The organism is Thiohalocapsa halophila (assembly GCF_016583825.1).
Lineage (GTDB): Bacteria > Pseudomonadota > Gammaproteobacteria > Chromatiales > Chromatiaceae > Thiohalocapsa > Thiohalocapsa halophila.
Window position 1 is genome coordinate 1 of the sequence record NZ_NRRV01000004.1, and the last position, 57,671, is coordinate 57,671.

47 protein-coding genes and 1 riboswitch are annotated in these 57,671 nt (G+C 68.2%); of the genes, 33 read left to right on the forward strand and 14 right to left on the reverse strand.

The window, feature by feature from the left end:
- The first annotated feature begins 122 nt into the window (after positions 1 to 122).
- The 5 genes from malQ (at position 123) to egtD (ending at position 6,317) form a co-directional block, all read left to right on the forward strand.
- Positions 123 to 1,319, forward strand: a complete 1,197-nt coding sequence (gene malQ / locus CKO31_RS02535) for a 4-alpha-glucanotransferase (protein ID WP_242475099.1) — start codon at positions 123 to 125, stop codon at positions 1,317 to 1,319.
- 119 nt (positions 1,320 to 1,438) lie between these two features.
- The gene (locus tag CKO31_RS02540) at positions 1,439 to 2,641 is read left to right on the forward strand and encodes a BtaA family protein (RefSeq protein ID WP_200233779.1); all 1,203 of its coding nucleotides are present in this window, start codon (positions 1,439 to 1,441) and stop codon (positions 2,639 to 2,641) included.
- 191 nt (positions 2,642 to 2,832) lie between these two features.
- Complete coding sequence (locus tag CKO31_RS02545) at positions 2,833 to 3,579, forward strand: class I SAM-dependent methyltransferase (protein ID WP_200233781.1); 747 nt, start codon at positions 2,833 to 2,835, stop codon at positions 3,577 to 3,579.
- Between the two features lie 402 nt (positions 3,580 to 3,981).
- The gene (egtB, locus tag CKO31_RS02550) at positions 3,982 to 5,334 is read left to right on the forward strand and encodes an ergothioneine biosynthesis protein EgtB (RefSeq protein WP_200233783.1); all 1,353 of its coding nucleotides are present in this window, start codon (positions 3,982 to 3,984) and stop codon (positions 5,332 to 5,334) included.
- A complete protein-coding gene (gene egtD / locus CKO31_RS02555) occupies positions 5,331 to 6,317 on the forward strand; it encodes an L-histidine N(alpha)-methyltransferase (protein ID WP_200233785.1) in 987 nt (328 codons plus the stop codon). The genes egtB and egtD overlap by 4 nt, the downstream gene beginning before the upstream one ends.
- Positions 6,318 to 6,435: 118 nt before the next feature.
- On the opposite strand, the gene CKO31_RS02560 is transcribed toward egtD, so the two are convergent.
- The 3 genes from CKO31_RS02560 to CKO31_RS02570 all read right to left on the reverse strand — a co-directional run bounded on the left by CKO31_RS02560 (position 6,436) and on the right by CKO31_RS02570 (position 13,487).
- A complete protein-coding gene (locus CKO31_RS02560; protein ID WP_200233787.1) occupies positions 6,436 to 6,984 on the reverse strand; it encodes a WbuC family cupin fold metalloprotein in 549 nt (182 codons plus the stop codon).
- Positions 6,984 to 10,460 (reverse strand): PAS domain S-box protein, encoded by a 3,477-nt coding sequence (locus CKO31_RS02565; protein ID WP_200233788.1) that lies wholly within the window; start codon positions 10,458 to 10,460, stop codon positions 6,984 to 6,986. Before CKO31_RS02565 ends, CKO31_RS02560 begins: the two co-directional genes overlap by 1 nt.
- An 87-nt stretch (positions 10,461 to 10,547) precedes the next feature.
- Positions 10,548 to 13,487 (reverse strand): chemotaxis protein CheB, encoded by a 2,940-nt coding sequence (locus CKO31_RS02570; protein ID WP_200233789.1) that lies wholly within the window; start codon positions 13,485 to 13,487, stop codon positions 10,548 to 10,550.
- Between the two features lie 225 nt (positions 13,488 to 13,712).
- Positions 13,713 to 14,022, forward strand: a riboswitch (cobalamin riboswitch).
- A 261-nt stretch (positions 14,023 to 14,283) separates the two neighbouring features.
- On the opposite strand from CKO31_RS02570, the gene btuB reads away from it, so the two are divergent.
- From btuB to CKO31_RS02590, 4 genes are all read left to right on the forward strand, one after another.
- Positions 14,284 to 16,125 (forward strand): TonB-dependent vitamin B12 receptor, encoded by a 1,842-nt coding sequence (gene btuB, locus CKO31_RS02575; protein ID WP_242475100.1) that lies wholly within the window; start codon positions 14,284 to 14,286, stop codon positions 16,123 to 16,125.
- A 111-nt stretch (positions 16,126 to 16,236) separates the two neighbouring features.
- Positions 16,237 to 16,773 (forward strand): bifunctional adenosylcobinamide kinase/adenosylcobinamide-phosphate guanylyltransferase, encoded by a 537-nt coding sequence (cobU, locus tag CKO31_RS02580; protein ID WP_200233793.1) that lies wholly within the window; start codon positions 16,237 to 16,239, stop codon positions 16,771 to 16,773.
- Complete coding sequence (cobT, locus tag CKO31_RS02585; protein WP_200233795.1) at positions 16,770 to 17,822, forward strand: nicotinate-nucleotide--dimethylbenzimidazole phosphoribosyltransferase; 1,053 nt, start codon at positions 16,770 to 16,772, stop codon at positions 17,820 to 17,822. The genes cobU and cobT overlap by 4 nt, the downstream gene beginning before the upstream one ends.
- Positions 17,823 to 17,855: 33 nt before the next feature.
- A complete protein-coding gene (locus CKO31_RS02590) occupies positions 17,856 to 18,470 on the forward strand; it encodes a histidine phosphatase family protein (RefSeq protein WP_200233796.1) in 615 nt (204 codons plus the stop codon).
- On the opposite strand, the gene CKO31_RS02595 is transcribed toward CKO31_RS02590, so the two are convergent.
- Positions 18,458 to 19,051 carry a PAS domain-containing protein gene (locus CKO31_RS02595; RefSeq protein WP_200233797.1) on the reverse strand — a complete coding sequence of 198 codons (594 nt, stop codon included), beginning with the start codon at positions 19,049 to 19,051 and terminating at the stop codon, positions 18,458 to 18,460. The two genes, CKO31_RS02590 and CKO31_RS02595, sit on opposite strands and share 13 nt — an antisense overlap.
- A gap of 242 nt (positions 19,052 to 19,293) precedes the next feature.
- Here CKO31_RS02595 and CKO31_RS02600 point away from each other — a divergent pair, with 242 nt between their 5' ends.
- The 4 genes from CKO31_RS02600 (at position 19,294) to CKO31_RS02615 (ending at position 23,805) form a co-directional block, all read left to right on the forward strand.
- Positions 19,294 to 20,334 (forward strand): metallophosphoesterase, encoded by a 1,041-nt coding sequence (locus CKO31_RS02600; RefSeq protein WP_200233799.1) that lies wholly within the window; start codon positions 19,294 to 19,296, stop codon positions 20,332 to 20,334.
- A gap of 257 nt (positions 20,335 to 20,591) precedes the next feature.
- A complete protein-coding gene (locus tag CKO31_RS02605; RefSeq protein WP_200233800.1) occupies positions 20,592 to 21,521 on the forward strand; it encodes a DUF808 domain-containing protein in 930 nt (309 codons plus the stop codon).
- 40 nt (positions 21,522 to 21,561) lie between these two features.
- Entirely contained in the window at positions 21,562 to 22,407 is an 846-nt protein-coding gene (locus CKO31_RS02610) for an adenosylcobinamide-GDP ribazoletransferase (protein ID WP_322789080.1), read from the forward strand.
- Positions 22,408 to 22,521: 114 nt separating this feature from the next.
- Complete coding sequence (locus CKO31_RS02615; RefSeq protein ID WP_200233804.1) at positions 22,522 to 23,805, forward strand: SPOR domain-containing protein; 1,284 nt, start codon at positions 22,522 to 22,524, stop codon at positions 23,803 to 23,805.
- Between the two features lie 37 nt (positions 23,806 to 23,842).
- Here CKO31_RS02615 and CKO31_RS02620 read toward each other — a convergent pair whose 3' ends face one another.
- Positions 23,843 to 24,325, reverse strand: a complete 483-nt coding sequence (locus CKO31_RS02620) for a hypothetical protein (protein WP_242475101.1) — start codon at positions 24,323 to 24,325, stop codon at positions 23,843 to 23,845.
- 11 nt (positions 24,326 to 24,336) lie between these two features.
- Positions 24,337 to 25,050 carry an SDR family oxidoreductase gene (locus CKO31_RS02625; protein WP_200233808.1) on the reverse strand — a complete coding sequence of 238 codons (714 nt, stop codon included), beginning with the start codon at positions 25,048 to 25,050 and terminating at the stop codon, positions 24,337 to 24,339.
- Positions 25,051 to 25,337: 287 nt separating this feature from the next.
- On the opposite strand from CKO31_RS02625, the gene lapB reads away from it, so the two are divergent.
- From lapB to galU, 3 genes are all read left to right on the forward strand, one after another.
- Positions 25,338 to 26,522 (forward strand): lipopolysaccharide assembly protein LapB, encoded by a 1,185-nt coding sequence (lapB, locus tag CKO31_RS02630; RefSeq protein ID WP_306341699.1) that lies wholly within the window; start codon positions 25,338 to 25,340, stop codon positions 26,520 to 26,522.
- A gap of 87 nt (positions 26,523 to 26,609) precedes the next feature.
- Positions 26,610 to 27,317 (forward strand): orotidine-5'-phosphate decarboxylase, encoded by a 708-nt coding sequence (gene pyrF / locus CKO31_RS02635; RefSeq protein ID WP_200233809.1) that lies wholly within the window; start codon positions 26,610 to 26,612, stop codon positions 27,315 to 27,317.
- A gap of 79 nt (positions 27,318 to 27,396) precedes the next feature.
- Entirely contained in the window at positions 27,397 to 28,269 is an 873-nt protein-coding gene (gene galU, locus CKO31_RS02640) for a UTP--glucose-1-phosphate uridylyltransferase GalU (RefSeq protein ID WP_200233810.1), read from the forward strand.
- A gap of 64 nt (positions 28,270 to 28,333) precedes the next feature.
- On the opposite strand, the gene CKO31_RS02645 is transcribed toward galU, so the two are convergent.
- The 3 genes from CKO31_RS02645 to trxA form a co-directional block, all read right to left on the reverse strand.
- A complete protein-coding gene (locus tag CKO31_RS02645; protein WP_200233811.1) occupies positions 28,334 to 29,404 on the reverse strand; it encodes a GGDEF domain-containing protein in 1,071 nt (356 codons plus the stop codon).
- Between the two features lie 78 nt (positions 29,405 to 29,482).
- Positions 29,483 to 30,058, reverse strand: a complete 576-nt coding sequence (locus tag CKO31_RS02650; protein ID WP_200233812.1) for a hypothetical protein — start codon at positions 30,056 to 30,058, stop codon at positions 29,483 to 29,485.
- Positions 30,059 to 30,220: 162 nt separating this feature from the next.
- The gene (gene trxA, locus CKO31_RS02655; RefSeq protein ID WP_200233814.1) at positions 30,221 to 31,081 is read right to left on the reverse strand and encodes a thioredoxin; all 861 of its coding nucleotides are present in this window, start codon (positions 31,079 to 31,081) and stop codon (positions 30,221 to 30,223) included.
- 123 nt (positions 31,082 to 31,204) lie between these two features.
- Here trxA and trxC point away from each other — a divergent pair, with 123 nt between their 5' ends.
- From trxC to urtE, 17 genes are all read left to right on the forward strand, one after another.
- A complete protein-coding gene (trxC, locus tag CKO31_RS02660; protein ID WP_200233816.1) occupies positions 31,205 to 31,639 on the forward strand; it encodes a thioredoxin TrxC in 435 nt (144 codons plus the stop codon).
- A 390-nt stretch (positions 31,640 to 32,029) separates the two neighbouring features.
- A complete protein-coding gene (gene carA / locus CKO31_RS02665) occupies positions 32,030 to 33,172 on the forward strand; it encodes a glutamine-hydrolyzing carbamoyl-phosphate synthase small subunit (protein ID WP_200233819.1) in 1,143 nt (380 codons plus the stop codon).
- A gap of 120 nt (positions 33,173 to 33,292) precedes the next feature.
- Positions 33,293 to 36,499, forward strand: a complete 3,207-nt coding sequence (gene carB / locus CKO31_RS02670) for a carbamoyl-phosphate synthase large subunit (RefSeq protein ID WP_200233824.1) — start codon at positions 33,293 to 33,295, stop codon at positions 36,497 to 36,499.
- Between the two features lie 191 nt (positions 36,500 to 36,690).
- Positions 36,691 to 37,167: a transcription elongation factor GreA gene (greA, locus tag CKO31_RS02675; protein WP_200233825.1), complete on the forward strand. Its 477-nt coding sequence runs from the start codon at positions 36,691 to 36,693 to the stop codon at positions 37,165 to 37,167.
- A gap of 34 nt (positions 37,168 to 37,201) precedes the next feature.
- Positions 37,202 to 37,525: a DUF2845 domain-containing protein gene (locus tag CKO31_RS02680; protein ID WP_200233826.1), complete on the forward strand. Its 324-nt coding sequence runs from the start codon at positions 37,202 to 37,204 to the stop codon at positions 37,523 to 37,525.
- 193 nt (positions 37,526 to 37,718) lie between these two features.
- Positions 37,719 to 38,837 (forward strand): alpha/beta hydrolase, encoded by a 1,119-nt coding sequence (locus CKO31_RS02685; protein WP_200233827.1) that lies wholly within the window; start codon positions 37,719 to 37,721, stop codon positions 38,835 to 38,837.
- A gap of 60 nt (positions 38,838 to 38,897) precedes the next feature.
- A complete protein-coding gene (locus tag CKO31_RS02690; RefSeq protein ID WP_200233829.1) occupies positions 38,898 to 39,818 on the forward strand; it encodes a hypothetical protein in 921 nt (306 codons plus the stop codon).
- 173 nt (positions 39,819 to 39,991) lie between these two features.
- Positions 39,992 to 40,564 (forward strand): elongation factor P, encoded by a 573-nt coding sequence (gene efp, locus CKO31_RS02695; protein WP_200233831.1) that lies wholly within the window; start codon positions 39,992 to 39,994, stop codon positions 40,562 to 40,564.
- Positions 40,565 to 40,679: 115 nt separating this feature from the next.
- Positions 40,680 to 41,657: an EF-P lysine aminoacylase EpmA gene (gene epmA, locus CKO31_RS02700; RefSeq protein ID WP_200233832.1), complete on the forward strand. Its 978-nt coding sequence runs from the start codon at positions 40,680 to 40,682 to the stop codon at positions 41,655 to 41,657.
- A gap of 265 nt (positions 41,658 to 41,922) precedes the next feature.
- Complete coding sequence (locus CKO31_RS02705; protein WP_200233833.1) at positions 41,923 to 42,843, forward strand: Uma2 family endonuclease; 921 nt, start codon at positions 41,923 to 41,925, stop codon at positions 42,841 to 42,843.
- A gap of 635 nt (positions 42,844 to 43,478) precedes the next feature.
- Positions 43,479 to 44,837: an urea ABC transporter substrate-binding protein gene (gene urtA / locus CKO31_RS02710; RefSeq protein WP_200233834.1), complete on the forward strand. Its 1,359-nt coding sequence runs from the start codon at positions 43,479 to 43,481 to the stop codon at positions 44,835 to 44,837.
- Positions 44,838 to 44,998: 161 nt separating this feature from the next.
- Positions 44,999 to 46,726, forward strand: coding sequence for an urea ABC transporter permease subunit UrtB (gene urtB / locus CKO31_RS02715; RefSeq protein WP_306341700.1), 1,728 nt, complete (start codon positions 44,999 to 45,001; stop codon positions 46,724 to 46,726).
- A gap of 249 nt (positions 46,727 to 46,975) precedes the next feature.
- Positions 46,976 to 48,049: an urea ABC transporter permease subunit UrtC gene (gene urtC, locus CKO31_RS02720; protein ID WP_200234005.1), complete on the forward strand. Its 1,074-nt coding sequence runs from the start codon at positions 46,976 to 46,978 to the stop codon at positions 48,047 to 48,049.
- A gap of 160 nt (positions 48,050 to 48,209) precedes the next feature.
- Positions 48,210 to 48,371, forward strand: coding sequence for a hypothetical protein (locus tag CKO31_RS02725; protein ID WP_200233837.1), 162 nt, complete (start codon positions 48,210 to 48,212; stop codon positions 48,369 to 48,371).
- A gap of 101 nt (positions 48,372 to 48,472) precedes the next feature.
- Positions 48,473 to 49,273, forward strand: coding sequence for an urea ABC transporter ATP-binding protein UrtD (urtD, locus tag CKO31_RS02730; protein WP_200234007.1), 801 nt, complete (start codon positions 48,473 to 48,475; stop codon positions 49,271 to 49,273).
- A gap of 46 nt (positions 49,274 to 49,319) precedes the next feature.
- A complete protein-coding gene (locus CKO31_RS02735) occupies positions 49,320 to 49,763 on the forward strand; it encodes a DUF29 domain-containing protein (RefSeq protein WP_200233839.1) in 444 nt (147 codons plus the stop codon).
- Between the two features lie 236 nt (positions 49,764 to 49,999).
- Positions 50,000 to 50,695, forward strand: a complete 696-nt coding sequence (urtE, locus tag CKO31_RS02740) for an urea ABC transporter ATP-binding subunit UrtE (RefSeq protein WP_200233840.1) — start codon at positions 50,000 to 50,002, stop codon at positions 50,693 to 50,695.
- 15 nt (positions 50,696 to 50,710) lie between these two features.
- Here the strand turns inward: urtE and nifS are convergent, their stop codons facing one another.
- From nifS to CKO31_RS02765, 5 genes are all read right to left on the reverse strand, one after another.
- Positions 50,711 to 51,949 (reverse strand): cysteine desulfurase NifS, encoded by a 1,239-nt coding sequence (nifS, locus tag CKO31_RS02745; RefSeq protein ID WP_200233843.1) that lies wholly within the window; start codon positions 51,947 to 51,949, stop codon positions 50,711 to 50,713.
- Positions 51,950 to 52,068: 119 nt separating this feature from the next.
- Complete coding sequence (nifU, locus tag CKO31_RS02750) at positions 52,069 to 52,968, reverse strand: Fe-S cluster assembly protein NifU (protein WP_200233845.1); 900 nt, start codon at positions 52,966 to 52,968, stop codon at positions 52,069 to 52,071.
- A gap of 501 nt (positions 52,969 to 53,469) precedes the next feature.
- A complete protein-coding gene (locus CKO31_RS02755; protein WP_200233847.1) occupies positions 53,470 to 54,543 on the reverse strand; it encodes a cytochrome-c peroxidase in 1,074 nt (357 codons plus the stop codon).
- Positions 54,544 to 54,695: 152 nt separating this feature from the next.
- Complete coding sequence (locus CKO31_RS02760) at positions 54,696 to 56,231, reverse strand: hypothetical protein (protein ID WP_200233849.1); 1,536 nt, start codon at positions 56,229 to 56,231, stop codon at positions 54,696 to 54,698.
- 49 nt (positions 56,232 to 56,280) lie between these two features.
- Complete coding sequence (locus tag CKO31_RS02765) at positions 56,281 to 57,642, reverse strand: efflux RND transporter periplasmic adaptor subunit (protein WP_200233851.1); 1,362 nt, start codon at positions 57,640 to 57,642, stop codon at positions 56,281 to 56,283.
- Positions 57,643 to 57,671: the final 29 nt, after the last annotated feature.

Sequence of the window (57,671 nt, forward strand, 5' to 3'; positions counted from 1 at the left end):
AATCACTGTGGTTTGAATGCGAGCCCCTTCACTGCCAAAACCAACCCTGTAGTGCCATAACCGCCATCTGTGTACCACTAAGATACTGTTTATAGGGCCCATTTTTCCGCAGCATGTCAAACATGGGCTATGACGCCCCGGCGAAGTCGCGGGCCCTGCGCCGGGCGCACGCCGGCTTCAAGCAGCGCGCCGACGACGCAGCGCGGCGTGAGCTGGAGACCTTCTGCGCCGAGCAGGCCTATTGGCTCGATGACTATGTGCTCTACCAGGCCATCCACGACGAGCGCAAGCTGCCCTGGTGGCAATGGCCCAAGGGGCTGCGCGGGCGCGAGTCACGCGCCCTTGGGCAGGCGCGCAAGCGCCTCGCCGACGAGCTGGACTACCTGATCTGGGAGCAGTTCGTCTTCTTTCGCCAGTGGCGGGCGCTGCACGAGCATGCCCGTGAGCGCGGCGTGCTGCTGTTCGGCGATATGCCCATCTTCGTCGCCCACGACAGCGCGGAAGTCTGGGCCCGCCCTGGCGACTTCGATCTCACCGACACCGGCGAGACGCGCAACGTCGCCGGCGTGCCGCCCGATTACTTTTCCGCCACCGGCCAGCGCTGGGGCAATCCGCTGTATCGCTGGGACCGGCTCGCGGCCAGCGACTACAAGTTCTGGATCGACCGTATGCACACCCAGCTGCGGTTGTTCGATGTGGTGCGCATCGACCATTTCCGCGGCTTCGAGTCCTTTTGGGAGGTGCCCGGCGATGCCGAGACCGCCATCGAGGGGCGCTGGGTGCCGGCCGGGGGCGATGCACTGTTTGCGCGCCTTGAGCAGGAATTCGGCCGCCTGCCGCTGGTGGCGGAGGATCTCGGGGTCATCACCGATGCCGTGACGGCGCTGCGCAAGAAGTACCGCATGCCGGGCATGAAGATCCTGCAGTTCGCCTTCGACAGCGGGCCGGAGAATCCCTACCTGCCGTTCCGGCATAGCCGCGATGCCGTGGTCTACACGGGCACCCATGACAACGACACGACGCGCGGCTGGTACGAGTCGCTGCCCGAGGAGGCACGCCGCTCGGTGGCCGAATACCTGGGGCTACCCGGGGAGGATATGCCCTGGCCGCTGGTGCGCACCGCACTGGGCTCGCGCGCCAATCTGGCCATATTGCCCATGCAAGACGTGCTGGGCTTGGGTGGCGATCACCGCATGAATACCCCTGGCACGGCGCAGGGCAACTGGGTCTGGCGCTTCACCTGGGAGCAGGTGACGCCGGAGCTGCCAGCCCGCCTGACACGCTTGGTCCAGCTCTACGGCCGGGCGCCGGCGCGCTGATCGCCATCGCTTGCGGCGGCCAACTGTGACAGAATTGCCACAGTAGGGCGCCATCAGACTGTCATCTTCATACTGTAGTCTGACGCGATTTCATTCTGAAGCTAAGAGACGTAGAGGGCATGGCAGCGAAGACCAAGGCCACGTTGGCGGACAAATTCGACCAAAAGGTCTTCGACGCCATCTACTCCCGGGCACTCGTTTACAACACCTGTTGGGAAGACCCGGCGGTGGACCGCCAGGTGCTGAACATCGGCGCCGGCGACCGCATGCTGGTCATCACCAGCGCCGGCTGCAACGTGCTCGACTATGTGCTGCTGGGCCCGGAGCAGGTCCACGCCGTGGATGCCAATCCCCGGCAGAACGCGCTGCTGGAGCTGAAGCTGGCCGCCATCCGACGGCTGGAGTTCGAGGACTTCTTTGCCGCTTTCGGCCGCGGCTACCATCCACGCTTTGAGCAGCTCTATCGCTGGCAGCTGCGCCCGCACCTCTCGCCCTTTGCGCAAGCGTTCTGGGACAAGCGGGTGCGCTGGTTCGGCAACCCCAGGGGCAGCTTCTACTTCCACGGCCTCTCCGGCATCGTCGCCAAGTCCTTCCACGCCTATTTGCGCTTTCGCCCGCGTCTGGCCAGCAGCATCCGCGACCTGTTCGAGACCCGCTCGCTGGATGATCAGCGCCGCATCTACGACGACCAGGTCCGCCCGCTGTTCTGGACACCAGGCGTCAACTGGACCCTGTCGCGGCAGCTCACCATGAGCATGCTCGGCGTACCTTATCCACAGCGCAAAGAGGTTCAGCAACAGCATGAGCGCGGCGTGGCCGGCTTCGTGCGCGAGTCCATCGAGTATGTCTTCCGCCAGCTGCCGGTGTGGACCAACTATTTCTGGATGGTCTATCTGCGCGGCAGCTACAGCGAGCATTGCTGTCCGGAGTACCTGAAGCCCGACAACTTCACGGCGCTCAAGGACGGGCTGGTGGATCGCATCTCACTGCACACCGCCACGGTGGCGGAGCTGCTCACCGAGAGCGACCGGCGCTACTCCAAGTACGTGCTGCTGGATCACATGGACTGGATGAGCTCTTACCACCCCGATGCCCTGGCCGAGGAGTGGTCGCTGATCCTGAAGCGCGCGCGCGACGATGCGCGCATCATTTTCCGCAGTGCCCATGCCGCGCCGCAGTATCTGGAGCGCTTGGAGGTCGGCCCGGAGCAGACACCGTTGCAGGCGCGCCTGCGCTTCCACCCCGAGCTTGCGGCCTCGTTGCAGCCCCTGGACCGCGTGCACACCTACGCCGGCTTCCATGTCGCGGACGTGCTCGCCTGAGGCGACGGGCGGTGGCGATGAGCACGCCCCACAGGGGTGCGGGCTGGGGCTCGCGTTTGCTGGCGTGAGTCGATGACGACTGCGACGGCCGTTACGCCAACCCCCGTGGGCGCGACAGCGCAGCTGCCGCAGCGGCTCTTGCGAGATTCTTGGTCTATGAGACGCAATACACTGCACCGTCCGCTGTGGTCATGTCCCTAGCCGGCGATGCCCGGGTGCTCTGGTCCATGCTGCGCGGGCAGCCCGGGCACGGAGACCATGCCGAGCGCCTGGCCGCCTTCTACGGGCCCCAGGCGAGCCAGTACGACGCCTTCCGGGAGCGCTTGCTGCACGGTCGCGCCGAAATGCTGGATGATCTGCTCCGCGCCGTCGCCGAGCAGCGCGGCACGCTGGACGGTGCGCAGGTCGCGGAGCTCGGCGGCGGCACCGGTCGCAACCTGTTGTTCCTCGGCGAGCGGCTTCAGCGCCTGGGGCGCATGCAGGTGGTGGACCTCTGCGCGCCTTTACTGGCGGAGGCGCGCCGGCGCTTCGCGGACCGCAGCAATGTGCAGATCATCGAGGCGGACGCCTGTGCTTGGCAGCCGGCGGCCCCGGTGGACGCCGTCTATTTCTCCTATGCCCTGACCATGATCCCGGACTGGCGGGCGGCGCTCGACAATGCCCTGGCCATGCTGAAGCCGGGCGGCGTGCTCGGCGTGGTGGACTTCTACGTCTCCGAGCCCGAGCCTGTCGCCGGACTCGCCCGCCACGGCTGGATCAGCCGCAACTTCTGGCCGCGATGGTTCGCGCACGACGGCGTGCGGCCCGATCCGGCACACCTGCGGGCCCTGCGCGAGCGCCTGCCCGAGCATAGGCTCACTGAGACCCTGGCCCCGGTCCCCTATCTGCCTCTGGCGCGGGTGCCCTATTATCGCTTCGTCGGCAGCAACAGCGGGTAAGCGCCCGGCCGTGCCCAGGCGTCGCCAGCACGGTTGAATTCTCGGTTTCTTCCGCCATCCTCGGACGGCAAATCCGAGCCTGCACCCCGGTGACCATGCGCCACCCGTCCGTCATTCAGCCAGTTGCGGCACCCAGCGAACGTCTCGTTCCACTCGCCCTTGGTGCCCGCATCCCGCTGCCGGCACCCATAACGCCAACAAGCTCAGTCCCCGCAGCCTCAGCGCAAGCACGGTAGCCCCGCTGCCCTTTATCCGGATCGCCGCATCGCCGCGAGACGGGCAGCAGATCAATACAGCAGCGAAACAGCAACCGCCGATACCGCCCGGCACGCGCCGCGCACCCGCACGAGCCCCGGGTGACAGGCGCTGGCAGCCGCGCACCCGACACAAAGGGAGGTTCTCATGCAGCAAGACTCGTCATCCCTCCAGCAATCTGCGGGCGGAGCATCTGCCGCCGACGCGCGATCCCGCCTCGCCGCCGACTATGGCCGCGTACGCGCCCTGAGCGAGCAGCTCTGCGAGCCCCTGGCCGTCGAGGACTATGTGCTCCAGACCGCCGTGGAGACCAGCCCCCCGCGCTGGCATATCGCCCACGTGTCTTGGTTCTTCGAGACCTTCCTGCTGCGGCCCTTCCTGCCCGGCTATCGAGTCTTCCACCCGCGCTTCGAGTATCTGTTCAATTCCTACTACGAGCAGACCGAGACCGGCTTCTGGCCGCGTCCCGAGCGCGGGCTCCTGTCCCGGCCCACGGTTGCCGAGGTCTATGACTACCGCCGTCACGTGGACGCCGGCATGGCCCGGCTGCTGGCGGACTGCGCCGACGAGCACTGGCCCATGGTGGCCGAGCGCCTCGCCATCGGCATCAACCACGAGCAGCAGCACCAGGAGCTGCTGGTGACGGACATCAAGCACAACCTGGCCTACAACCCGCTCAAGCCGGCCTATCGCGAGGACTTACCGCAGGCACCGGCTGGCGACCCGGATGCCGCGGCCTACCTCCACTTCGACGGCGGCCGCGATGAGATCGGTGCCGATCTTGCCGCTGGCTTCGCCTACGACAACGAGACACCGCGTCACCCAGTGCTGCTCCGGCCCTACCGGCTCGCGGATCGGCTGGTAACCAATGCCGAGTATCTGGAGTTCATCAACGACGGCGGCTACCGTAACCCCGCGCTCTGGCTCGCCGACGGCTGGGCGGCGGTGCAGGCCAACGGCTGGCGCGCACCGCTATACTGGGAGCCGGCGGATCGTGCCCGCGAGGGCGATCTCGGCAGCGCCGACGCCTGGCGGCAGATGACCCTGGGCGGGCTGCGCGCATTGAGCCCGGCAGAGCCCGTCTGCCATGTCAGCTACTTCGAGGCGGAGGCCTTCGCCCGCTGGGCGGGCAAGCGGCTGCCGACGGAGGCCGAATGGGAGGCCGCGGCGGCCGGCGCGCCGGTCACCGGCAACTGCGTCGACCAGGGCCGGCTGCACCCGATGCCGGCGCCGGCGCGCACCGCCGGCGGCGGCCTGCGCCAGCTCTTTGGTGACTGTTGGGAGTGGACCTCCAGCGCTTACCTCGCTTATCCGGGCTACCGGCCGCCGGCGGGCGCGCTCGGCGAGTACAACGGTAAATTCATGTGCGGGCAGATGGTCATGCGCGGCGGCTCCTGCGCCACCTCGCAAGACCACACCCGCGCCAGCTATCGCAATTTCTTCTACCCCCACGAGCGCTGGCAGTTCAAGGGCATACGATTGGCGGAGGACCAACAATGAAGCCGGAAACCACCACTGCAACGGCGGCCGCGGGCCGCGTACACTTCCACGACCTGCACCCGACGCCCGCGGACATGCGCGCCGAGGTGCTGGCGGGGCTGGCCCTGGCGCAGAAGCGCCTCTCGCCCAAGCTCTTCTACGACGCCGAGGGCTCGCGGCTGTTCGACGCCATTTGCGAGCTGTCGGAGTACTATCCCACGCGCACCGAGATCGGCATTCTGCGACGACACGGCGCCGAGATGGCCGAGCGGCTCGGCCGCGAGGCCCTGCTCATCGAGCTCGGCAGCGGCTCCAGTCTCAAGATCCGCACGCTGTTGGAGGCGCTGCGGCCCGCCGTCTACATGCCCGTGGACATCTCCAAGGAGCATCTGCTGCAGTCCGCCGAGGACTTGGCGGCGGCCTTCCCGGGGCTCGACGTGCATGCGGTCTGCGCCGACTATTCCAGCGCCTTCGTGCTGCCGGTGGACCACCACGACCACCCGCGGGCGGCCTTCTTCCCGGGCTCGTCGGTGGGCAACTTCGAGCCGGACGCGGCGGCGCGCTTCATGGCGCGGGTGGGGCAAATTCTCGGCCCCGGTGGGCGGCTCCTGATCGGCGTGGACCTGATCAAGGACAAGCACCGCCTGGAGGCCGCCTACAACGACGCCGACGGCGTTACCGCCGCCTTCAACCTGAACCTGCTCACGCGCATCAACCGCGAGCTGGGCGCCGACTTCGACCTCGACGCCTTCCGCCACGAGGCCGTTTTCAACGCCGAGCTGAGTCGCGTGGAGATGCACCTGATCAGCACCAAGTCGCAGCAGGTCCAGGTGGCCGGCGAGACCTTCGCTTTCACGGAAGGCGAGAGCATCCACACCGAGTGCTCCTACAAGTATCGCATCGACGGCTTCCATGCCCTAGCCGCCGAGGCCGGCTTCACCGCCGAGCAGGTTTGGACCGACCCGGACGAGCTATTCAGCGTGCACTGTCTGGTGTGGGAGTGAGCGCCTGGCAGTGACGGGGCGCCTGCGATCCGCGCGGAGCATGATGTGTTGGCGGGGGCGGGCGCGGTATGGGAAAAGGTCCAGCGCAAACAGGCCAAGATGCACCGGGTGTCGCACTTCAAACTTCAAACTTCTCCCCCGGCTGCGCCCGCAGCATCCAGCGCACGGCGTCGCCCGCCCGCGGGTCGTCCTCGGCCGGTGACCAGGGCGCAAAGTCCTGTGGCTGGGTCGGGGCAAAGGGGCCTTGCTTGCACTCGAACAGCACCGTGTCCGCTGCCAGGCACACCAGGGCGTGCCAGACGCCTTCGGGGTACTCCAGGCCCTTGGCGCCGCGGTGGGCGCCGGCCTCGTGCCGCGCCGTGAGCGTGCCGGAGTCGTCGAAGCCGAGCCAGGCGGCGGCACCCTTCAGCACCAGCATGAGCTCCCACTTGGGCGGGTCGCTGTGGCGGTGCGGGCGGAAGTAGGTGCCTGGCTGGATGGCGATCAGCATGCGCTGCACGGGCTCGTCGTGGCTTGCGTGCAGCAGGTGGTGGGCGCGTCGGCGGGAGTCCGCGTCGGCGCGCTCGCAGAGGGTGCGGAAGAGGTCGTTGTCGATGATCTTCATGGTGCCTGATCGATGGTCTCGGGCGCCGTCGGTGTCGATGCCAAGACAGGCCGCAGTCGACATTAAGCCTCGGGCTTTAGCTGCACTGCGCCGCCGTCGGCAATGAACGCCTCCAGCTCCGCGGCGGACATGGGGCGCCCGAACAGGAAGCCTTGGGCCTCGGCACAGCCCTCGCGGCGCAGAAAGTCGGCCTGGACTTCTGTCTCGACGCCTTCGGCGATGACCTCCAGTCCAAGGCCGCGGCCCAGCGCGATGACGGCCCGGGCGATGGCGTCGTCGTTGGCGTTCGCAGTGAGGTGATCGACGAAGACCTTGTCGATCTTGAGCCGATGGATGGGCAGGCGCTTGAGATAGGCCAGCGACGAGAAGCCGGAGCCGAAGTCGTCCACGGCGATGGTGATGCCCATGTCACGCAGGGCGGCCAGGTTGGCGATGACCTGCTCGGCGTGGCGCATGAGCATGGACTCGGTGACCTCGAGCTCCAGGCGGTCCGGCTCGATGCCGCTCTCTTGGACGGCTGCGTCGACTTCCTCCACCAGCGACGGGCGCTCCAGCTGGACTACAGAGAGGTTCACGGCCAGTCGCGGGACCAACAGGCCGCGGGCATCCCAGGCCGCCAATTGCCGGCAGGCGCGGGCCAGCACCCAGGCGCCGAGGTCCACGATGAGGCCCAGCTCTTCGGCAATGGGAATGAACCGCGCCGGCGGCACGATGCCGAGCTCTGGGTGGTGCCAGCGCATAAGCACCTCGGCGCCGTACATGCAGCTGTCATCGAGGCGCACCTGGGGCTGGTACTGGAGCTTGAGCTCGTCGCGGGCGAGCGCGCCGCGCAGGGCGTTTTCCAGGCGCAGGCGCTCGGCGGCGCCGGCGGTCATTTCCGGCTTGAAGAAGCGATAGGTGTTGCGGCCCTGCTCCTTGGCCCGGTACATGGCGACATCGGCGTTGGCGAGCAGGGCGTCCATGTCTTTGCCGTCCACGGGGAAGACGCTGATGCCGATGCTGGCGGTGATGTGCAGCTCCCGGTCTTGGGCCGGGAAGGGCTGGCTGAAGACCTCTAGCAGCGTCCGTGCCAGCTGGGCGGCGGTGTTCGGCTCGCCCATATCTTCGAGCAGGACGATGAACTCGTCTCCGCCCAGGCGGGCGATGCTGTCGGCGTCGGGCAAGGCGTCGGCCATGGCGTTGGCGACGCTTTGCAGCAGCGCATCCCCCACTGGATGGCCCAGGGTGTCGTTGACGTTTTTGAATAGGTCGAGGTCCAGGAACAGCAGTGCCAGCATGGTGCCGTCGCGGCCGGCGCGGTGCAGACATTGCTCCAGGCGGGCCCGCAGCAGGGTGCGGTTGGCCAGTCCGGTCAGGGGGTCTTTGTGGGCCAGCTCGTAGAGGGCCTCTTCGGAGCGCTTGAGCTGGGTGATATCGCCGAACACGGCGATGTAGTTGGTGAGTCGCCCGCCGGCGTCGTAAACGGCGCTGATGGTGCTGAGCTGCGGGTAGATCTCGCCGTTCTTGCGCCGGTTCCAGAACTGCCCGCGCCATTGCCCCGTGCGCGTCAGCGATGCCCACATGGCCTGGTAGAAGCTTTCGTCCTGGCGTCCGGACTGGAGGAGGCGGGGCGTGTGGCCCAGGACCTCGTCTTCGGTGTAGCCGGTGATCTCCGTGAAGGCGCGATTGACGGCGATGATGCGCTGCTCGGGGTCGGTGACGACGATACCCTCGGAGGTGTTCTCGAACACCGTGCGCGCGCGCTCTTCCCGCTCCTCGGCCACGCGGCGGTCGGTGAGGTCGTACCAGATGGCGTAGTGTGCCGGGCGGCCGTCGATATGCACTGGGATCAGCGTGACTTCCACCGGCAAGATCGAGCCGTCGCTGCGCTGGTGCTCCCACTCGAAGCGCGCCACGCGCTCGCCGTCGGCTTGGGCGAGCAGGCGCCGCTCCTTTTCCACGGAAGACTGGCCGTCCAGTTGGCTCGGCGGCGAGAGGTCTGCCGGGCGCTTGCCGAGGAGCCTCGTGCAATCGTCGTAGCCGAGCATCCGCAGGATGGCCCGGTTACAGGACTTGAACACGCCGTCCTGGATGACGGCCATGCCCTCGCCGGCGGATTCGAACAGGGCGCGGTAGCGGCGGTCGTTGTCGCGCAGTGCCCGCTCGGCGGCGCGCTGCTCGTCGATGTCCGCGATCATGCCGAGGGCATAGCGCTCGCCGTCGGCGCTGTCGATGAGCGCCACCGTCAGCCGGCCCCACACGATGCTCCCGTCCTTGCGCAGATAGCGCTTGTCGCGGGTGTAGCTGCGGCGCTGGCCGGCACGCAGCTCGGCGAAGAGCTGGGTGTCCTGGGCGATGTCGTCCGGATGGGTGTAGTCGTGGAAGCTGAGGCCTTGCAGCTCCGCGGCGCTGTAGCCGAGGAAGCTCTGCAGGGCAGGGTTGGTCATCACCGCCCGGCCGTCGCCGCCGACCATGGCTATGCCGATGGGGGCGGCGTCGAAGACGGAGCGAAAGCGCGCCTCGCTGGCGCGCAGGGCCTCGCGTGCTTCGTGGCGCTTGGTGATGTCGCGGTTGACGCCGCGGCGGCCGAGATAGCGCCCGTCGGGTGCCATGACCGGACGGCACACGTGCTCGATCCAGCGTGTCTCTCCGCTGCGGGTGATAATGCGGAGCTCCGGCCGACAGGTGTCCGTGTCGCCGCTCTCGTCCGCCCCCTGCAAATGCGGCCACCACTTGGGGCGGTCTTCCGGGTGGATGATCCGCTCGAACAGGTCCGCGTCATTGCGGAAGTCCTCCGCGCTGTAGCCGGTGATATCCAGGCAGGCCGGCGACACATAGCGAAATGCGCCGTCCGGGCCATACCAGTAATCCCAGTCGGGACTGAAGTCCGCGAGCACGCGATAGCGCTCTTCGCTTTGCTCCAGCGCGTCATAGGCGCGGGCCAGCGCATCGCGCTGGCGAATGACCTCGGTCTGATCCGCCAAGGCGCAAATATAGTGCTTCGGACCGTCGTCGCTGCCCGGCAGGCGAGCGATGTGCAGCTCCGCCTGAAAGCGCCCGCCGTCGGCGGCATCGAAGCGCAGCGCCGACAAGCCCTCGGCCCCGGATTGCTTGGCGCGCTGAAAGGCGCTGACCACGGCGCCGCGGTCATCCGGATGCACCAGGCGTACCAGAAAATATTGATGCGAGCGCACGTCGCGCAGTGCGAGCAGGCTGCGGGCCTGCGGGTTGGCCTCCAGCACCAGGCCGAAATCGTCCACCACCAGGCCGGCCATGGGGAGGCTGGTGAAGAGCGTGGTGTAGCGGGCCAGCGCCGTGCTCGCCTGTTGCTCGCTGGCGCGGAGCTCGTCGTTCTGGATCTCGAGCTCTGCCTGGTAGACGCGCAGATTCTCCAAGAGCTTGGAGATGTCCAAATTGCCGTCGGCGACGACCTGCTCCACCAAGTCGAAGCGCCCGGCGCGCAGGGCATCGAGGGCGTGGTGGCGCAGCCCGTCGGCGTCGGTCAGGGTGGTGCCGGGGTCTTGCTGCTCCGGCTCGCTGGGCGTCTTGGTTTTTGTCATCGATGCGGTGAGCGGCGCCCGCTGCGGTTCGCGTGGTCCTGTGTGGCCGCGACCTGACGCTCGGGGCGCACGCCGCAGGCTTGGCGGTCAGTCGGGCGGGATGCCGCGATACCAGGGGGTGATGTCCACATGACTGACGACGATGCCGCCGGTGCCATGCACGATGGGCGCGGCGTGCATGGCGAACCAGCGCTCGCCGTCGTCGCCGTGGTAGGGGTAGATCATGGAGAGCTTCTCGTTGGCGCCGCGGATGAGCTTGTCGAGGCCGTTTCGCAGCTCGCGCTCCAGGCTTGCGTCGAAACCGCTCTCGCCGGCCCAGGCGCCGGGGTAGCGTCCGCCGAGGCCGCCCTCGGCATGGTGGCTCAACGCGAACTCGCGCCAGGCACGGTTGATCATTTTCACCTCGCCGTCGTCGTCGAGCAGCGCCACATGCTCCGGCAGAGAGTCCAGCACCGCCTGCAAGCGCTCGGCATCGCGCAGCACGGTGACGTCGACAAAGGTGGCCACTGCACCGCGCGCTTCATGCTCGCGCACCGCGTAGGGCAGCACCCGCAGCAGGTAGAGCCGGCCGTTGGCGGCGCGGATCTCGCGTTGGGTCATTTCGCCCGCGATGATGGTGCGCTTGAGCTCTTCTACGAACTCAGGGTAGTCCAAGAGGTTCGTGAAATCTTCGATAGAGCGCCCGAGATCGCCGTCGCGAATCTTGAACAGGCTGGTGGCCTCCGGCGTGAAGCGCGTCAGCAGCAGGTTCTCGTCGACGAAGATGGTCGCAATGGCAGCTGCCTTGGCCATGTTGTCCAGGTCCGCATTGAGGCGGTTGAGGATCTCGATCTTCTCCTGGTTCTCGGCGTTGACGGTGTAGAGCTCCTCGTTGACCGATTGCAGCTCTTCGTTGGATGACTGGAGCTCCTCGTTGGAGGCCATGAGCTCCTCGTTGGTGGCCTGGAGCTCTTCGTTGGCGGTCTCCAGCTCCTCGATGGTGGCCTGCAGGCTCTCGCGGGTCGCCGCGAGCTCCCGCTCCAGGGTCTGCACGCGCTCGGCGTGCTCCTGATCCATGTTCATGGTCTCGATGTCGCCGCGGAGCGGGGCGACATCCTCCACCGGCGTCAGGTCCGGCTCGAAGGAGAGCAGCAGGTGCGCCTCCCCCTGCTCCAGCGAGACGCTGCGCGCCACCAGCCGCAGCCGCTCGCTGCTGCCGTCCGGCAGCTGCATGGTCAGCAGGTCCGAGCGCAGCGGCTCTTGCCCGCGGGCGGTCTTGTGCAGCAGCGCCTGAGCCACCGGCGCCAGCGTCGGTGGCAGGAGCTTGGCCAGATCCAGGGTGACGGCTCCCTCGCCGATGCGCAGGTAATGACTCACGTCGCCGAAGACGTGCATCAGCTCTTGGTTGGCGTTGAGGAGCAGGCTGGTGGGGGCGTAAGAGCGCAGCAGGACGGACTCGCCGGCCTCGATGGCGGCCGCGTCGGTGAGCTGGCGGTCCTTCTGCGAGTGGCGCCGCGGATGCGCGCTGGCCCCGCCGGTGAGCCGCTGCAGCTGTGAGGCCCCGGTCTCCAGCGGCAGCGCCACGTGGCGCAGAATCCGGAACACCTTGGCCTTGGAGTTGACGGCGGTGAAATCCGTCTGCAGCTGCGCCAGGGTTTCGCTGGAGCCCAAGTAGAGGAAGCCACCCGGGGCCAGCGCATACTGGAGCCGCCGCAACGCCCGCTCCTGGGCCTCGGCGCGGAAGTAGATCAGCAAGTTGCGGCAGGACACCAGGTCCATGCGCGTGAACGGGGGGTCCTGGAGCAGATTGTGGCGCGCGAAGACGATGTTCTGGCGGATCTCGTTCTTGATGACGAAATGGTTGCCGCGCTTGTAGAACCACTGCTCCAGGCGCTCCGGTGAGACCTCCGTGGTGATGGCCTCGGAGAAGACGCCGGCGCTGCCGAAGTCCACGTTGTGCTGCTCCACGTCGGTCGCGAACAGCTTGATGGGCGGCCAGCGCCGGGCGCGGGTACAGGCCTCGGCGAACAGGATGGCGATGGAGTATGCCTCCTCGCCGGTGGAGGCGCCGGGCACCCAGATGCGGATCGGCTGGTTCTCGCTGCGCTCCTTGACGATGGTGTCGATGGCGGTCTGCGCCAGCACCTCGAAGGCTACCGGATCCCGGAAGAAGCTGGTGACCGGGATCAGCAGCTCCCGGCGCAGGGCGTTGAGCTCGGTGCGGTCGCCGTCGAGCAGCCGGGCGTAGTTATCCAGGTCCGGCACGTGGCGCACCTGCATGCGCCGCTCGATGCGGCGCATCACCGTGGCCGGCTTGTATTCGCGGAAGTCGATGCCGCCCTGCTGTTGCAGCAGGTGCATGGTCTCTTCCAGCGCGCTCTGGCGGTCGGCGGTGATGCCTTCCTCGGGCGGGCGGATGCGCGGGCGCGGGGCCTGGCTGATATGGTCCATCACCCGCGGGCCCAGCTCCTCCGGCGGCAGGGTGCCGTCCACCAGGCCGGTGGCGATGACGCTGCGCGGCATACCGTCGAACTTGGCGGATTCGGGCTCCTGCGCCAAGAGCAGGCCGCCGGCGTCGTTGATGGCCACCGCGCCGCGGGTGCCGTCGGAGCCGGTGCCCGAGAGCACCACGCCGATGGCGAACTTACCGAACTCCCGCGCCAGGGCGGTGAAGAAGAGATCGATGGGCAGGGTCAGCCCGCGCGGGTTCTTCGGACTCAGGCGCAGCTGGTTGCGCGCGACGCTCATGACGCTCGCCGGCGGAATCAGGTGCACCCGGTCCGGCTTGATCTCCATGCCGTCCTCGACCGTGACCACGGGCATGCCGGTGTGGCGGCCGAGCAGATTGCCCATCATGCTCTTGTGATCCGGCGACAGGTGCTGGATCACCACATAGGCGGCCCCGGATTGCGTCGGCAGGCCGTGGAAGAAGCGCTCCAGCGCGTCCAGGCCGCCGGCGGAGGCACCGACGGCGACGACATAGAATTTGGTGTCCGCAGGGGCGTCATCGGTGTGCGGCAGATCGAGGCCGCTGCTGGTGTCTGGCATGGGAGAACGGCTCTGTGCTTGCTGTCCAGCGTTATCTCCTCGGATTGTACGCCATTGCTGCGGGCGAACCCCGATCGGGCGTCCGAGGGGGCGCCGGATGCAGGCGTGAGCCCTGCGGCGCGCGCCCAAAACGCAGCGCCTGCGCAACGGATATTCGCCGATTGGCCTGCAATTTGATCTCCATCAGGCTCCGCGGTTGCGGTGGCGAGAGGGAAAACATCAGAATATTCGGGCTTTCCGATGGGTGCCCCGGCCGCAGTCAGCCACCAGCTGTGCGGTGGCGGGGTTGAACGGGAAGCCGGTTCAACGCGGTCGGCGGTGCGCGAAACACCGCACTCCGCCACGCGTGATGCCGGCGCTGCCCCCGCAACGGTAGGCGAGTTTAGCCGCGACGACATGCCACTGTGGCCTTGGGGCCGCGGGAAGGTGTCGCGGTCGGGGACGCATTCAGCCGCAGCGCTCGGTTTTCCACCTGGGCGCGGCGCTGCGCTCCGCACTCGTGAGCCCGGATACCGGCCCCTCGGATGCTCGCGGCGTCGCGGAGGGCGGGGTCGGCGTGCCGGTGCCGCTCGTGTGCCCGCCGCAGCAATCGCCTGAGCCCGCTTCCGCGGGCCAGCGGCCTGCGCGACCTGCCTCGTCCATCGTCCACGCCGCCTGCTGCCTCTCGGCGCTTGTATTCACCGAATCCCCAGCGGGTGCGCGGGGAGTCGAGAGGCATTCCATGACACAACCAGCACACAGAGGCCCGCGGCAGCGCCGTCGCGGCGCTCCGCTCCTGGCAGCATCGCTGCTGTCCTTGACCACGGCCAGCCAAGGAGCCAACACCGATCCCGCCGCCGAGGGCGGCTTGGCCGAAGACGTGAGCGAGGTGGACCCCGTGGTGGTCACGGCCACCCGCACCGCCGAGACGGCGGATGCCACCCTGGTCCCCGTGAGCGTCGTCACCCGCGAGGAGATCGAGCGCACCCAGGCGCGCAGCACCATCGACGTGCTGCGCGGGCTGCCGGGCCTGTCCATTGCGAGCTTCGGCGGCCCCGGGCGGGTGTCGAGCCTGTATCTGCGCGGCGCCAACCCGAACCAGATCCTGTTCCTGGTGGACGGCATCAAGGTGGGCTCCGCTACCACGGGGCAGACCGAGTTTCAGAACCTGCCGGTGGACCAGATCGAGCGCATCGAGGTGGTGCGCGGCCCGCGCTCCAGCCTCTACGGCTCCGAGGCGGCCGGCGGCGTGGTGCAGGTCTTCACCCGCCGCGGCGGCGGGCCGCTCAGGACCTTCGGCAGCCTCACCGCCGGGCGCTACCAGACCGCGGGCATCGCCGGCGGCATCCGCGGCGGCGGCGAGCAGGGTCGCTTCAGCGTTTCCGGCAACTTCGACCAGAGCCAAGGCTTTGATGCCTGTGCCGGGCGCGGCGCCCCCTACTTCGACGGCTGCGGCACCGACGAGCCGGATGCCGACGGCTATACGAACTACGGCGTCAGCGCCAGTGCCGGCTACGACATCTCCGAGCGCATGAGTATCGACGCCAACTTTCTGCGCGCCGAGACCGACGTGGACTACGACGGCGCCTTCCAGAACGAGGCCCGGAACCTGCAGCAAGTCGCGGGCGTGAATCTGCGCCTGCGCCCGCTGGATTATTGGGACGTCAAGCTGGCCGCAGGGCGCAGCTGGGACGAGCAGCGCAACTTCAACGACGGCGACTTTGCGAGCCGCTTCGACACCCGCCGCGACAGCCTGAGCTTGCAGAACGATGTCGCCGTGGGCGCCAATCATCTGGTCACCGTCGGCGTCGACTACCAAGAAGACAGCGTCACCAGCGACGTGGACTATGCCGTGAGCGCGCGGGACAATATCGGCGTCTTCGGCGAGTATCAGGCCTGGCTCGGCCCCGTCGGGGTCAAGGCGAGCCTGCGCCACGACGACAACGAGCAGTTCGGCGGTCACACCACCGGCGACCTGGTGCTGGGCTACGACATCACGCCGGACCTGCGCGTCACCGCCGCCTATGGCACCGCCTTCACGGCACCCACCTTCAACGACCTCTATTTTCCTGGGGATGCGTTCTTTGCCGGCGGCAACCCCGACCTGGAGCCGGAGGAGTCGCGCAGCGCCGAGCTGGGGCTTGCCGGGCGCACCGGGCCCATGGACTGGTCGCTCAATGTCTACGAGACCCGCATCGACGACCTCATCACCCTGGTGCCGCCCACCTTCGCCGCCGAGAACATCGACGCAGCGCGTATCCGCGGCCTTGAGGCCGTGACCGTCGGCCGCCTGCTGGGCACCGACATCCGGGCCAACCTGACCCTGCTCGACCCGCGCAATGAAGCCGACGGGCCGGACGACGGCAATCTGCTCGCCCGGCGCCCGGAGCAGACCTTTCGACTGGACCTGGACCGGAGCTTCGACAAGGTCGGCGTCGGGGCGACTGTCTTCGTCGCCGGGCGGCGCTTCGACGACCCGGCCAACAACGTGCGGCTGGACGGCTATGGCCTGCTGGACCTGCGCGCGTCCTACGCGGTGAGCGAGTCGGTGCAAATCCAGGCGCGCCTGGAGAACGTCTTCGACGAGGACTACGAGACCGTGGCCTTCTACAATCAGCCTGGGCGTGGGCTGTATGTGACGCTTAGGTATACGCCTTAGGGAGGGGCTGAGGGCTGAGGGCTGAGGCCGGAGTTGATGCCTCGTTCCTCGCTCTGGGCACCTCGACCCTCGAACCCAGTCCCTAGACCCTGGAACCTAGCCCCTTCTTCCATGCATACCTTGATTTTGGGCGGCGTGCGCTCTGGTAAGAGTCGCCTCGCCGAGCGCTTGGCGCGCGAGTCGGGCCTGGCGGTCACCTATATCGCCACCGCCAACGCCTCCGATGAGGAGATGGTCGCGCGCATCGCCGCGCACCGCGAGCGTCGGCCGGCGGACTGGCGGCTGGTGGAGGAGCCACTGGCGCTGGCGGACAGCCTGCGCCGCGAGGCCGCCGCCGGGCGCTGTGTGCTGGTGGAATGTCTCACGTTGTGGCTCAGCAATCTGCTCTGGGCCGATGACGATGCGCTGCTGGCCCGGGAGCTGGCGGCGCTGCCGGAGCTGTTGCCGGACCTACCGGGGCGGCTCATCTTCGTCGGCAACGAGACCAACCTGGGCGTGATCCCCATGAACGCGCTGGCGCGGCGCTACTGCGACCTCGCCGGCGTCCTGCACCAACAGCTGGCGGCGCGTTGCCAAGCCGTCTACTTCACCGCCGCCGGCCTGCCGTTGGCGCTCAAGGGGCCGCCGCTACAAGGAGATTCACAATGACTGAAGACTGGCTTCGGGCACCGGCAGCGCTGCCCGACGCGGATTCGGCCGAGCTCGCTGCCGCCCATCAGGGCCGGCTCACCAAGCCCGCCGGCGCCCTTGGCGGGCTCGAGACCTTGGCGGTGCGCTTGGCGGGCTTGCAGCGCCGCTCGCAGCCGGCGGCGGATCGGGTCTGGATCACGGTCTTCGCCGCCGACCACGGCGTGGCGGCGGCCGGCGTCTCCGCCTTTCCCCAGGCCGTCACGGCACAGATGGTGGCCAACATGGCCGCCGGCGGCGCCGCTATCTCGGTGCTGGCGCAGGCCCTCGGCGCCGAGCTGGAGCTGGTCAATCTGGGCACGGTCGCGGAGGTGCCGGCGCACCCGCGGGTGCGCGATGCGCTCATCGCCCCGGGCACCGCCGACTTTACCCAGGGCCCGGCCATGGCCGATGCCGAGCTGGCCGAGGCCTTGGCGGCCGGCGCCGATGCGGTGGCGCGCGCGCAGGCACAGGGCGCCGACCTTTTTATCGGCGGCGAGATGGGGATCGGCAACACTACGGCGGCAACGGCGGTGGCCTGTGCCCTGCTGGATGCGCGGCCGGCGGAATTGGTCGGCCCGGGCACTGGCCTCGATGCCGCCGGCGTCGAGCGCAAGGCGGCCGTCATCGAGCAGGCCCTGGCGCTGCATGCCGGGCGGCTCGCCGATCCCGCGGCGGCGCTGGCCTGTGTCGGCGGCTTCGAGATCGCGGCGCTCACGGGCGCCTATGTCGCCTGCGCACAGCGCGGTCTCCCGGTGCTGGTGGACGGCTTCATCAGCACTGCCGCGGCCCTGGTGGCGGCGCGGCTCTGTGCGGGGGCCGAGGCCTGGCTGCTGCTCTCGCACCGCTCCGCCGAGCCCGGGCATGCGGCGATGTTGGCAGCGCTGGGCGGCCCGACGCTGCTCGATCTCGGCATGCGCCTGGGCGAGGGCAGTGGGGCGGCCACGGCTGTGCCCCTGCTGCGCCTTGCCTGTGCGCTGCACAACGAGATGGCGACCTTTGCGCAGGCCGGCGTCGCCGCCGGGCGCTGATGTGGACGCAGCGGTGGGCACGGAGCAGCGGCAATGAGCAGCGCGGCTAAGTTGTCACGCTGTGTGGACCTGTTGCGCCATGGCGAGGCCGCCGGTGGCGCCTGCTTCCGCGGCAGCCGCGATGATCCGCTGACTCCGGCGGGCTGGGCGCAGCTGGAGGTCGCCACGGCAGTGGACGCGGCCGCCGGCGCTTGGGATCGGGTGCTTTGCTCGCCGGCGCAGCGCTGTGCGGCCTTTGCAGACGTGCTCGGCGCGCGGCTCGGGGTGCCGGTGACGGCGCTGCCGGCTCTGCGGGAGCGGCACTTCGGCGCCTGGGAAGGGCAGGCGGCGGCCAGGCTGCCAGCGGCGGACCTCGCGGCCTTCTGGAGCGATCCGGCGGGCTTCACGCCGCCGGGCGCCGAGCCGCTGCGCGACTTCCGTGCGCGTGTCGCCTCGGGCTGGCAAGAAGTGATGACCCTGACCTTGAGCCATCGCCAGCCGCTGGTGGTCACCCACGGCGGCGTCGTGCGCGCCATCCTCGGCGAGGTGCTGGGGCTCGCGGACGCATCCCTGCTGCTGCTGGAAGTGCCGCACGCCTGCCGCACCCGCATCCGTCTACCGGAGCCGCAAGCCGGCGGGCTGCCAAGCCTGGTGGCTCATGGCTGCTGACGCTGGGTGCTCCCACCGCTGCGCGCAAGTCGGTCGAGCGCCGAGGCACAGCCCGGGCAGACGCAGTGGCGCGTGCGCGGCAAGCGCTCGCAATCGAACAGCCGCAGGGTGAGCACGCTGTCCTCCAGCTCCATCCAGCCGTGCCGCGTGTCCACGCGCTTGCAGCTACTGCAGATGTCGATCTGGCGTTGATCGCTCGGGTGGCGGGCGTCCAGCAAGTCCTGGGTCGTGCGGCGCTGGATACCGCGGATCTGGCTGCGAAACTCGATCTCCCGGGCGTCGTGGCAATAGAGCATCTCCATCTGCATGTGGCGACGGCAATCCGGGGCGTCGCAGCGATACGGGAAGCGGAAAGGGCCGGCGCCGTCGCGCAACCGGGCCATCAGCAAGCCGTAGAGGTAGCGCAGCTGCGGGTCCGAGATGCTCGCCATCAGCGGTTGGCCCAGGACTTCGGCGGCGGTGACCGGCCAATCGTTTTCCGCCGCGAAGTCCAGCCAGGCGCTATTCACATAGCAGATGCGTCCGCGGGTATCCACGCGATGTACGAAGATGCGGGGGTCGATCTGCTGGAACAGCTGCATATGGGGTTTGCACCAGTGGTCGGCGGGTCCTCGGCATCGGCGGTTGGGCTTTGTCAAAGATAGCGCAAATGGGTCGGCTACTGCCGGAGTACGACGCCCGTAGTCGGCCGTTGTGCTGGCACCCACGGCTGGATGCAGAGTCGGGATCTGCCCTGTATCGCGTGAGTGCTGGGACGTTGCGGCCCCGGGCTGCTAGCCTGTTGGCGAGACGATGCCGGGGACACAGCAGATAGGGGCAGGCGATGGCGGAGCGGTTAGACAGGGGAGCACGGCGGCCCTCGGCTGCGGCGCAGGAGCGGTCTGCTGCGCCGGCACCGGATGTCGCATCAAGCGCCCCCGCCGGTCTCACGCCGGACGATTATGCCGGTCTCGCGCAGCGCCTGGGGCGCTCGCGCCTGCGCCAGCGGCTCAATACCCAGATCTACCACGTCGCCGGTGACGCCCATCAGGACGCGATCCTGTTCGGACTCTCCCGCATGCTCGACATCGACCTGCTCGCGGAGCGCACGGCACGCCTGCTGGGCATCCATCGCTGGGGCTACCGCAACTTCATGGATCTGCGCCTGGTGGAGCACCGCCTCGCGCACCCGCGGCTGCCGCCGGCATTGGCGGGCCTGCGGGTGCTACAGCTGAGCGATCTGCATCTGGACCTGGATCCGGCGCTGGGCGCAGTGCTGCGTGAGCGTCTGGCGGGGGTCGAGTACGACGTGGCCGTCATCACCGGCGACTTCCGCAACACCACCGACGCCGACCACGGCCCGTCGGTGACGGAGACGCTGACACTGCTGAGCGCATTGCGCCCGCCGGTCTATGCCGTGCTCGGCAACCACGATTTCATCGAGATCGTGCCGCCGCTGGAGCGCGCCGGGCTGCGCTTCCTGCTGAACGAGGTCGTCACTGTGCCGTTCCAGGGCGCCGAGCTGTACCTCGGCGGCGTGGACGACCCGCACTTCTACCGCACCCACGACCTCGCCGGCGTGCGCGATGCGATTCCGGACACGGGCTTCTCGCTGCTGCTCTGCCATTCACCGGAGACCTACCGTGAAGTCGCGGGTTACGGCTTCGATGCCATGCTCTCGGGGCATACCCACGGCGGGCAGATCTGCCTGCCCGGCGGCCGCGCCCTGGTGTCCGTCTGCGATGCGCCCAAGCCCATGCAGGCCGGCGCCTGGCAGTACCGCGAGCTTCGGGGCTACACCTCGGTCGGCACGGGCTCCTGCGGTGTGCCCCTGCGCTACTTCTGCCCGCCGGAGATCACCCTGCACCATCTGGTGGGGGCCTGACCCGGTAGCGCTGGGGCCGGCAACGCCGGTCGCAGCCCAGAGTCGCCAGCGTGGTCGTGATCGAATCCGCTGCGAACACAACAGGCGCGGCCAGAAAGGACCACGAGCAGACCCGTCGCCAGGCATGCGCGAGACGCGCGGCTCCGGGGCCCGGGTACGGCGTCGATCGGCCCGCTGCTTGCTTGCCGGAGAGCGGTGGGGCTGCTACCGTGCGCCGCGGACCCACCGGCAGTCGATGTTGCCCAGAAGGAGCTCCGATGGCCACCAGCCTGCTCGCCCTACTCGACGATATCGCCACCGTCCTGGACGACGTGGCCGTGCTCACCAAGGTCGCCGCGCGCAAGACCTCTGGACTGCTCGGTGACGACCTCGCCGTGAATGCCGAGCAGGTGACCGGCGTGCGCGCCCAGCGCGAGATTCCGGTGGTGTGGGCGGTGTTCAAAGGCTCGCTACTGAACAAGGTCATCCTGGTGCCGGCGGCCCTGTTGCTGAGCGTCATCGCACCCTGGCTGCTGACGCCGCTGCTGATGGCGGGCGGGCTGTTCCTGAGCTACGAGGGCTTCGAGAAGCTTTCGCACAAGTATCTGCACCCGCAAGACGACAGCGACCGGCACCAGGAGCTGGCCGATGCGCTGGCGGATCCCGACGTGGATCTGGCAAAGCTCGAGCGCGATAAGGTCAGGGGCGCCATCCGCACGGATTTCGTGCTCTCGGCGGAGATCGTCGTCATCACCCTGGGCATTGTCGCCACGGCGCCGCTGCCGATGCGCATCGCGGTGCTGGCGGGCATCGCGCTGCTGATGACCGTCGGCGTCTACGGTCTCGTGGCCGGCATCGTCAAGCTCGACGACGCTGGACTCTATCTCTCCAAGCGCGAAGGCGAGGGCCTCTGGCGCGAGCTTCAGCACCATGCCGGGCGCGCCATCCTGATTGCCACACCCTACCTCATGAAGGCCCTGTCCGTGCTCGGCATGATTGCCATGTTCCTGGTGGGCGGCGGCATCCTGGTGCACGGGATTCCGGCGCTGCACCACGGTGTCGAGCATCTCTCCCATGTCGTGCACGGCATGCCCGCGCTGGAGGGCCTGCTGGGGGTGCTGGCCAACGGCGCGGTCGGCGTCGCCGCCGGTGCCGCCACCCTCGCGGCGGTGACCTATGTCGGGCGCTTGCGCGCCGCGACGACCTGATCACAGAGCATCAGCGGCGGTAGATGCGCCGAGCCTCGTGGTGACTGTGCTGTTGGATGCCTGGCGGGCCTTGCTGCTCGCCGGGCGTTTTCTCACCCGTTGGCCCTTCCCGGCGGCGGTGGACGCGCCGCCCACCCTTTATGGCCGCGCAGCGCCCTTTTATCCGCTCATCGGCCTACTGCTCGGAGCCGCGCTGGCGGGCGTGGCCCTGCTGGGCCGTGCGCTCGGGCTGGCGGAGGGTGCCGGCATTGCGATGCTCGCCCTGCTGGTGCTGCTGGTCTGGGTCTGGTCGACGGGGGCGCTGCATCTCGACGGTCTTGCCGATTGTGCCGATGCCTGGGTCGGCGGCCTAGGCAGCCGCGAGCGCACCTTCGCCATTATGAAAGACCCGCACATCGGCACCATGGGCGTCGTGGTGCTGGTGCTGGTGCTGCTCGGGAAGCTGGTGGCGCTGGCGGTGGTGCTGGATGCCGGCGCTGCGGGGGAGGGAGCCGGAGCGGCTGCGGGCATTGGGGTGCTGCTGGGCGCGCCGCTGCTGGCGCGGGCGCAGATCCTGTGGCTTGCGCTCACCACGCCGCCGGCGCGGCCGCAGGGCCTGGGTGCCGCACTGGGTGCGCACCTGCCGCGGCGTGCGGCCTGGCTTGCCGCCGGGTTGGGCACTGGCGCCGCGCTCGTCGGCATCGGCAGTACCGGACTGGCGGCGGCAGCCATGGCCGCCGTCGCCGCGGGCTGGGTGCTGCTCGGTTGGCGGCGGTCGTTGATGCGCCGGCTGGGCGGCTATACGGGCGACGGCGTCGGTACCTTGATTGAGCTGACCGAGACCCTGGTCCTCGTCGCCGTCGGCTTGGCGCTGGCTGCGGGCGCCGATGCGCCGTCGCCACCATGACAGTTTGATTACGCTAGACTCTGGTCTTAGTCGACTGTGCAGGTGGGCAATGGCGCCCTCGCGCCCCCGCTGTCAGCGCAGGCGTTCTGCCCATCATGGTTGCGGAGCAGGCGGATGGCCGAGCCCTTATCATCCGAGATCCAACAGGATCCGCCTGCTGCGGTGAAGGCCATCCCGGCTCCGGAGCCACCGCCGCCGCGGCTGGACGAGTTTACGCGGCTGCGCGAGCGGCTGGCGGATCTGCAGGCGCTCTCGCGCGCGCAAGAAGAGCAGTGGTCGCAGCTCGCCAACCGCTTGGCGGCCTTGGAGCAGGCGCAAGCGCCGGACTCCGATCTCGGCGAGCGCCTGGAGGCGCTGTCGGCGCAGGTGCAGGCACTGTGCGACGCCCTGCCGGCGGCGTCCGAGCAGGCGCAAGCGCCGGACCCCCTCGACGCCTTCGAGCTGGTAGCCGCCAATGACGCGGAATTGGAAGCCACCGCGCTGGAGCGGCGTATCGGCGAGCTCGCCGCGGCTTTGGAAGGCCGCGTGGACGCCCTGCAGGCGCAGGTGACGGCCGCCCGGACCTATGCCCGCCGGCAGGCGGAGACCCAGCGCGCCTGGAACGATGCACGCCGGCGGCGCTGGGTGCTGGGCCTGGGTGTGCCCCTGGCGGCGCTACTGGCGGCGGTGGCCCTGCTGGCGGCGGGCGCCTGGTGGCAAGTGGAGCGCCACGCCCGGGCGCTGGATCGCGAGTTGGCGGCGCAGGACGCACAGGCGCGCAGCGCGCGCCGAGCAGCGCACGCGCAGCTGGATGAGCGCCTGGCAGCGCTGCGCCAGGAGCTCATCCGCTTGGAGCGTGACGATGCCGCGTCGCTGGAGCGCCAGCAGCAGATGCTGGAGGCGCGGGCGAGCAACGCGCTCATCGGTGATGTGCTGGCGCGGCTGCGGCGGCTGGAGCACACCGGGGCGGAATCGACGCCGGCATCTGCTCGGACACCGGATGGGGGCCTAGCTGCGCCTAATGGTGCTGCCGCGGCGGCGGGCGCGGAAGACTCGGCAGTGCCGGGCGAGCCTGCAGCGGCGAGCAATGCCACGGCTGCCGACTCCGCGACGGCGCCCTGGATGATCCAGCTCATTGGCTATCGGGAGGTCGCGCGGTTGCGGGCATTCGCGGCCGAGCAGGGCTTGACCGAGACCGCCGACAGTGGGCCGCGGGCCTGGATGTCCAGCGGCCGTTGGCGTGGCGCGCCATGGTACACCCTCTATTGGGGCGGCTTCGGCGACCGCGGCGACGCGGCACAGGCACTGGCGGCACTGCCGCCGACGCTGGCCGGACTGGAGCCCATTCTGCGGCGCGTTCCACCGGAGCTCAATCTGGAGCCCGTTGCGGCGCCGGTGTCCGCGCCCAAGGCGCGCTGAATCGGCTCCAGGCTGGCTGCGGCGCGCGCCCGCTCGGTTAGGGCCGCGCTGCGATCTGCTCCATGGCGGCCTCGTAGCGTGCGCCCAGCTCATCGCGCAGCCCCGCCTCCTTGGCACCGGCGCAGCCGCCCATCTCGCGCAGCCGGGTTAGGAAGTCATCGCGCATGCGCTCCCGGGCAGCGCGGTAATAGCCTTCGGGGAAGAGATCGTCCAGCACGTCCAGCACGGTCATCCGAAAGCGGCTCGCGAGCTCTTTGTTGAGGTTCTCGGTGCGCCGGCCGGACTGGTCGTTGCGGCAGCGCGCGTTGTAGAGGTCGAGCTCGAAGGCGGCCTCGACGGCCGTGATCAACAGCGCGCGATCCTCGTCGGTGAGGAATTCGTCTTCAATGGCGAGCGCGGCCGGTGCCAGGCAGCCCAGCAGCGACGCGAGTGCAAGCGCGAGCCAGGCAGCGCGGGTCGGGGCGTGCCATAGCGGCGGGGTGCCGCCGCCGGTAGCCAGGACCTCCAGGGTGAAGGGCATGCGCACGGTGCTCAACTGCGCCCGTAGACGGGTACGGCGGCGCCGCTCACGCAGCGGGCTGCCGGCGAGGCGAGGAAGAGCATCACATCGGCGAGGGCGTCCGTCGGCACCCAGGTATCGTGATCCTTGTCCGGCATGGCCGCGCGGTTCTGCGGCGTGTCGACGGTGCCGGGTAGGATGCAGTTGACATTGATGTCGAGCTGCTTGGTCTCCGCCGCCAGGCTCTCGGTCAGCGACACCACCGCCGCCTTGGCTGCACAATAAGGCCCCATGTGGCCCTGGCCCTGCAGGGCGGCTCGGGCGGCGACGTTGACGATGCGGCCATAGCCGGCGCTGCGCATGAGCGGCAGCACGGCGCGGACCATGTGAAACACCGAGCGTGCGTTCAGGTCCATCATCTGGTCCCAGGTGGCGTCGTCGGTTACCTCCAGCGTCGGGCCCATGGCGAAGCCGCCGGCGACGTTGGCGAGGAAGTCGATGCGCCCGAAGCGCTCCTGCACGGCGTTGACGGTGCCCTGCACGGAGGCCGGGTCGAGCAGGTCCACGCTGAAGCTCGCGGCCTCGGTACCATCGGGCAGCTGGCCCACCAACTGGGCCATGGCCTCGGCATCGCGGTCCAGCAGGGCGATGCTCGCACCCGTTTGTGCCAGCTTCTGGCACAGGGCCGTGCCCAGGTTGCCGGCGGCGCCGGTGACCACGGCGACTTGGCCTTGGATTTCGCTCATTGGGTTGGTCTCCTGACAAAGGGTGGCGTTGCACTCGGAGCCCAGACAACTGAGGGCGCGGCGGGCTCGCGTAAAGCATTCGCCGCCTCGGCATTGGCTGCGCCGGCTGTGCTGGCCCGCGCGATGCGGCGGCCAAGCACAACTTGTATGATAACCCCCATGACGCAAGCCCACACCGCTCGAACGGTTGTTGCAGGCGCTCGGGGTGCGGCTGCCGCGGCCGCACGCCGGCGTGGCGCACCCGCGTGCCGCGGCCTGCGCCCCGGCGGCAGGGTTGCGCCTTGCTGATGGAATGGCTCTTTCTGCTGCTGCCGGTCGCTGCCGCGAGCGGTTGGTGGCTGGCCCGCCGCGGCCCGCGGCACACCTGCGCCGAATCCGAGCGCGAGCCGGTGTTCTTCCGCGGCCTCAACTATCTGCTGAACGAGCAGCCGGACAAGGCCATCGATGTCTTCCTGAAGCTCGCCGAAGTCGACAGCGAGACGGTGGAGACGCACTTGGCGCTGGGGGCCTTGTTCCGCCGCCGCGGCGAGGTGGACCGTGCCATCCGCATCCACCAGAACCTGGTGGCACGCCAGAGCCTCGGCGACGCCCAGCGCGGCTTCGCGCTGTATGAGCTCGGTCGGGACTATATGCTCGCCGGGCTGTTCGACCGCGCCGAGAGCTTGTTCAAGGAGCTGGTGGAGCGCCAGCTGCTACAAGCGCGGGCGCTGCGGGCCTTGATCGAAATCTACCAGGCGGAAAAGGAATGGCCGAGATGCTTGGAAACCGCCGAGGCGCTGCAGCGCATCAGCGACGAGCCGCTGCGCACCGAGATCGCCCAGTACCATTGCGAGCTCGCCGAGCAGTGTCTGCGCGACGGCAAGGCGGACCGCGCCCGCTCGCACTTGCTCGATGCCCAGTCCGTGGATCCGGATTGTATTCGCGCGAGCCTGGTGCAGGCGCGCATGGAGCTCAGGGCCGGCGACGTCGAGACCGCAGCGCTGTTGTACCGGCGCGTGGCGCAGCGCGGCCCCCGCTACCTGCCGGCGATGCTGCCGGGACTCATGGAGTGCTGGCAGCGACTCGGCCGGGAGTCCGTCACCGCGGAGCTGCGTGCCCTGTTCGAGCAGCACCCCTCGCCGCCGCTGATGCTTCGGCTCTGCGACGCCATCGAGGCCGAGCGCGGGGTCGCCGCAGCGCGGGAGTTCCTGGTGCGCTACCTCAGCGGCCATGCCGACCTGTCCGGTGCCGAGCGGCTGCTCGCCCTGCGCCGGCGCGTGCAACAGCCGCCGTCGGCGGAGGACGAGGTGCTGCTGGAGGTCATCGCCCGCCAGCTCGCGGCCCAGCCCGGCTATCAATGCGATCATTGCGGCTTCGAGGCACGCGAGCTCCACTGGCAGTGCCCGAGCTGCAAGCGCTGGGGCAGCATCAAGACGGTCGAGCCCGAGCCCATCGCCGCGGCGGCGGTGTTGCGCCAGCGCCAGATTGCCTGACCTCCCGGGGGCGAGCGAGTTGACCAAACAACGCCGGCGCAGCGCCGGGGCCGGTGGCCCCGCATTCACAAACAGGACGCGGCAGCCATGAGCAGCGAGCCCACCGATCCCCGCATCATCGTCGCGCTGGACTTCCCCGACAGCGCCGCGGCGCAGGCCCTGCTGGAGCGCTTGGACCCGGCCCGATGCCGGGTCAAGATCGGCAAGGAGCTCTTCACCCGCGGCGGTCCCGCGCTGGTGACCCGAGCCGTCGACGCGGGCTTCGCGGTGTTCCTGGACCTTAAGTTCCATGACATTCCAAACACGGTCGCCGGCGCCTGCGCCGCCGCCGCGGACCTGGGGGTGTGGATGGTCAATGTGCATGCCCAGGGCGGGTCCGCCATGCTGTCGGCGGCCCGCGAATGCCTCGCCCGGCGCCGCGAGCGCCCGCTGCTGGTCGCCGTGACCGTCCTCACCAGCCTGGGGGCCGAAGACCTCGCCGCCATCGGCTGCCCGGGCACACCCGGCGAGCGTGTGCTCGACTTGGCCGGGCTCGCCCAGGCCGCGGGGCTCGACGGGGTGGTCTGCTCGCCGCAGGAGGCCGCCGCGCTGCGGACGCGCTTCGGCGCGGGCTTCCGGCTGGTGACGCCCGGCGTGCGCCCGGCGCGGGCGGCCGCAGAGGACCAGAAGCGCATCATGACCCCCGCCGACGCTGTTGCCGCCGGCGCGGATTACTTGGTGGTGGGGCGGCCCATCACTGCGGCGCCGGAGCCGGCCGCGGCGCTCGCCGCCATCGCCGCCGAGGTCGGCGGCTGAGTCCGCGGCTTGCGCCGGCGCGGCACGCCGTCGCCCGGTCCCGTTTCTTCGAGAAGAGCAACACAGAGCAGGAGTCGATATGGCGAAAATCCGCAAAGCCGTCTTCCCGGTGGCGGGTCTCGGAACGCGTTTTCTGCCCGCCACCAAGGCGAGCCCGAAAGAGATGCTGCCGGTGGTGGACAAGCCGCTGATCCAATATGCCGCCGAGGAGGCCGAGGCGGGCGGTGCCGAGCACCTGATCTTCATCACCGGCCGGCACAAACGCTCCATCGAGGACCACTTCGACAAGAACTACGAGCTGGAGACCGAGCTCAAGGAGGCCGGCAAGGACAAGCTGCTCAAGCTGGTGCAAAACGTCCTGCCCGAGCACGTAGATTGCATCTTCCTGCGCCAGCCGGAGGCCTTGGGGCTCGGGCATGCGGTGCTCTGCGCCAAATCCGTGGTGGGCAACGAGCCCTTCGCCATCATCCTCGCCGACGATCTGATCCGAAACGACGCCAAGGGCGTGGTGGAGCAGATGGCCGAGGTCTACGAGCGCACGGGCGCCAGCGTGCTCTGCGTACAGGAGGTCCCGCCGAGCGAGACCGACAAGTACGGCATCGTCGCCACCGAGCAGCAAGCCGACGGCAGCTTGCGGGTGATGTCGATGGTGGAGAAGCCCAAGCCGGGCGATGCCCCGTCCAATTTGGCCGTGGTGGGGCGCTACCTGCTGAGTCCGACCATTTTCGAGAAGCTGGAGCAGACCCGCCCCGGGGCCGGCGGCGAGATCCAGCTCACCGATGCCATCGCGGCGCTGCTGGAGGAGGAGCCGGTGGTGGCCTATCCCTTCGAAGGCAAGCGCTACGACTGCGGCAGCAAAGAAGGCTACTTGGAAGCCACGGTGGAGTACGCCCTAGCACATGCGGACCTAGGCGAGTCGTTCCGGGCTTATCTCAAGCAGCTGGCGCTGTGACATCCGCCCGGGTAGCGCCGCTGGGGTGCGGGGAGCGGCAGGGACACGCCGCCGCGCGCCCGGATTAGGCGGCTGCCAGGCTGGTGAAGGTGGACAAGCGATTGCGCCCGGCGCGCTTGCTGGCATACAGGGCTTGGTCGGCGTTGCGCAGCAGGTCTTCCACATTGCCCGCTGCCACTGGGAGTGTCGCCAGGCCGATGCTGACACTGATGCCGACGCGGCCTGCTTTCGCCACCTCCAGCGGTGACTCGGCGATGCGGTTGAGGATGCGCTCGCCGGCTCTGCGGGCGGCGGTTTCCGGTGCCGATGGCAGTAGTACGATAAATTCATCGCCGCCGTAGCGCGCGACCACATCGTTGCCGCGCACCGAATCCCGGATGGCGTTGGCGACGGCGCGGATGGCGAGATTGCCCGTGTCGTGCCCGTAGTGATCGTTGATGGCCTTGAGGTTGTCGATGTCGATCATCAGCACCGACAACGGCTCGTCACCGCCCTGAGCCAGGCGCTGGTGCCTGCTCAACGCCTGATCGAAGGCGCGCATATTGCTCAAGCCCGTGAGTGCGTCGGTGTCGGCGAGCTGCTCTACATAGGCGCGCGCGAAGCCCAGGTCCGCCGCCAGCAGCGAGGTGACATAAGCCACCAGCACGAAGGGCGCAAAGCGCAGCATCAGCGAGCTGAAGATCTCGTAGCGGAAGATCTCGCTGCCGTCGACCGAGTGGGCGGCGAGGAGATAGAAGCTGGTGATGAGCCCGAGCTCCAATAAGGTGATCACCTTACCCAGGGTCAGGGCGCTGAAAATCACCACCAGCAGGAACAGGTTCAGCAGCGGACTGTCGACTTTGCCGGTATACCAGACGGCAATGGCCGTGAGCCCGAGCATGGCCCAGGTCTCGATGGTGAGCTTCCAGCGCGCCGGCAGCGTGAACAGGTTGGCGTAGCGGAAGCCGACGACGAAGATGGCGAAAACCGCCCCGGCGGCGATGATGGTGAGCGGCTGCTCCACCGGCTCGTCCGGCAGGGTCATGTAGACGAGGATCAGCACCAGCAGCAGCCATTCGATCTCCGCAAGGGTCCGGTTGAAGCCCTTGAGCTCGATGGTGCCGGCGCGTCGCCCCGTATCGCGCTGCGCTTTCATAGCGGCTTTGCGTCCGTTGTGGCTTGTTCCTGAGTGGCGACCCGCAGCTGCGTCGGCGCCGAGTGACTCTCATGCGGCTCAGCCGAGGAGGGCCTCTTCGAGCTGGTCGAGCTTCACGGCTTCCAGGTAGGCCTCCAGTGTTTGGCGGTCGACACCACTGCCCTCCACCTGGACCTGAATGCGTGTGCCGACCAACAGCAGGAGACGGCTGGTGCCGTCCTGGTGCATCTCCAGCACGCCGCGGTAGCCGTCATGGGTGTAAGGCGTTGTGCTTGGGCTCGCCTGCATCAGCGTGGTCAACATCGACAGCAGCGGCGAGTCCGCGGTAATGCTGACGCTGACGCTGGCGCCGTCGTCCTTGCGGTAGGTGCGCACGAGATTGGTGCCGGTGAACATGGCCGCGATGCCGCCGGCGTCGCTCACTGGGGCATCGGCGCTCCAGCCCGGGAGCGGCTCCGGCAGCAGCGCCAGCTGCTCGGCCTGCAATTGTTCCTGGATCTGGGCAATGGCGAATTGCAGGGCCTGGATGGCGACCTGCTCATCCCCGGCCGAATAGGCGCGCTTGGCGGCATCGATCTGGTCGGTGACATCGTCCGCGCGCGCAGGTGCAACGAGGAGTGCCAACGCGGCCAAGACGAACAAGAGGCGTGTCATGCGGGCGGCTCCGTTTGGTCGGGCGCGGGCTCGGCCGCGGGTGCAGCGGGTGTCCCGCCAACCATCCTCAGTCTACTGTATTGCCACCGGGCCAACGATGCCGCCGAGCGAGCGGGGTATGCGGCTTTGCGAAGTTGTGAGCCGGGTCCGTTTTCGCCACCGTCAGTAGAGGAGTCGCGAGAGCTTGGCGCGGTAGGTGGTAACCAGCGGATCATCGCCCAGCAGGTCGAAGATCATCACGATGCCCTTGCGGGCGGCGTCGTCGCCATAGCCGCGGTCATGGCGCATGAGCGTGAGCAGGTTATCGAGGGCGGCCTGATAGTCGCCGGCCAGGACTTGCTGCGCCGCCAGGCCGTAGCGCGCGGCACTGTCCTTTGGGTCGGCGGCCAGGCGGGCTTCGCACGCCGCCGGGTCGGGGGCCTCGGCCGCGGCTGCGGCGAAGGCCAGCTGGCCGCGGAGCTGGGCGACGGCCGGGTCGTTGGCGAGCTCCAGCGGCGTGTGCTCCAACATGTCGGCGGCGGCATCGTAGTCGCCGCGGGCCAGCGCGAGCCGAACCTCGGCGGGGAATAACCGGTTGTCGTCCGGGGCCTCGGCGCGCACCTCGGCGAGCAGCGACGCCGCGGCATCCAGCTCGCCCCGAGTCATGTGCTCGGTGGCGGCGGCGATGCGCTGGTCGGTCGCGCTCTCGATGTGGCGGGAGAGAAACTCACGGATCTGGCCTTCGGGAAGGGCGCCCATGAATTGATCCACCGGCCGGCCGTCCTTGAACAGCTGCACCGTGGGCAGGCTGCGAATGCCGAAGGCCGCCGCCAACGACTGCTCGGCCTCGGTGTCGACCTTGGCCAGCAGGAAAGCGCCGCCGAGCTCGTCGGCGAGCTTGGCGAGGATGGGCATCAACTGGCGGCAGGGGGCGCACCAGTCGGCCCAGAAGTCCACGAGGACGGGCCGCTGGCTCGAGCCGGCGATGACCACCTGCTCGAAGTCGGCTTCGGTGACATTGACCACATGGGGGGATTCGGCCATACGCAGCTCCGGAGGATTCTTTGGGGGGTGCTGACACCCGCGACGACGTTGGAAAATAATTGGTCACCCAGAATGATTCAAGCAGGCCCTGCCGCGAGGCGGCGGGCGCCGGGAGGAAACAGCATGGCCGAGCCCCTGCATCTGGTCTGCCCCCATTGTGACGCCGTGAACCGTGTGCCGGCCGCGCGGCTCGGCCAGGCGCCGGCGTGCGGCAAGTGCCACCGCCAGCTCTTCGACGGGCATCCGGCGGCACTGGACGAGGCGCGCTTCGAGCGCCATATCGCTCGCAGCGACATCCCCGTGCTCGTGGACTTCTGGGCGCCCTGGTGCGGCCCGTGCAAGATGATGGCGCCCGCCTTCGAGGCCGCCGCCGCGCGCCTGGAGCCGAGGGCACGGCTGGCGAAGGTCAACACAGAAGAAGCCCAGGGACTGGCCATGCGCTACGGCATCCGCTCCATCCCGACGCTGGCGGTCTTCCGCGGCGGGCGGGAACTGGGCCGCCAGGCGGGTGCCATGGATGCCGCGCAGCTGGTGAGCTGGGCGCAGTCTTACCTGTGACGCGCCGGGCGGGGCGCGGCACGGGCGCTCGGGGGCCAGCGCCCGAGCCGTCGCAGTGGCCGCCGTCCAGTGGCTGACATCCGCCGCGCCGCCTGCGCCGAGCTAAGGGTCGCCGGGCTAAGGGTCGCCGGGCTCTAACGGCTGTGAGCGAGACGCACGGCGCTGCTCACGGCGCCCGTACATGGACAGCATGCGGGGCATCCTTTACCATCTGCGCCGATGTCGCGTTGCGCATCGGCGTCGCCGACATGCGCCCCGTATCCACGCGGTTCCGTACGGTGACAGGCAGGACGGCCGACACCGCGCCCTCGCGTGTCCGCGAAACCTGCCTAGGTCTCCCGCCTAGGTCTGACGCCTAGATCTGCCCCCTAGGTCTGCCCGGAGGTCGTCTTGCGCCAACCCGCCGTATTGGTCCTGGAAGATGGCTCGGTCTTCCGCGGCGTCGCCATCGGCGCCTCCGGGCAGAGTGTCGGTGAAGTGGTCTTCAATACGGCCATGACCGGCTACCAGGAGATCCTCACGGACCCCTCCTACAGCCGCCAGCTGGTGACGCTCACCTACCCGCACATCGGCAACACGGGCGTCACCGACGAGGACGAAGAGTCCGCCGCCGTGCATGCTGCCGGGCTGGTAATCCGCGACCTGCCTGTGCGCACGAGCAACTGGCGGCGCCAGCAGGACCTGCCCGATTACCTGCGGGCCCAGGGCGTGCCCGGCATCGCCGACATCGACACGCGCCGGCTCACTCGGATTCTGCGCGAGAAGGGCGCCCAGAACGGCTGCCTACAGGCGGGGGAGGGGCTCGATGAGGCCGCTGCGCTGGCCGCGGCCCGCGCCTTCCCGGGGCTTGCCGGTATGGACCTGGCGCGCGCCGTGACCACGCCGGAGACCTACATCTGGACTGCCGGGCTCTGGTCCCTGGAGCTCGGCCAGGGCGCGCCGCGGGCCGTCGACGACCCGGCGCTCAAATACCACGTCGTCGCCTATGATTACGGCATCAAGCGCAACATCCTGCGCATGCTCGCCGCCCGCGGCTGCCGCATCACCGTGGTGCCTGCCGAAACGCCGGCCGCCGATGTGCTGGCGCTGCGCCCGAACGGCGTCTTCCTGAGCAACGGTCCGGGGGACCCGGAGCCCTGCGACTATGCCGTCAAGGCCATCCGCACCCTGATGGATGCGGAGATCCCGCTGTTCGGCATCTGCCTCGGCCACCAATTGCTCGGGCTCGCCTGCGGGGCACGCACCCTGAAGATGAAGTTCGGCCACCACGGCGCCAATCATCCGGTGCTGGAGCTCGCCACGGGCACGGTGATGATCTCCAGCCAGAACCACGGCTTTGCGGTGGACGAGGCGACACTGCCGACGGAAGTCATGGCGACCCACCGCTCGTTGTTCGACGGCTCCCTGCAGGGCATCCGCCATCGTGAGCGACCGGCGTTCAGCTTTCAGGGCCATCCCGAGGCGAGTCCGGGGCCGCACGACATGGCGCCCCTGTTCGACGGCTTCATCGCCGCCATGGCCGAGCGTGTTTGACGCCGACGCCTGATCCCGTCCGCGCCGGCACGGTGCCGCCGACAACCGCAACCCAGCCCATATCCGCCGCCGCAACGCCGGGTCGCGGCGGCAAGCGAAGAGATAGTCAAGCCAGCCGTCATGCCAAAGCGCAGCGACATCCACAGCGTGCTCATCATCGGTGCCGGGCCCATCGTCATCGGCCAGGCCTGCGAGTTCGACTATTCCGGGGCGCAGGCCTGCAAGGCGCTCAAGGAAGAAGGCTTTCGGGTCATCCTGGTCAACTCCAACCCGGCCACCATCATGACCGACCCGGAGATGGCCGACGCCACTTACATCGAGCCCATCAACTGGCGGGTGGTGGAGCGCATTATCGAGCGCGAGCGCCCGGATGCACTGCTGCCCACCATGGGCGGGCAGACGGCCCTGAACTGCGCCCTGGACCTGGCCCGCGAGGGCGTGCTCGAGCGCTTCGGCGTGGAGATGATCGGCGCCACGCGCGAGGCCATCGACAAGGCCGAAGACCGCGATCTGTTCCGCCAGGCCATGCGCCGCATCGGGCTCGGGCTGCCGCGCTCGGCCATGGCGCACAGCCTGGAAGAGGCGCAGCAGGTGCAGGCGCAGGTGGGCTTTCCGGCCATCATCCGGCCTTCGTTCACCATGGGCGGCAGCGGCGGTGGCATCGCCTACAACGCTGAGGAGTTCGAGGAAATCTGCCGGCGCGGCTTGGATCTGTCGCCGACCCGGGAGCTACTGATCGAAGAATCCGTGCTCGGCTGGAAAGAATTCGAGATGGAGGTGGTGCGCGATCACAAGGACAACTGCATCATCATCTGCTCCATCGAGAACTTCGATGCCATGGGGGTGCACACCGGCGACTCCATCACCGTGGCCCCGTCGCAGACGCTGACGGACAAGGAATACCAGATCATGCGCGATGCCTCGCTGGCGGTGCTGCGCGAGATCGGCGTGGACACCGGCGGCTCCAACGTGCAGTTCGCCATCAACCCCGACGACGGGCGCATGATCATCATCGAGATGAACCCGCGCGTGTCGCGCAGCTCGGCGCTGGCGTCCAAGGCCACTGGCTTTCCCATCGCCAAGGTGGCGGCGAAGCTGGCGGTGGGCTACACCCTGGATGAGCTGCGCAACGAGATCACCGGCGGTGCCACGCCGGCCTCCTTCGAGCCGAGCATCGACTATGTCGTCACCAAGATGCCGCGCTTCGCCTTCGAGAAATTCCGCGAGGCGGACTCGCGGCTGACCACGCAGATGAAGTCCGTCGGCGAGGTCATGGCCATCGGCCGGACCTTCCAGGAGTCGCTGCAGAAGGCCCTGCGCGGCTTGGAGACCGACCGTGACGGCCTGAACCGGGTCATCAATCCCGGCGATGCCAAGGCCCAGGACATCCTGCGCCGCGAGATCCGCCAGCCGGGGCCGGATCGGATCTTCTACATCGCCGATGCCATGCGCCTGGGCTGGTCGCTGGATGAAGTCCACGAGCTCTCGGGTATCGACCCCTGGTTCCTCGCCCAGGTGGAGGAGTTAGTCGCCCTGGAGGTCGAGGTGAAGGCTGCCGGCGCCGAGGCGCTGGATGCGGCACGGCTGCGCATGCTCAAGCGCAAGGGCTTCTCGGACAAGCGCCTCGGCAAGCTCGTGGGCAGCGACGAGGCGAGCATCCGCCGGCTGCGCCAGGACCACGGCATCTGCCCGGTGTACAAGCGCGTGGATACCTGCGCCGCGGAGTTCGCGTCGGCCACCGCCTACATGTACTCCACTTATGAGGAAGAGTGCGAGGCGGCGCCGTCGCAGCGGCAGAAGATCATGGTGCTCGGCGGCGGGCCGAACCGCATCGGCCAGGGCATCGAGTTCGACTACTGCTGCGTGCACGCCGCCCTGTCGCTGCGCGACGACGGCTACGAGACCATCATGGTCAACTGCAACCCGGAGACCGTCTCCACCGACTACGACACCTCCGACCGGCTCTACTTCGAGCCCCTGACGCTGGAGGACGTGCTGGAGATCGTCGCCGTGGAGCGGCCCCTGGGGGTGATCGTGCAGTACGGCGGACAAACGCCGCTCAAGCTCGCGCGGGACCTGGAGGCGGCCGGCGTGCCCATCATCGGCACCTCGCCGGACTCCATCGACCGCGCCGAGGACCGCGAGCGCTTCCAGCGCCTGGTGCACGAGCTGGACCTCAAGCAGCCGCCCAATGCCACCGCCCGCAGCGAGAGCGAGGCCTTGGAGCAGGCCGCCGCCATCGGCTATCCGCTGGTGGTGCGCCCGTCCTATGTGCTCGGCGGCCGCGCCATGGAGCTGGTCTACGACGACGTCGAGCTGGCCCGCTACATCCGCAGCGCCGTGAGCGTCTCCAACGAGGCGCCGGTGCTGCTGGACCGCTTCCTCGACAACGCCATCGAGGTGGACGTGGACGCCGTCTGTGACGGCGAGGGAGTGCTGATCGGCGGCATCATGGAGCACATCGAGCAGGCCGGCGTGCACTCCGGCGATTCCGCTTGCTCCCTGCCGCCCTACACCCTGTCCGCGGACGTCCAGGCGCGCCTGCGCGAGCAAATGACCAAGCTCGGTCTTGCGCTGGACGTGCGCGGGCTCATGAACGCCCAGTTTGCGATCCAGGACGACGAGATCTTCATCTTGGAGGTGAATCCGCGCGCCTCGCGCACCGTGCCCTTCGTCTCCAAGTCCATCGGCGTGCCCTTGGCCAAGGTGGGCGCCCGCAGCATGGCCGGGCGCACCCTGGTGGATCAGGGCCTGGAGCAGGAGGTCGTCCCGCCACGCTACTTCGTCAAAGAGGCGGTGTTCCCCTTCGTCAAGTTCCCGGGGGTGGACACCGTGCTCGGTCCGGAGATGAAATCCACCGGCGAGGTCATGGGTGTCGGCGACAGCTTCGCCGAGGCCTTCGGGAAGGCTGTGGAGGCGGCCGGTCAGTCGCTGCCCAAGCGCGGCAAGGCCATGCTCAGCGTGCGTGCGGCGGACCGTGAGCGCCTGGTGGCCGTGGCCCGGGTGCTGGATGAGCTCGGCTTCGCCCTCTACGGCACCCACGGCACCGCCCGTGCCGTGCGCGAGGCGGGCATGGAGTGCATCGGTGTCAACAAGGTCAAGGAGGGGCGCCCGCACATCGTGGACATGATCAAGAACGACGAGATCGTCTTCATCGTCAACACCACGGAGGGCGCCCAGGCCATCGCCGACTCCGCCGAGATCCGCCGCGCCGCGCTCCAGCACAAGGTAAGCTACACCACCACCATCGCCGGTGCCGAGGCCACCTGCATGGCACTGCGCCAGGGCGATCTGCTGAATGTGACCCCGTTACAGGCGCTTTACTGACCCCGGTGCCGGCGCTAGGCTAAAGCACAATCGAACATCAGCGCAGCCCGCTGACCAACGGCCGGGATCGCACCGCGTATCCGGCCCACCGTTCACCGGCCGCTTGAGCCGCGCCGGATACCCCCGAGCGAAACCAACACAGTACGCCGCCCGCGCTTGCGCGTGTCGCGGCGGGGAAGAGGATTTCACAGATGACCCAGGTCCCTCTCACGGCCAGGGGCGCCGAGCAATTGCGCGCCGAGCTGGAGCACCTGAAGAAGATCGAGCGCCCGCGTATTATCGAGGCCATCGCCGAGGCGCGTGCACACGGCGACTTGAAAGAGAACGCCGAGTACCACGCCGCCCGTGAGCAACAGGGCTTCGTCGAGGGCCGCATCAAGGAGATCGAGGGCAAGCTCTCGAACGCCCAGATTATCGACGTCGCGCAGCTGCCGCGCACGGGCAAGGTGGTCTTCGGCGTCACCGTAGACGTGCTGGACGTGGACAAGGACGAAGAGCACACCTATGTCATCGTCGGCGACGACGAGGCGGACATCAAACAGGGCAAGATCAGCGTCAGCTCGCCCATCGCCCGCGGGCTGATCGGCAAGGGCGAGGGGGACGTGGCCATGGTGGATGCCCCGGCCGGCAAGCGCGAGCTCGAGGTGCTCGAGGTCCGCTACGAATAATGCCGCAGCCGGTGGCCCGAGTTGGCGCACGACCATGCACAGGCTAGCCATCCTCTTGCTCTGCATCGCCTTCGCGGCGCCGGCCCTCGCGCTGCGCTGCGGTACTGGTGTCGTCAGCGAAGGCGACAGCACCTTCGAGCTGCTCCAGACCTGCGGTGAGCCGACGTTGACTGAGCACACCGAGCGCCAGGTCTCTTATCGGATCTACGATCGCGTCCACGGCCGCTACACCACCGCCTACGACACCGTGCCGGTGGAGATCTGGACCTACAACTTCGGCCCGCGGCGGTTCATCCAGCGCATCACCATCGAGGACGGGCGCATCAAGCGCATCGAGCGGGGCGGGTACGGGTACTGATCGCGCTCATCCCGACTCACCTCGTCAGAGTCGACTAGGATTAGGCAACGACAACGACAAGCATCGCGACAGCCACAGCGAGGGCGACTGGCAACGGTCCCGAAACATCCGCCCTAATGAGCTGGGTAGATGCCGATCAACCGGCGTTTCCCTGCGGGCGGCCCCTCCGTCAGCGTGTCATGAGGGAAGAGGCATGTATGTCGTCACGAACCGTGAAGTCAAGGAAGCCAGGCCGGGCGAGCCCCTGGACCTGGATGTCTTCGGCAAGCAGCCGAATCACGCCGGGCCCAACGAGCTGCGCATCGTGCGCGTGGAGCGCGCCGGCGACGATTGGGTCGCGCACACCCTGAAGGACGAATTGTTGGTGCGCGAGGCGCGTGCCCTGCGCGACAAGTGGAACCTGGACATCAACCCGAGCGAGATCCGCCACGCCAGCCTGCAGGTGGCCTGCGATCTCTACGAGCAGACCCAGAGCACCGGGCGCAACCTCGCCGTCTATGTGCACGGCTACAACAACGACATGCGCGACGTGGTAGAGACCGCCGAGCGCATCGAGCGCGACCACGGCGTGATCTGCGTGGTCTTCAGTTGGCCCGCCAACGGCGGTGGCCCCGTCAGCGGCACACTTGCCTACCGGCGCGACAAGAAGGACGCCCGCGCCTCCATGGATGCGCTGAACCGCTTCTTCGAGAAGATGCAGTTCTTTCACGAGAAGCTGACGGCGGGCATGCGCGAGACGCTGCGAGAGAAGGCCGCCGAGCGCCATCCGAACAACCCGGATCGCACCCAGGCCCTCTATACCAAGCTGTGCAGCGAGCAGTGCGCGACCAAGCTGAGCCTCGTCTGCCACAGCATGGGCAATTATCTGCTCAAGTATGCGCTGCGGCCCGGCCTGGGCGGCGCCCGCGCTTTGCTCTTCGACAACGTGTGCCTGATTGCCGCGGATGCCAACAACGCCGAGCACGATACCTGGGTCGAGGCCCTCGACGTGCGCAACCGCGTCTATGTCTTCATCAACGAGGAAGACTTTGCACTCAAGTGGTCGCGGCGCAAGCCGGGCGAAGAGCAGTTGCCGCGGCTCGGGCACTACATCAAGAACCTCATCGCCGCCAACGCCTTCTATGTGGATGTCACCCGGGCCGACGGCGTCGGCGAGGCCCACGGCTATTTCGTCGGCGAGGTCCCCGCCGCCAACCCCAAGCTCAAGCAGGTCTTCACCGCGGCGCTGAACGGAGGCAGTCCGGAGTCCGTACGGGACTCGGTGCTGGAATTCACCGCGGATCTCAACGTCTACCGACTCCTCGGCAGTTGAGCGTGCGCGGAATCCGGATCGCCTAGGGCCGGTGTCGATGTCCGCAGCCGTCGGTGCGCCATGAAGGCTCTGCTGGACCTGGACCAGCTGCTGGCCGCCGGCGAGATCAGCCCGGAGCAGCACATGCGCCTGCGCCGCCACGCGGCGCATGAGACCGCGGCTCTGGCCTATGGGCTGCTCGCAGGTCTTGGCGTCCTGGCGGTGGCGGGCGCCACCATCGCCATGCTGCCGGTGCCCGCCACGGCGGTGTGGGCGGGCGCGATGGTGGCGGGGCTGGGGCTGATCCTGACCTTCGCCGCCGGAGCGCGTTGGCGGTTGGTGGCCGTGCTCTGGGTGGTCATCGGCGGCCTGCTCGGCGCCGGCGGCTTGGTGCTGGCGGGCGAGGGCGCGCCGCTCGCCTTTCTCGCAGCGGCGCTGCTGCTGGCCCTGCTCGGTTGGCTGGCGCGAAGCCAGCTGCTGGTGGTGCTTGCGGTGCTGGCGCTGGCCTCGGCGCTGGGCGCCCGCGCCGGCTATTGGGATGCGAGCTATCTGCTCGGTGTCGATGCGCCGCTGCTGACGGTGCTGTCTTTCGCGCTCTTCGCCCTGCTGGCCTTTGTCGCGCATCGGCGTCTGCCGCCGCCCGCGGCGGGACTTGCGCTCAGTGCCGCGCGTACCGCGGTGCTGCTCGTCAACCTGGGCTTCTGGGTGGGCTCGCTGTTCGGCGATCGGCTGGCCGTGGGCGGTGAGGAATGGAGCATCAGCCCGGCGGCGTTCGCAGTGGCCTGGGCGCTGGCGCTGCTGGCGGCCGGGCTCTGGGCCTGGCGGGCGGGTCGGCGCTGGCTCGTGAGCCTGTGTGCCGTGTTCGGCGCCATTCATTTCCTCACCCAGTGGCTCGAGCGCCTGGGCGCAGCACCGGGCTCGGTGCTGCTGGCGGGCCTGCTCACCCTGGGCTTCGCGCTGGCGCTGCGGGCGCTGAACGCCGACGGCCGCCCGAAGGCGTGACGCCGTCGGCGCCCCGAGCCCCGATGCCGCCTCGGACAGCCCGTGGCTGCAACGGTCAGCGCCCTGTGTGGGCGACGCCTGCGGGTGCCCTTTGTGAGCGACTTGTTTGGGCGCCGGCGCCAGGGCTTCGGGGTATCATGGGGGATTGCTTTCGACACTAGGAGACACGCACCATGGCGAGCTACAAAACCAACGAATTCAAGGGCGGACTCAAGATCATGCTGGATGGTGATCCATACACCATCGTCGAGAACGAGTTCGTCAAGCCCGGCAAGGGGCAAGCCTTCAACCGTGTGAAGGTGCGCAACCTGAAGACCGGCCGCGTCGTGGAGAAGACCTTCAAGTCCGGCGACTCGGTGGAGGCCGCGGACGTCCACGAGACGGACCTGCAATACCTCTACAACGACGGCGAGATGTGGCACTTCATGGATACCGAGACCTTTGAGCAAATGGGCGCCGACGCCGCTGCCGTGGGCGAGGCCGCCAAGTGGCTCAAGGAGCAGGCTATGTGCAAGGTGACGCTCTACAACGGTGCGCCGCTGTCGGTGGAGCCGCCGAACTTCGTCATCCTCACCATTACCGAAACCGATCCCGGCGTGCGCGGCGACACCGCCACCGGTGGCACCAAGCCCGCGACGCTGGAGACCGGCGCCGTGGTCAACGTGCCGCTGTTCCTGGAAGAGGGTGAGACCATCCGCGTGGATACCCGCAGCGGCGAGTACCTCTCCCGCGCCAAGGAAGACTGACCGGCTCGGTATTGTGCGGCGGCGCGATAGGCCTGACGGCAGCCTGAGCATCGGGTCGGGATCGACTGCGAGCCCTGAGTGCACCGCACACAGCGACCACCTGCCGGACACCGCCGTGAGCGAAGCGCACTGGCGCCCCAGCGCCGACCGATCAACCCTCCAAGCCCGGGCCCAACTCCTCGCCGAGCTGCGCGCCTTCTTCGCCGAGCGCGGTGTGCTGGAGGTCGAAACCCCCATCCTCTGCGCCGCTGCCAACCCCGACCCCGCCGTCGAGCCGCTGCACCTGGACGCGGACCTCACCGGCACGGGCACGCGGCGCTGGTACCTCCAGACCTCCCCGGAATTCGCCATGAAGCGCCTGCTCGCCGCCGGCAGCGGGCCCATCTACCAGGTCTGCAAGGTCTTGCGCGCCGACGAGCGCGGCCGCCGCCACCACCCCGAGTTCACCATGCTGGAGTGGTACCGGCCGGGCTTCTCGCTGGAGGACCTGATGGACGAGGTCGCGGCGCTGATGCGCCGGCTCGTCCACCGCCCGGAGCTGCCGATGGAGCGGCTTCGCTACCGCGAGCTGTTCGTGCAGCGCCTAGGCGTCGACCCCTGGACGGCGACCGTGGTCGAGCTGCAGGCCCTCGCTCATGCCCGAGGCATCGCCGATGCCCGCCGGCTGGACCTCGACACCGACGGCTGGCTCGACCTATTGATGTCGCACATTCTAGAGTCGGACCTCGGCCGCGATGGGCTCACCTTCGTTTACGACTATCCCGCGAGTCAGGCGGCACTGGCGCAGGTGCTGCCGGGTCCGCCGTCGGTGGCACGGCGCTTCGAGCTGTATTGGCAGGGCATGGAGCTCGCCAACGGCTTCGATGAGCTGCTGGATGCGCCGGAGCAACGCCGGCGCTTCGCGGACGATGATGCCGAGCGTGCCGCCGGGAAGCAGCCACCCTTGCCGACGGACGAGCACTTGCTGGCAGCCCTGGACAGTGGGCTCCCGGCCTGTGCCGGCGTCGCCCTCGGTCTGGACCGGCTCCTGATGTGTGCGTTGGATGCCGAGCACATCGACGCCGTGCTGGCCTTTCCGGCGCAGCGAGCTTGAGCGGCGCTGGACGTCTGCGGGCAGTGCGCTGAATTTCAGGGGCGTCGAGGACGAGGTTCTTGGAGTGCTGGTCGCGGCCCATGCCGAGCCCCCTGGGTCGTGTACGCTTGCGCCTTGTCGCCGGACGGCGGCGGTGCACGTGCCTCGGTGCGCGCGGCCATTGAGGCCGGTGGGCTCTGTCTGACGATGGACCGCGGATTGCGCTAACCTCATCCCCATCACCATCACCATCGTGATCGCCTCGCGAGCACCCCCGGGCTGCACCATGAGCACCAGCAGCGCCATCCGTCCTGCCGAGCAGGACCGCGACCCCTTCCGCTACGGCTGGCATCAGGTCACCGTGCACCGGCCGGACGGCTCGGTGGACATCGAGTACCAGCCCCTCGGCCCTGACGCCTTCGTCGACCCTCAGCCGGGTGATGTCGTGATTCAGGGCTCGCTGCACTTCCGCTGCGTGAACGCCCTGTACGACCGCTTGGAGCTGTACTTCGACGACGATCCCAGCACCGCAGTCTTCTCGGATCTCAAGATGCTCTGGGGTATCCCGGGCCTGAAGGAGCCCTGTCCGGACATTGCCGTCGTGCCGGGCATTCGCGACAAGGACGCCCCACGCGAGAGCTTCGATGTCGCCGCTGAGGGCACCCGGCCCTGCCTGGTCATCGAGGTCCTCTCGCGCAACTATGCCGACGAAGACGCGCGCCGCAAGCCGCCCATCTACGCCCGCGCCGGCGTGCCGGAATACCTGCTGGTCAAGCCCTATGGCAAAGGCATGCAGCGGGAATTCTCCCTCTGGGGCCACCGCCTGGTGGACGGCCGCCGCCGCGCCTGGCGGCCCGCCGCCGACGGCTATTGGCACAGCAGCACGGTGGACCTACGCTTCGGCGTCACGCCCGACCGGCAGGACCTATCGATCATCGACACCCGCACCGGCGAGCCCCTGCCGACACCCGCCGAGCTGGAGGCAGCCAGCCGCCGCGCCGCTGCCCTGGCCGCCAGCGAGCGTGCGCGTGCCGACGCCGAGCGCGAGCGCGCTGACACCGAGCGCGAGCGTGCCGACACCGAAGCGCAGGTGCGTGCGACCGCGGAGGACCGTAGCCGCGAGCTGGAGCGACGCCTGGCCGAGCTGGAGGCCCAGTTGGAGGCCCAGTTGGAGACCGAGCTGCGCCGGCGACGAGAGCAAGACTGATCTCCGCAACCTCGCCGCAGCGAGCCGGCAATCCCCCTCGCAGTCTGGGCATCCCCACAAGGTCGTACCGGACGCCGAGCTGACGCGCACCGGGACCGCCGGCTTCCAGCCGCCATCGCGAGCCCGGGGGCTCGATGCCCGCGACGCGCGGCTCGCGATGCTGGAAACGGGCGATCGCTCCTGCTGCTCCTGGAAGACAAATTCGGCCCTGTTCGCGAACAAGTCTGCGAACAAGTCGACGACCAAGCACTCGGGCAGCCGCGCCAGCCCGTGCCATTGCGGCGTAGCCGTCTCGTGACGGGACACACATCGACGACGTCCGCGCCGTTCCGTGGATCGCGCCTGACGGCGGGCCGTTGCCTGGGCCTTGAGGCCCCGGGCTTAAGTACGCAGCGCTGCGCTCCTTGCCTGTGGCTGCACCAGCATGGATCGCCGTCATCGGCGCTGGTGCGCTGTGTGCACTCAAATGGTGCGCGTTCCGCGCTGGTCTGCACCATCGCGCCGGTCGGGTTATCGGGTTTTCGTGCAGGGTGAATTGCTTACCAGGTTGGCCCGCACTTTGCTTCTTCTGCGGCGCCAACGCGGACCCAGCCCAGAGGTCCGCTGCGATTATCCCGATACGGAGCCCAAGACCTATGCGGAACCCTGCTTCCTCGCAGACCCCGAACGCTCGCCGAGCCCTGCTCAAATCCCTGGCCCTGGCCGCCGGGCTGGTACTCGGCCTCGGCGGCGGCCTGCTGCATGCCGAAGACGAAGGTGAAGCCGCCGACGGCGGCGGCGACACCATCAAGGTGGGGGTGCTGCACTCCCTCTCCGGCACCATGGCCATCAGTGAGACGACGCTGAAGGACACCATGCTGATGCTCATCGAGCAGCAGAACGAGCAGGGCGGCCTGCTCGGCAAGCAGCTGGAGCCCGTGGTGGTGGACCCGGCCTCCGACTGGCCGCTGTTCGCGGAGAAGGCGCGGGAGCTGTTGGAGCAGGACAAGGTGGACGCGGTGTTCGGCTGCTGGACCTCGGTGTCGCGCAAGTCCGTGCTGCCGGTGTTCGAGGAGCTGAACGGGCTGCTTTTCTACCCCGTCCAGTACGAGGGTGAGGAGTCCTCGCGTAACGTCTTCTACACGGGGGCGGCGCCGAATCAGCAGGCTGTCCCGGCGGTGAACTACCTGAAGGACGAGCTCGGCGTTGAGCGCTGGGTGCTGGCGGGCACCGACTATGTCTACCCGCGCACCACCAACAAGATCCTCGAGGCGTACCTCAAGCTAAACGGCGTCAGTGATGAGGACATCATGATCAACTACACGCCTTTCGGCCATTCCGACTGGCAGTCCATCGTCGCCGACATCAAGCAGTTCGGCTCCGCCGGCAAGAAGACCGCCGTAGTCTCCACCATCAACGGCGACGCCAACGTGCCCTTCTACAAGGAGCTGGGCAACCAGGGCATCTCCGCCGAGGACATCCCGGTGGTGGCCTTCTCCGTGGGCGAGGAGGAGCTCTCCGGCATCGACACCAAGCCGCTGGTGGGCCACCTCGCGGCCTGGAACTACTTCATGAGCGTACCCACGGACGCGAACGACGCCTTCATCGAGACCTGGCACGAGTTCATCGAGAACGAGGACCGCGTCACCAACGACCCGATGGAGGCCCACAAGATCGGCTTCGATCTCTGGGTGAAGGCCGTCGAGAAGGCCGGCAGCACCGATCCGGATGCCGTCATCGACGCCATCGTCGGCCTAGAGACCGGGAACCTCACCGGCGGCACGGCCAAGATGCTGCCCAACCACCACATCACCAAGCCGGTGCTCATCGGCGAGATCCAGGAGGACGGGCAGTTCGCCGTCGTCTGGCAGACCGACGACGAGGTGCCCGGCGATGCCTGGTCCGACTACCTGGAGGGCTCCAAGGACCTGAAGGGCGATTGGACCGACCCCGTCAACTGCGGCAACTACAACACCAAGACCGAGGAATGCCTCGGCGCCGAAGCCGAGGAGTAGGGCCCGGCCCGCGCCGCCGCCCGGCCGGTGCTTCGGCGCCGGTCGGGCGGCGGCGCGCCCCTTGCTCGGGCGAGCCCAATCAACGAACAACCGCCGAGACCGCTGCGTTCATGCGCCAGTCGTGCCCCTACAGGCCCTGCAGTTTCAGACTCCGCAGGCGATTGAAGTCTGCACCGCCCGTGGTCGCTGCCGTGGCCGCGCTGCTGCTCCTCGGCACCGTCGTCACCGGTGCCGCTTGGGCGCAGTCGGTAACGGACGCGAGCGCGGCAGACGCCGGCTCGGCCGTCGAGGCTCCGCAGGCGCCGCAAGCGGCCACGCCTGCACCGGATGCGGGCGACACCGTGGCGGCCGCCGCAGCGCCGAGCCTGCCCGAGTCCCTGGCCAAGCTGGCGGACCGCTCTTTCAAGGTCAAGCAGCAGGCCGCCGAGGACATCGCGGCCAGCGGCGATCCGCGCGCGGTGGAGTTCTTAAGGGCCCTGCTCGACGGCGATCTCTACTATCGCAAGGACGATGACCGCATCGTCTTCGCCGAGCGCAGCGACGGCGGCTGGGCCCTCACCGATGCCCTCACCGGCGAGGATCTCGGCGAAGTGGGCCGCCGCGATGCGCGCAAGATCACCATCAACAACCGCATGCGCACCGCGCTGCGCACCGACATCGCGGCGCTGACCCTGGCGAGCCCCGACGCCGCGGTGCGGCTGGAGGCGGCGTTGGAAATGGTCGGCACCACGGACCCGGACACCCTGGCGGCCCTGGAGGCCCAACGGCCCAAAGAGCAGGATGCCGAGGTGCTGGATGCCATCGAGCTGGCGCTCGCCATCGCCGGGCTGGAGGCGGAGTCCCCGGACGCGCGGATGGAGGCCGTGGCGGCGCTGGGCGCCAGCCTCTATCCGGAGGCACGCAACGCCCTGGACGAGCTGATCCGCGTCGAGCAGGACCCGGCGGTGCTCGCGGCGGCGGAGGCGGCGCGCGCGGACACCGAGCGGCGGGTCGAGAACATGCGCCGGCTGGAGACGCTCTTCTTCGGACTCAGCCTCGGCTCGGTGCTGGTGCTGGCGGCGATTGGCCTTGCCATCACCTTCGGCGTCATGGGCGTCATCAACATGGCCCATGGCGAGCTCATCATGCTCGGCGCTTATACCACCTACCTGGTGCAGCTGGCCATGCCGAACGCCATCGACTACTCCGTGTTCGTGGCCATCCCGGCGGCCTTCATCGTCGCCGGACTCTTCGGCGTGGCCATCGAGCGGGGCGTGATCCGGTTCCTGTACGGGCGCCCGCTGGAGACCCTGCTCGCCACCTTCGGTATCAGCCTGATCCTCCAGCAGCTGGTGCGCACCACCATTTCGGCGCAGAACGTCATCGTCGAGAACCCGAGCTGGATGAGCGGCTCGCTGCAACTGAACCCGGCGCTGTCGCTGACCTTCAACCGGGTCTATATCTTCGTTTTCGCGCTCTTGGTGTTCGTGGCGCTGCTGCTGGTGCTGAAGCGCACGGCGCTGGGGCTGCAGGTGCGTGCGGTGTCCCAGAACCGTGCCATGGCCCGGGCCATGGGGGTACGCTCGGGGCGGGTGGATGCGCTCACCTTCGGGCTGGGCGCCGGCATCGCCGGGGTGGCCGGCGTGGCGCTGTCGCAGCTCACCAATGTCGGGCCCAACATGGGACAGGCCTACATCATCGACTCCTTCATGGTGGTCGTCTTCGGCGGCGTCGGGAATCTCTGGGGCACCCTGGTGGGCGGGCTCACCCTGGGAGTCGCCAACAAGTTCATGGAGCCCTGGACCGGCGCGGTGCTGGCGAAGATCCTGGTGCTGGTGTTCATCATCCTGTTCATTCAGTGGCGCCCGCGGGGGCTGTTCCCGCAGCGCGGCCGAGCCGCCGAGGGATAAGTTTGAAGTTCGAAGTTCGAAGTTTGAAGTTTGAAGTTTGAAGTTTGAAGTGTCCTCTCGTGACACCGCTCCCGCGGTGTCACGAGGCAGTCGCAGGGCGTATAGGCGAAGTGCATCCGCCTGCCGCGCCGCCAGAGTCTCGGAGCGGTATCACGAGTCACAGGGCATGAGCATCTACGTCAACCGCTATCCGCGAATGAGGAGTTGGGTCCATTGGCGCTGTTGAAGGGTGATACCGGCGGGCAGGTGATGCTCGGGCTGCTGCTCGCGGTGGCCGTCGTGGTGCCGGTGCTGAACCTGGCGGTGCCCGAAGGCAGCCCGCTGCATGTCAGCACCTATACCGTGACCCTGCTCGGCAAGTACCTGACCTATGCGCTGCTGGCGGTGGCCGTGGACTTGGTCTGGGGTTATCTGGGCATCCTGAGCCTGGGGCATGGGGCCTTTTTCGCCCTCGGCGGCTATGCCATGGGCATGTACCTGATGCGCCAGATCGGCGACCGCGGCGTCTACGGCGATCCGATCCTGCCGGACTTCATGGTGTTCCTGGACTGGCAGTCGCTGCCGTGGTTCTGGCACGGCTTCGATATGTTCTGGCTCGCGGCCCTGATGGTGATGCTGGTGCCGGGGGCGCTGGCCTTCGTCTTCGGTTGGCTGGCGTTTCGCTCCCGGGTCACGGGTGTTTACCTCTCCATCATCACCCAGGCGCTCACCTATGCGCTGATGCTCGCTTTCTTCCGCAACGAGATGGGCTTCGGCGGGAACAACGGGCTGACGGATTTCAAGGACATCCTGGGCTTCGATCTGCAGGCGGACAGCACCCGCGTCGGACTCTTTGTTGCCTCCGCCGTGGCGCTGGCGCTCGGGTATCTCGCCTGCCGCTGGATCGTCACGTCCAAGCTCGGCCGGGTCGCCGTGGCCATCCGCGATGCGGAGCCGCGTGTTCGCTTCATCGGTTATCGCGTGGACCGGGTCAAGGTGGCCATCTGGACCTTCTCGGCCATGCTCGCCGGCATCGCCGGGGCCCTGTACGTGCCGCAGGTGGGCATCATCAACCCGGGCGAGTTCTCGCCGCTCAACTCCATCGAGCTGGTGGTCTGGGTGGCCGTGGGCGGGCGCGCGACGCTCTACGGCGCCGTGATCGGGGCCATCGTGGTCAATTACGGCAAGACCTACTTCACCGGCGCCTTCCCGGAGGCCTGGCTGTTCGCCCTCGGCGGACTCTTCGTGTTGGTGACGCTGTTCCTGCCCCAAGGCATCGCCGGGCTGTTTCGGCAGCTGACGCGCCGCCGGGGCGGCAGCGCGGCGGAGGGCGCAACGGCATGAGCCTCATTGGTGACGATGCGTGCGACCCGCTGGGTCGCAATCGCACTTTCGATTTCAGTGTACGGCGGCGAGCCTGGCGCCAGCGCCAAGCGTCGATGCGCCCGGACCGCCGATTCCAGTTGACGACGAGGGTGAAAGACCTGAAGACGGAGGTGACGCCATGAGCACCAGCAAAAACGAGCCGCGCGACCTGCTGCGCCGGGACAGAGCATTCGATTTCAGGGGCCGGCGCCAGACCTGGCGTCAGTTCCGAGACGCCATCCGACGGGACCGCCAGTTCGCCTTCGTGGTGAAGGGGAAGGGCCGGAAGCAGGAGGGTTGAGCTTGAGCCCGGTGGGAGACAACGGCCGCGACCTGCTGCACCGGGACCGTGCCTTCGACTTCAGTCCCCAGCAGCAGGCTTGGCTCCAATTCAAGGAGACCATGCGCCGGGACCGGACCTTCGACTTCATGGTCAAAGCCAAAGACCTGAAGCTGGACGTGAGCCATGGCCCCATCCTCTACATTGAGGACCTGAACGTCTCCTTCGACGGCTTCAAGGCCATCGACCACCTGAACTTCTACGTCGATGCCGGGGAGCTGCGCTGCGTCATCGGTGCCAACGGCGCCGGCAAGACGACCATGATGGACATCATCACCGGCAAGACCCGGCCGGATTCCGGCAGCGTCTATTTCGGCCAGCGGATCGATCTGCTCCGGCTCTCCGAGCCCGAGATCGCCGAAATCGGCATCGGGCGCAAGTTCCAGAAGCCGACGGTGTTCGAACACCACACGGTGTTCGAAAACCTTGAGCTGGCGATGGCCGCGGACAAGCGGGTCTTTTCCACCCTGCTCGCCAGGCTCACCGGCGCCCAGCGGGACCGTATCGACGAGGTGCTCGGCATGATCGGGCTCGCCGAGCACGCAAAGCGCGAGGCCGGTGCCCTGTCCCACGGCCAGAAGCAGTGGCTGGAGATCGGCATGCTGCTGATGCAGGACCCCCTGCTGCTGCTGGTGGACGAGCCGGTGGCCGGCATGACCCACCAGGAGATGGATCGCACCGCGGAGCTGCTGGTGTCCCTTCAGGGCAAGCATTCCGTCGTGGTGGTCGAGCACGACATGGACTTCGTGCGCTCCATTGCCCGGCGTGTCACCGTGCTGCACCAGGGCAGCGTGCTGGCGGAGGGCAGCATGGACCAGGTGCAGAACGACCCGCGGGTGGTGGAGGTCTATCTCGGTGAGTAGACTGGATGTCGGGTTCCGGTACTGCGACGCCGCCTGAGGAGCCGCCATGCCCGCCGACTACGACACCGATTTCTACGCTTGGGCCGAGGAGCAGGCCCGGCTCCTGCGCGCGGGCCGTTTCAGCCGGCTCGATGTCGAGCACGTGGCCGAGGAGATCGAGGATTTGGGCAAGCGGGAACGCCGCGCCCTGCAGAGCCGGCTCGGGGTGCTGCTGGGCCATTTGCTCAAATGGCGCTGTCAGCCCGACTATCCGAACCGCAAGTCTTGGCGGGCGACCATCAATACCCAGCGCCGATCACTGGCCCAGCTGCTCGATGAAAATCCGAGCCTGCGCGCCGGGCTGGAGCAGGTCATCGAGCGGGCCTACGCGGACGGCTTGGACCTTGCGGTGGCCGAGACGCCGCTCGATTACGACGCCTTTCCCAAGTGTTGCCCTTGGTCCGTGGAGGAGATCCTGGGTCATCATTGGCCGGAGGCAGCGCCGAGCTAGACGCATGTCACCTTGCGCGTGCATCGGTGAAGTCGTCGACAAACTACCGAACGGAAAGCGCGAAAGCCGAGGCTGGCGTCGGGCTGAGGAACGAAGCCCCACACGGTGCCCGACCCAATCACCTGATCGTCGGGCCTCCTCGCGTCGGCCCGACCGACACGAAAGGCCGCGGACGGGCGCCAATCTCGGGCCTCGACCTCGTTGGACAAACGCACCTACTGACTGCATCGAATCCCGTGCTCGCCATCTCGAACCTCAACCAATATTACGGCGAAAGCCACACCCTCTGGGACCTCGAGGTCGAGGTGCCGGCGGGGGAGTGCACCTGTGTCATGGGCCGCAACGGGGTCGGCAAGACCACGCTGATGCAGTGCATCATGGGCCTGCTGCCCCTGCGCGGCGGCAGCATGGACTTCCTCGGCCGCGACATCGCCAAGCTGCCGGCGGAGCGCCGTGCCGAGCTCGGCATCGGCTACGTGCCCCAGGGTCGGCAAATCTTCCCGCTGCTGACGGTGCAGGAGAACCTGGAGATCGGCCTGCCGGCCCGTACCGACGGCAGGCGCGAGATTCCAGCCTACATCTTCGACCTCTTCCCGGTGCTCAAGGACATGCTGCGCCGCCGCGGGGGCGACCTCTCCGGCGGCCAGCAGCAGCAGCTCGCCATCGGCCGCGCCCTGGTCATCGACCCCAAGCTCCTGATCCTGGACGAGCCCACCGAAGGCATCCAGCCCAACATCGTCCACGAGATCGGTGACATTATCCGCAAGCTCATCGACGACCTAGGGCTGACGGTACTGCTGGTGGAGCAGAAGCTGCCCTTCGCCAAGCGCGTCGCCGACCGCTTCGTCATCCTCGACCGCGGCCGCTTGGTGGCCGCCGGCCCCATGCCGGAGCTGAGCGACGAGCTGGTGAAGCAGTATCTGACCGTCTAGCTCCGCTCGAAGCGGCTAAGCGTACGCCGGCTGGAAGGCTGCCTCCGGCTCGGCGAGCGGGGCGTTGGCGATGGCGTCCCAATAGGGCGAGAGCTTGCGCAGCTGCGAGACGATGGGCGGTACCTCCGCGATGACGCGGTCGATTTCTTCCACGGTGTTGTAGCGCGAGAGCGAAAAGCGCGTGGTGCCGTGGGCGGCGGTGAAGGGGATGTCCATGGCGCGCATGACGTGGCTCGGCTCCAAAGAGCCCGAGGTGCAGGCGGAGCCTGAGGACGCGGCGATGCCGGCCTTGTTCAGGAGCAGCAGGATGGCCTCGCCCTCGATGTACTCGAAGGCGATGTTGCAAGTGTTCGGCAGCCGGTTGCTCGGGTCACCGGTGACGAAGGAGTTAGGCACGGCGTTCAGGATGCCCTGCTCCAGGCGGTCCCGCAGCATGCGCACCCGCGTCTTCTCCTCGTCCATATGGGCCATGGCCAGCTCGCAGGCCTTGCCCAGGGCGACGATGGAGGCGCTGGCCTCGGTGCCGGCGCGCCGGCCGCGCTCCTGGTGGCCGCCGCGCAGCAGCGGGCGGAAGCGGGTGCCGCGGCGCAGGTAGAGCACGCCGATGCCCTTGGGCGCGTGCAGCTTGTGTCCGGACAGGGACAGCATGTCGATGCTGGTGCGCTTGAGGTCGATGGGCACCTTGCCCACGGCCTGCACTGCATCGGTGTGGAACATGACCCCCGCGGAGCGCGCCAGCTCGGCCATTTCTTCGACGGGAAACAGGGTGCCGGTCTCGTTGTTGGCCCACATCACCGAGACGATGGCCACCTTATTGGATAGAGCGTCCAGGTACTGCTGCATATCGAGGCGGCCCTTGTTGTCCACTTTCAGATAGTGGACGGTGTAGCCCTCCTTCTCCAAGTGCTCGCACAGGCTCAGCACCGCCGGATGCTCCACCACGGTGGTGATGATTTCCTTGCGGTCCGGCTGGGCCTTGAGGGCGGAGAGGATGGCCGTGGAGTCCGACTCCGTGCCGCAGGAGGTGAAGACGATCTCCGAGTCCAGCTCCGCGCCGAGCAGCGCCTGCACCTGCTGCCGGGCGGTCTTCAGCGCGCGGCCGACGCGGTCGCCGAACTGGTGCATGGAGGACGGATTGCCGAACTGCTCGGTGAAGAAGGGCAGCATGGTCTCCACCACGGCGGGGTCCACCATGGTGGTGGCGTTGTTGTCGAGATAGATACCTGCGGCCGGCGTTTTGGCTTCTGAACTCATAACGATTCTCTCTTGCTCATGCCCGCGGGCGACCATTCAAGATGTATTTGCAGCGCCGGCAGGGCCGAGGGCCGACGTCGGGCCGATTGCGCTTGGCTCAGGCCGGTACGGCTTGGCCCTCAGCCCTCAGCCCTCAGCCCTTGGCCCTTCCCGACAGGCAACACCCGTACGAATTCGCCCAAGTCCTCGACAATGCGCTGCTGAATGCCCTCCAGCGTGGTGGAGGCCATCTGGCAGCCGGAGCAGGCCCCGGTCATGTTGACGAAGACGTTCTTGCCGTCGACGTCCACCAGCTCCACGTCGCCGTGGTCGCGCTGGAGGTTCGGGCGGATGGCCTCGATGGCGTTCTCGATGCAGCGGATGCGCGCCAGGTTGCCGAGCCTTGCTCCCCCGGATTGGGGCTTGCCGGCCGGCGGCGGCGCCGCGGCGGTGGGGTCGAAGGTCTTGCCCTGCTCGGCGAGCACCTTGGTGAGGATCTCTTCGATGGGCTCGTGGCAGGCGGAGCAGCCGCCGCCGGCCTTGGTGTAGTTGGTCACCTCTTCGACGGTGCTGAGGCCGTTGGCGCGGATGGTGTCCTCGATCATGACGGCATCCACGGCAAAGCACTTGCAAACCAGCGCGCCTTCCTCGTGGTCGTCTTTCCAGACCTCGCCGCGGTAGTTGGCGACGGCGGCCTGCAGCGCTTCGCGGCCCATCACGGAGCAGTGCATCTTCTCCGGCGGCAGGCCCTCCAGGAAGTCCGCAATGTCCTGGTTGCTGACCTCGAGGGCGGCGTCGACGGTCATGCCTTTGATCATCTCCGTCAGTGCGGAGCTGGAGGCGATGGCGGAGCCGCAGCCGAAGGTCTGGAAGCCGGCCTCCAGGATGGTGTCGGTGGCCGGGTCCACCTTCAGCGTCAGGCGCAGGGCGTCACCGCAGGAGAGCGAGCCCACCTCGCCGATGGCATTTGGATCGGCGACGGCGCCGGCGTTGCGCGGGTTGAAGAAGTGCTCTTTGACGGTCTCGGAATAATCCCACATGGCTCGGCTCCGCAAAATGGATGGGGATGGCTCGGACGGATACCGGACGGGCAACTGAACTGTGGCGCATGCCGTGCCCGGCCGGATTGACGAATCTCATGAATTTGGCCAGAAGCAAGCATCGAGCCACTGTGGGATTTATGGCGTAAATGGCGGATTTACCGCGCTTTGCGGGCTAGCGACCCAGCTGCGGCGGCATGTGCGGAAAGCGACAGCGGGGCGGACAGTGCGTCGGAGACCGCACGTTGTAGCCCGCCGCGCCTTGGCTCAGCGAGGCGCTGGTTGTGGGAGCGGCATCCTTGCCGCGAGGTCAGGGTGGGGCACTGGAAGTCGTCGCGGCTTGGCGGCCGCTCCCACGGTTGCTTCGTGATCAGCTGCTGCTTCCAGGGGGAATCACTGGGCCCGCCGCGTCTTGGCCAGGCATCAGCATGGCCTGAGCCCCCAGCCCTTGGGCTGCGCGCTTGAGCTGCGCGCAACTCCAGCTAGGGCGGGGCGTCGGGGTTAGAGCTTGGGCTTGGGAGTGGAGTCGGTCTCCACAGGAAGCACCGGATACTCCACCAGCGGCTGCTCGCCGGTGAGGGTCTCGAGGAACCCGGCGATGCTGGTGACCTCGTCATCCGTGAGCTTGGCCCCGAGCTGGGCCGTGCCCATCACCGCCACCGCCTGCTCCAGGTCCCAGATCTCGCCGGAGTGGAAGTAGGGTGCCGTGATGGCGATGTTGCGCAGCGGCGCGGCGCGAAAGACGTATTCATCCGTCGCCGTTTCTGTAACCCGGTAGCGGCCCTTGTCTTCCGGGGGCAGTATGTCGGCGCCGGGGCGCTTGACCAGGCCGAAGGGGAAGTATTCCTGCCCGCCCAGGTTCACACCCGTGTGACAGGCGGTGCAGCCCTTGTCGATGTAGAGCTCCAGGCCCTGCTTCTGGGCGTCGGTGAGGGCGCCGTCGTTGCCTTCGAGGAATTGATCGAAGGGCGAATTCGGTGTCACCAGGGTGACTTCGAATGCCTCGATGGCCTTGGCCATGTTGTCGAAGCTGACTGGGTCATCTTCGCCCGGGAAGGAGCGTCCGAAGCGCTCCACGTACTCCGGCATGCTGTTCAGGGTCTCGACCACCTGCTCCGGCTCGTTGGCCATCTCGACACCGGCCTGGATCGGGCCTTTGGCCTGCGCCTTGAGGTCCTCGGCGCGGCCGTCCCAGAACTGGGCGGCGTTGAACACGGCGTTCAGCACCGTCGGCGAGTTGCGCGGACCCTGCTGCCAGCCGTGGCCGACGGACGTGGGCAGGTTGTCGTCGCCGCCGGTGCCGAGGTTGTGGCAGGTATTGCAGGAGATCACGCCGGACTTGGACAGGCGCGGGTCGAAGAAGAGCATCTTGCCGAGCTCGATCTTCTCGCGGGTCACGGGGTTGTCTTTGACCTCCGCGAGGCCGTAGGGAATCGGCTCAAGGCCGGCGGACTCCGCCTTCTCCCGCAGGGCGGCGTCATCGGCTTGGACGCTGGCTGCGATGAGCAGCAGGAGAGGCAGCAGGGCACGCGTGATGATGGTGGCGGTGATGGTGGCTCGTGGCTTGTTGTCCATTGTCGTGGCTCGCGGCTCTGTTGGGCTGAGGTAGAGCAATCCAGCCTAGCGACGCGCATGATGGAATTCATTGCCTTGGGGCATGAATCGGCGCGGCGTGCGGCCTCCTGCGATCCGCGCTGCCACAGGCCGCGCCGCGGGCTACGCGCGAATCAATGCACCCCGGTGACAGGCATCATGTCCACATCACAGGCGCCGCCGACGCTCACCGAGCGCGTGCGCCCGCCGCCGCGGCACGACTCGCCCTTGTCCTCGATGCGGCAGTTGAGCGCGATGGGCCGGCCGGCGCTGAGCCAGTTCGGTGTGCGCCGGTAGCGACCGACTTTGCGGAAGCTACAGCCAGGCGATACGCCATAGGCGGTGCAGCCCCCGCCACCGCCGAGGCGCACCTTGCGGGCGTCGACGATGAAGCCCGGGTAGTTGTCCTCGATGCGGATGTCGTCGATCCGATCCTCCAGCTCGAAACGGAACTCCTTGAAGCGATAGCCGCTGCCGACGCGCTCGCCCACCTGGATGCGGGTGTTGGCGATGAGCGCGTGGTCCGGGCCGTTTTCGGCGATGGCGCCCGACATGTACTCGATGCGGTTGTGCTGCGGAAAGCACTTGCCCATGGCCGGCGGGTGATAGTAGTGGCGCATTGCCGTCAGCTCCGACAGCGAGTTGCCGGGAAACAGCTCCCGCAATGCCGTGTCACCGCCGTAGAGGATGCGCTCGGCGTCGCCGACGCTCTGCGTGTACATGGCCTGCACGCGGTCGTAGAAGTCCCTGTTCTCCAGGTCCGTGCGCAGATAACAGGCCGTGAGCCCTGAGATCATGGTCAGATAAGCATCCCAGATGTTGTACTGCGAGACGTCCGAGGCCACGCCCTGGAAGTCGCCGGGGAAGCGGCAGCCCTGGCGGCGCAGGCATTGGCCAACGGCGCGGTTGCGAACGGAGAGCACCACGGTGTTGCGCTCGCAGGCGCCGTAGGCAGAGCAGCCGCGGTCGAGGTGGCCCTCGAAGATGGCCGTGCGCATCGCGTAGTCCAGATGCTTGGCGCGCGCCAGGGTGGTGTCGTCCCATTTGCCTTTGTTGCGGGCGATGAAGCTGTCCCAGGCCGATGCCAGCTTGGCGCGGCGGCCGGTCATGCGCTTGTTCACCGACGCGCATTGCAGCGAGTTGTGGAAGCTGCGCACGATCTTGTCCAGGGTGCTCTTGCCGGCGCGCTCGGCGGCCTTCTGGTTGCCGCGCCCAGGCGGGTCGAAGAAGGGCGACTTCTCCAACTGGTAGAAGTCACGCACGCTGACGACCCGGCTGACACCCGGTCCGCAGTGATGGTTCTGCACGCGCTTGCCCTGCTGGGTCGCGAGCGCGCGCTCGAAGTCCCGGGTCGCGGACTGCCCGGACGCGCGGGATGAGTCGACGACCACCTCGAAGCCCACATAGGGCGTGCCCTTGGCATCTGTGAGCGCCCGCCCATTGCGGACTACCAGGCAGGGGATCACCGCCGTGCCCTGAGTGAGCGTGCCGGCTTGGGGCCCCGGCCCATTCGCGCCGATGCGGTAGGTGGGCACCGTCAGGGGCCCGTTGAACTTGTATAGGGTCATCACGGGCGCCGCCGGGATCGCCGCCTGGGCGGCCTGCGGCAGCAGGACGGCGACGGCGAGCAAGGCGAGGCCGAAGAGGGCGGTTCGCGGAGAAGCGTGCATGGTGGTGGCTGAGTTCCGTGAGTCGGGGTCGGGTGTAAAAGGGGGGTGACTAGAGCTCCGGCGGCGACGGGCTGCCGGTGGCCGCCGCCAACAGGCGCGCACGCACATCCGGGTCCGGCTCCGCCTGCAGCGGCATGCCGTCGATGGCTGGGAAGAGGTCGGAGACCACCAGCCGCTCGCCGGCTGACACGCCCGCGGCGACGATCGCATATTCGGGCTGCAAGGTCTTGACGGTCACGTCGCGGATGCTGAGCCGGCCCTCGTCGATCAGGTACAGGCGCTCGCCGTGCAGGGCCTGCCGGGGCACGATCACTTGCTGCGGGCGCGGTGCGCCGAAGAGCGCCACTTCCACGAACAGGCCCTTGACCAGGGGCGGGCGCTCGCCGGGCACGACATCGGCGTAGGGATTGTCCACGCTGACGATGACGCCGACGGTGCGGGTTTCCGGGTCCAGGGTGTCGCTGAGGCGGGCCAGCTCCGCCGGCCAGTGGACGTCGCCGCCGGCATCGCGCAGGGTCACCTGGGCACGGATCCCGAGCTGCGAGGCGAGCTCGCCGCCCGGTCCGACGCTGAAATCAATGGGGTCGGCGCCCTGCAGCAGGGCGCGCATGCGGGCGATGGGGATCTGTGCCTCCACCTCGGCACGGTCGATGGCATCGGCCTTGATGAGCACTTGGCCCTCGCGCACGTATTGGGCCTGCTCCACATTCACTTCGCTGAGGCGGGCGCGAAATGGCAACTGCACCTCGGTGCGCGCCAAGTCCAGCCGGGCGTCGGCGAGCTGGGCCTCGTAGCGGGCGAGCTGGGCCTGGAGCAGCTCGCGCTCCGCCGGCAGCAGGTTCAGCTGGCTTTGCTGCGCCTGCACGGCCTGGCGCTGGGCCAGCAGGTTGCGCTTTTCCTGCTCCAGCTCCGAGGCGCTGACGGTGCCCTTGTCCAGCAGGCGCTGCTTGCGCTCGACCTCCGCCGTGCGCAGGGCGAGCGACTCCTCCTCGATGGCCAAGGAGGCGCGGATATTGGCCTCCTTGGCCTCCATCTCGCTGAGCTGTGCCCGAGTGGAGAGGATATCGGCTTCCGCCTGGGAGACGCGCAGCTCGTACTCGGTGGGGTCGATGCGCAGCAACAGCGTGTCAGCGGGCAAGAGCGCGCCTTTGCGCAGCCGCGGATGGGTCTCGACAACCCGCCCGGTCACCTCTGCGACCGCCTCCCAGACGCGCTCCGGGCGCACCCGACCATAGCCCGTCGCGCGCGGCACCACGTCGGCGGTTGGGATCTCGATGACGCGCACCACCCGCGCCGGCGGTTCTGTCTCGCGCTGGTCGGGCGGTCCGGCGCCGCGGTTCAGCAGCACCGCGATCCCGATGGCGGCGAGCACCGGCAGCAGAAAGAGCCATTTGCGGGGGTGGCGGGGCACGGAGGCAGCGTGGCTCGGCATCCGAAAGA

Coding starts and splice junctions, on each gene's coding strand:
- malQ (WP_242475099.1), top strand. CDS start 123: ATGGGCTATGACGCCCCGGCGAAGTCGCGGGCCCTGCGCCGGGCGCAC.
- CKO31_RS02540 (WP_200233779.1), top strand. CDS start 1,439: ATGGCAGCGAAGACCAAGGCCACGTTGGCGGACAAATTCGACCAAAAG.
- CKO31_RS02545 (WP_200233781.1), top strand. CDS start 2,833: ATGTCCCTAGCCGGCGATGCCCGGGTGCTCTGGTCCATGCTGCGCGGG.
- egtB (WP_200233783.1), top strand. CDS start 3,982: ATGCAGCAAGACTCGTCATCCCTCCAGCAATCTGCGGGCGGAGCATCT.
- egtD (WP_200233785.1), top strand. CDS start 5,331: ATGAAGCCGGAAACCACCACTGCAACGGCGGCCGCGGGCCGCGTACAC.
- CKO31_RS02560 (WP_200233787.1), bottom strand. CDS start 6,984: ATGTCGACTGCGGCCTGTCTTGGCATCGACACCGACGGCGCCCGAGAC.
- CKO31_RS02565 (WP_200233788.1), bottom strand. CDS start 10,460: ATGACAAAAACCAAGACGCCCAGCGAGCCGGAGCAGCAAGACCCCGGC.
- CKO31_RS02570 (WP_200233789.1), bottom strand. CDS start 13,487: ATGCCAGACACCAGCAGCGGCCTCGATCTGCCGCACACCGATGACGCC.
- cobU (WP_200233793.1), top strand. CDS start 16,237: ATGCATACCTTGATTTTGGGCGGCGTGCGCTCTGGTAAGAGTCGCCTC.
- cobT (WP_200233795.1), top strand. CDS start 16,770: ATGACTGAAGACTGGCTTCGGGCACCGGCAGCGCTGCCCGACGCGGAT.
- CKO31_RS02590 (WP_200233796.1), top strand. CDS start 17,856: ATGAGCAGCGCGGCTAAGTTGTCACGCTGTGTGGACCTGTTGCGCCAT.
- CKO31_RS02595 (WP_200233797.1), bottom strand. CDS start 19,051: ATGCAGCTGTTCCAGCAGATCGACCCCCGCATCTTCGTACATCGCGTG.
- CKO31_RS02600 (WP_200233799.1), top strand. CDS start 19,294: ATGGCGGAGCGGTTAGACAGGGGAGCACGGCGGCCCTCGGCTGCGGCG.
- CKO31_RS02605 (WP_200233800.1), top strand. CDS start 20,592: ATGGCCACCAGCCTGCTCGCCCTACTCGACGATATCGCCACCGTCCTG.
- CKO31_RS02615 (WP_200233804.1), top strand. CDS start 22,522: ATGGCCGAGCCCTTATCATCCGAGATCCAACAGGATCCGCCTGCTGCG.
- CKO31_RS02620 (WP_242475101.1), bottom strand. CDS start 24,325: ATGCCCTTCACCCTGGAGGTCCTGGCTACCGGCGGCGGCACCCCGCCG.
- CKO31_RS02625 (WP_200233808.1), bottom strand. CDS start 25,050: ATGAGCGAAATCCAAGGCCAAGTCGCCGTGGTCACCGGCGCCGCCGGC.
- lapB (WP_306341699.1), top strand. CDS start 25,338: ATGGAATGGCTCTTTCTGCTGCTGCCGGTCGCTGCCGCGAGCGGTTGG.
- pyrF (WP_200233809.1), top strand. CDS start 26,610: ATGAGCAGCGAGCCCACCGATCCCCGCATCATCGTCGCGCTGGACTTC.
- galU (WP_200233810.1), top strand. CDS start 27,397: ATGGCGAAAATCCGCAAAGCCGTCTTCCCGGTGGCGGGTCTCGGAACG.
- CKO31_RS02645 (WP_200233811.1), bottom strand. CDS start 29,404: ATGAAAGCGCAGCGCGATACGGGGCGACGCGCCGGCACCATCGAGCTC.
- CKO31_RS02650 (WP_200233812.1), bottom strand. CDS start 30,058: ATGACACGCCTCTTGTTCGTCTTGGCCGCGTTGGCACTCCTCGTTGCA.
- trxA (WP_200233814.1), bottom strand. CDS start 31,081: ATGGCCGAATCCCCCCATGTGGTCAATGTCACCGAAGCCGACTTCGAG.
- trxC (WP_200233816.1), top strand. CDS start 31,205: ATGGCCGAGCCCCTGCATCTGGTCTGCCCCCATTGTGACGCCGTGAAC.
- carB (WP_200233824.1), top strand. CDS start 33,293: ATGCCAAAGCGCAGCGACATCCACAGCGTGCTCATCATCGGTGCCGGG.
- greA (WP_200233825.1), top strand. CDS start 36,691: ATGACCCAGGTCCCTCTCACGGCCAGGGGCGCCGAGCAATTGCGCGCC.
- CKO31_RS02680 (WP_200233826.1), top strand. CDS start 37,202: ATGCACAGGCTAGCCATCCTCTTGCTCTGCATCGCCTTCGCGGCGCCG.
- CKO31_RS02685 (WP_200233827.1), top strand. CDS start 37,719: ATGTATGTCGTCACGAACCGTGAAGTCAAGGAAGCCAGGCCGGGCGAG.
- CKO31_RS02690 (WP_200233829.1), top strand. CDS start 38,898: ATGAAGGCTCTGCTGGACCTGGACCAGCTGCTGGCCGCCGGCGAGATC.
- efp (WP_200233831.1), top strand. CDS start 39,992: ATGGCGAGCTACAAAACCAACGAATTCAAGGGCGGACTCAAGATCATG.
- CKO31_RS02705 (WP_200233833.1), top strand. CDS start 41,923: ATGAGCACCAGCAGCGCCATCCGTCCTGCCGAGCAGGACCGCGACCCC.
- urtA (WP_200233834.1), top strand. CDS start 43,479: ATGCGGAACCCTGCTTCCTCGCAGACCCCGAACGCTCGCCGAGCCCTG.
- urtC (WP_200234005.1), top strand. CDS start 46,976: ATGCTCGGGCTGCTGCTCGCGGTGGCCGTCGTGGTGCCGGTGCTGAAC.
- CKO31_RS02725 (WP_200233837.1), top strand. CDS start 48,210: ATGAGCACCAGCAAAAACGAGCCGCGCGACCTGCTGCGCCGGGACAGA.
- urtD (WP_200234007.1), top strand. CDS start 48,473: ATGCGCCGGGACCGGACCTTCGACTTCATGGTCAAAGCCAAAGACCTG.
- CKO31_RS02735 (WP_200233839.1), top strand. CDS start 49,320: ATGCCCGCCGACTACGACACCGATTTCTACGCTTGGGCCGAGGAGCAG.
- nifS (WP_200233843.1), bottom strand. CDS start 51,949: ATGAGTTCAGAAGCCAAAACGCCGGCCGCAGGTATCTATCTCGACAAC.
- nifU (WP_200233845.1), bottom strand. CDS start 52,968: ATGTGGGATTATTCCGAGACCGTCAAAGAGCACTTCTTCAACCCGCGC.
- CKO31_RS02755 (WP_200233847.1), bottom strand. CDS start 54,543: ATGGACAACAAGCCACGAGCCACCATCACCGCCACCATCATCACGCGT.
- CKO31_RS02760 (WP_200233849.1), bottom strand. CDS start 56,231: ATGCACGCTTCTCCGCGAACCGCCCTCTTCGGCCTCGCCTTGCTCGCC.